Raw genomic sequence first — 57,671 nt, 5'->3', positions numbered from 1 at the left:
GATTAATTTGCTTGACGACGCAAAAACGCTGGTATTTCCAACTGATCTTCTTCACTCATAAAATTACGCTGATCTTGCGGTACATGGGGGTGTAATTCACCAGAACGGCGTGGAACATAAACAGAAGCATCTTGAGAAAGCGCCTGAGAACTTTTATTATAAACGTGCGCGTCTTGTTGTTGAGAAGATTTCACAGCAGGCTCCAACCTAGCTTCTGGCTCAACTTCCTCACGATGTGTCAAACTCTGTTTCAAACGCTGCCAAAGATTGCGAGGTCCTTGGTTTGCTACAGATGCCCTTTCACGTTGACCATGAGCAACAGGAGGGAAATCCTTTAACTCAGGCATACGCATAGGTGAACGCGCTTGCATTTGTTGTGCTTGTCTTTGTTGCACTTGCTTCTCTTTCTGCTGTACAACTCCTGACATCTCATCAAGAACATGCGCTGTTGCTTCCATGCTCACTGGCGCAACAATAGATGCCTGAGAACCACGGTTAACTTGCATACGTGGTCCATTTAACATCTGCCCATGCACACTACTTGATCCATAAGGAGCAGCATTCGCACTTCGTGTAGCAAGAGCATCTGCAGGCTGTGCAAAAATTTGACTTTTAGGACGGAATTGTTCTCCAGCCGATTTGCCCTTTTCTATTTCAAGCGCTTCTATCACTTCTACCATTGACTCAGAACGCAAAGGAGGCGACTGAACATGAAAAGAACTCTGCGACATTCCAGGATCGTTCTTACGAATTGGAGCTGCTGGTCTCTGAGCTTGAGGATGAGAAGGCTGAATCACATCACTCATCTCGCGATCAATACCCGTTGCAACCACAGATACACGAATAACACCTTCTAGTGACTCATCATCAATGGCACCAAAGATAACATTCGCATCCGCATCCACTTCTTCGCGAATACGATTAGCAGCCTCATCAACTTCAAAGAGAGTCATATCACGACCACCCGTAATGGAAATAAGTAAGCCACGAGCACCACGCATAGAAGTATCATCCAACAGTGGGTTCGCAATAGCAGCTTCAGCAGCATTCAAAGCACGGCCTTCACCAGACGCCTCGCCCGTTCCCATCATTGCTCGACCCATTTCATGCATAACAGAGCGAACATCAGCAAAATCAAGATTAATGAGCCCCTCTTTAATCATGAGGTCCGTAATAGAAGCAACACCAGAATAAAGAACTTGGTCAGCCATAGCAAAAGCATCAGCAAATGTTGTCTTTTCATCCGCAATACGGAAAAGATTCTGATTGGGAATAACAATCAACGTATCAACAGACTTTTGTAATTCTTCAATACCAGCCTCCGCCGTCTTCATACGACGTGCACCTTCAAACTGAAATGGCTTAGTCACAACACCAACGGTCAAAATACCTTTTTCACGAGCTGCGCGAGCCACAACAGGAGCTGCCCCCGTTCCAGTACCTCCCCCCATACCGGCAGTAATGAAAACCATATGGGAATCTGCCAGATGATCGATAATTTCATCAATACATTCATCAGCAGCTGCCTGTCCAACTTCTGGCAAAGCACCAGCACCTAAACCTTCTGTAACTGCTGCACCAAGCTGGATAACACGTTCAGCCTTTGACATAGCCAAAGCCTGTGCATCTGTATTTGCAACAACAAAATCAACTCCCTGAAGACCAGCATTAATCATATTATTCACGGCATTCCCACCACCACCGCCAACACCAAAAACGGTAATACGTGGCTTCAATTCCGCGATATCTGGCCGATGCAGATTAATCGTCATTTCCTTTTCCTTCTCATAAGACACCGCAAGCCAAAGCGATGAAATTTAACTTCCCTTTATAGACTTACTTAAAAACTCTCACGCAACCACTGACCAACACGCTGAAAATACCCACGCGCGCCTGTCGATAAATGATTCACTGCTGTCTGCATTGTTCTTTCTTCAAAACCCACCAATTGCGGATAAATCAACAACCCAACCGCAGATGTAAACGCCGCCCCTTTTGCAAGAGAAGGAAGCCTCGAAATACCCAAAGGCCGCCCTATACGAACATTTCTTCCTAATATAGTACGTGCCATCTCTGGCAATCCTGTTAACTGGCTTGCCCCCCCAGTTAAAATAACACGCTTACCAATAATATGACCAAAACCAGAACGATTTAAACAATCACGTACCATCTCTAAAATTTCTTCAACACGTGCACGAATAATACGACCAAGAACAGCACGAGGATATTGAGTTTCACGATATTCACTTCCAATCTCCGTCACATTAATCATATGCTGCTCATCAGCACTTGTCAGCAGTGCTGAACCATAGATAACCTTTAAACGTTCTGCCTCTGTAAGTGACATAGAGAATCCACGTGCAACATCAAGAGTTACATGATGTCCACCAACAGCAAGTGCATCTGCATGAACAAACTTCCCTTCAAAAAACACCGAAAATGTCGTTGTTCCACCACCAAAATCAATACATGCCGCTCCTAAATGCGCCTCCTCATTCATCAAAACAGCAAGACCACTTGCAAAGGGGGTTGCAACCATTGCCTCAACACTCAAATGCGCACGATTAATACAAGTTTCTAAATTACGCAAAGACGCTGTTTCTGCTGTTACCACATGCACATCAACACCAAACAATTCTCCTGCCATTCCAACAGGATCAGAAATCCCTTTATCTCCATCCAATACATAAGAGACTGGAACAGAGTGCATGACATGACGCTCAGCATCAAAAGCTTTGCGCGAAACATCTGAAAATGCCACACGCACATCACGCTTGGTTACTTCACGACCGTTCAAATGTACCACGCCATTGATAAGAGCACTTTGTAATCGGCTTGAGGAAAAGTTCACAATCACAGAATCCACCACCAAACCAGCCATTTTTTCTGCCGCATCAACAGCCAAGCGTATTGATTGCTCTGCCGCAAACATATCCATCACAACACCAGATTTGATACCGCGTGAGCGCTGCACTCCAAAGCCTAAAATTTCCATAGAATGCGTACGACCATGTAAATAATGCGCATGCTTTAAAGGACGCAAACAAGCAATAAGACAAACAATCTTACTGGAGCCAACATCAAGAACCGTTAAAAAACGTGTTTTACGGCTCCCCACATGATGTGATCTGAGCGACATCATAGGCTTCCTGCCTTTCGCGCTTTTAAAATGCGTTCTTCTTCTGCCACAGCAGCACCACGACGTTCCAAAGCCTCATCAGACAAAGAAACTGTAATGCGATCAACAAGACGTAAATCAACACTTAGAATATCGCGAGTAAAAAGATTCTGCATTGTACCTGTCTTAATAAGAGAAGAAAGTCTTTCAAATGCATCCTTTTCAGGCAACATAACACGCACCCCATTATCCAAGACAAGATCCCAACGCCGATCACCTACACGCACAAAAGCGCGAACACGACTGTACAACTGTGGATATGCCGAAAGCGTTTGAATAAACATTTTAGCAGAGTTCTGCGCACCTTGACCAACTACAAGAGGCAAACCAAGAACGATCTTTCCTTTAAAGGGCACAATGACGCGACCTGTATGATCAATAATATCCATCATGCCATCATGTTGCCAAATTGCGTACGGCTCACGCTCCACAACAGAAATAAGCACTCTGTTGGGATAAATCTTCTGAATATTAACCGATTGAACCCAAGCCTGCTGTTCTAAAAGAGAACGTGCCTTATCAACATCAAAAGTGAATATAGATGGAGCAGTATCCAGTTCTAAAATTTTCAAAACTTCCTGTTTTACTAAGCGCTTATTACCACTTATATCGACATCGGTGACCACAAAACCAACATCCGATACTACGGTCTTTATAATCATTCCCATATGACCACTTGATGAAAGCCCATAAAGCACCGTAACAAAGAAAAATAATAAAACAGCAAAAGAACCTAAATGACGTGGAATATGGATTCTGATAAAAATAAACTCAAACATAAACCGAAGAAAGCGACGATAAAGACGTGGCAAAGCTGACACTAACGGCACCTCCATCATATCTATTTTATTAACATTCAACGCATACACGACGCGTCCTCCACCATCCACTGAACAATATCGCCATAAGTACGACCACTCACTTTCGCAATATCAGGGACAAGAGATGTAGGTGTCATACCGGGCTGAGTATTAATTTCAAGCCAAACCAATTCTCCCGTTTCCTCATCAAAACGAAAATCAGAACGACTAACACCTCGACAACCTATCGCCTGATGTGCTGCTAGAGACATTCTTTGCACATTTTGGTAAATATTTGATGAAAGTTGTGCAGGACAAATATGAAGAGAACCACCAATTTTATATTTCGAGTCATAATTATAGAATTGAAAGTGCTGATCAGGGAGAATTTCACAAACATCCAACACCTCATTTCCCAAAACAGCACAAGTAAGTTCGCGACCAGGAATATATTTTTCAACAATCACTTCATCTGCATAAACCCACTCACCCTCCAAAATATTATGCGGCGGGGCAGATTCATTTCTTTGTACAATCACGACACCAAAACTCGACCCTTCACACACAGGCTTAATCACATAAGGAGGCTCTAGAGGATGTGTTCGCCCCACATCAAAGCGGTTCATCACACGAGAAGGAGCAACAGAAACTCCAACGCTTGCAACAATAATCTTTGCACGCCCTTTATCCATTGCCAGCGCCGAAGCCATCACTCCAGAGTGCGTATAGGGAATTTTCAAATATTCAAGAATACCCTGAATACGACCATCTTCACCAAATGGCCCATGTAACGCATTAAAAGCGATATCAGGCTGCAATTGTTCAAGAATAGAAGCAATATGACCATCAACATCTATGCGGCTCACGCGATATCCCTGCGCTTCAAGAACATCAGCACAAGCAGCACCTGAAGACAAACTTACAGACCGTTCAGAGGAAAATCCTCCCATTAATACAGCTATATGCTCATCTTTCATAACCACTTACCCTCATCTGTGTACTATATATAGATCACATAGAAATCACCAACACCATATACGGGAAATACTAAGATTTATCCTTGCGAATCAATAACCTAGCATTTTGCATAATGAATCAGACTCAAAGGCATGACGCAAGAGTTTCTTTGTTAATTTATTGATTCTTAATAGATTTTTTTCATTATCTCTTTGAAATGACTCAATTTTTTATTACAATTTTTTTGTTATATTGAATCAATGAATTAAATGGTTAAAAGAAGAAACACTACGGCCTTGTTCAAATTGACCGAGACGTTGTATTTCCCACTGTAAGAGATGGGCTGAGTGAGCAAAAACACGAGCACGTACTGTTTCTCCCAACATCTCAAGATCATAGCCTGTTGCTTGCCCTGTATTGATCATAAAATTACAGTGCATTTCACTCATTTGAGCTCCACCAATCCGCAAACCGCGGCATCCTGCTTCATCAATAACACGCCATGCAGATGTATTCTCAGGATTTTTGAAAGTTGATCCACCTGTTTTTTCGCGAATAGGCTGTACCGTTTCCCGATGAAGAGCAACTTCATCCATGGCCGCGCGAATATTGTCTTTATTTCCTAGATGTCCTTCCAATAAAGCAGCAGTAAAAATAAAATCTTCAGGAACATCACAATGACGATAAGAGTAGTGCATATCTTTTAAATTCAAAATATGACGCTGTCCTCTACGATCAAGGGCATAAACCTCAACAACACGAGCAGCTGTCTCAATACCATTAGCCCCCGCATTCATTTTAAGTGCCCCCCCAAGTCCACCAGGAATACCATGATAAAAATGAAAACCTGCAATCTCAGCCTCTAAAGCTGCTGCCGCTAGATGCTTATCCGCCATAGCAGCACCAACCAAAAAACGCTTTGGAGAAACTTGCTGTATTTGCCCAAAGCCTTTAGCCGAAAGACGAATAACTACACCAGGAATCCCGCCATCACGCACCAGAAGATTAGAACCAATCCCCACAATTGTTACAGGAATAGTTTCAGGAATATTTTGAAGAAAAAGAGCTAAGTCTGCTTCATCAGCAGGCTGATAAAAAAGTTCTGCCAGTCCGCCAGTGCGAAACCACGTCACCTTACGCATATTAACATTAGGCGTAAGTTTGCCTTTTATTCCACTTAACGCCGGTTGCAATCGCGCCAACAGCGCCTCACCATCAATGAGTTGAAAATTTATCATTACTATCAAGTACCACTAACTGATGAGGCAATGCACAAGCCCACTGTGTGATATTGCCAGCACCAAGAAAAACAACATAATCACCTGATTTAGCAAAAGTAGAGACAATCGAAACAACATCTTCTAGACAATGAATCAAACGCACATCACGATGACCAGCCATTTGAATGTGTTCTACCAATTCTCTAGCACCAAAACCAGCAACTGGCTCTTCACCAGCCGCATAAACGGGTGCAATCAACACTGTATCGGCATCATTAAAACAAGAAGCGAAATCATCAAACAAATGATACAAACGTGAATAACGATGTGGTTGCGCAATTGCAATAACACGCCCTTTTGCACTCTCACGCGCTGCACATAAAACAGCTTTTATTTCAACAGGATGATGCCCATAATCATCAAATATTTCAACACCACGCCAACTTCCTGTTTGCGTAAAACGCCGTTTTACTCCACCAAATTTTGCTAAACCCTTTTTTATAGATTCATTGGAAATGCCAAGTTCATGAGCAATGGCAATCGCCGCAGTTGCATTAGAAACATTGTGCCGCCCAGACATTGGTAAGATCAAATTTTTCAACTCAGTCTCTCTCCCTGTCTTGCGTGAACGAATAAAAACATCAAAATGCGTTTTTTGACCATCCATCGAAAGATTAAGAAAACGAACATCCGCCTGTGGATTTGCACCATAAGTGATCACCCAACGATCATCAATACGACTAGCCAACGACTGAACCTCTGTATGATCAAGACATAAAACAGCAAAACCATAAAAAGGTACATTCTCTACAAATTGCCGAAAAGCTTGGCGCACAGCACCAAAATCCCCATAATGATCCAAATGCTCAGCATCAATATTGGTAACAACAGCAATATCAGCAGGTAACTTTAAAAATGTACCATCACTTTCATCGGCTTCGACCACCATCCAATCACCTTCGCCCATACGCGCATTCGTTCCATAAGCATTAATAATACCGCCATTAATCACCACCGGATCAAAATGACCAGCGTCTAGAAGTGCTGCTACCATTGATGTAGTCGTTGTTTTACCATGTGTACCACCAACAGCAATTGCACGACGAAACCGCATAAGCTCCGCCAGCATTTCCGCGCGTCTCACAAGAGGCAAATGCTTTTCTTTTGCAGCAATATACTCAGGATTTGTTTTTTTTATAGCAGTAGAAAAAACAACAACCTCCGCATCTCCTAAATTTTCAGAGCGATGACCTATATAAACATTAATTCCTTTTCCTCGTAAACGTTCAACATTTGCACTTTCAACTTGATCTGATCCTTGAACTTTATAGCCAAGATTATGAAAAACCTCGGCAATTCCACTCATTCCAATACCACCTATTCCAACAAAATGGATAACGCCTATATTAAGCGGCATTTTCATCAAAAAACTCCTCTTTTATATCTGACAATGATCGCCCCACAATCAACCCTTCAACCATATCAGCAAGGCGACTAGTTGCATGAGGCTGTCCAACTTTTTTTGCAGCAAGCGCTTGTTTTCTCAATAAGTGCGGCGCACAACAAACTTCTGTTAAGAGAGAAGCGAGTCTTTGTGCGTTCAAATCTTTTTCTAATACAATTTGAGCACCTCCCACATGTGCAAGCAGTGCGGCATTCGCAGACTGATCATGATCGAGAGCATGAGGATATGGAACCAACAAAGCAGGCCGACCAATCACCGCTATTTCACAAACGGATGATGCACCAGCGCGGGATAAAATAAAATGAGATCGCGCCATACGTTCTGCCATATCATCAAAAAAAGAAGCAACTTCTGCTTGCACACCCATCATATGATAGGTTTTTATCAACTCTCCAGCTTCACCCCGAACTTGCTGCACAATCCGCAAGCGTTTACGGTTCTCATTATCCAACAAAGCAATCGCTGCCGGAACAATCTGTGAAAAAGAAGAAGCCCCTTGACTCCCACCAAAAATCAAGAAATGAAATGGCTTTCCACCCTCTGAAGAATGATAAGGGATTTCTGCTGCTTTGAGAACAGCCTCACGCACAGGATTCCCAGTCAAAAGTATTTTATGAGTATAAGTATTATTTTGCGACAACAAGCCACCTGCTATTGCATGCACAAAAGCTGCCAACATCCGATTGGCACGCCCCATAATAGCATTTTGCTCATGAATAAATGTTACACGCCGCGTTAAAGCAGCAACAATAAGAGGAGGAAAGGTAGGATACCCCCCAAAACCACCAACAAGAACAGGACGTAATTTATAAAAAAGCACCAACGATTGCCCCATTCCTTTTAACAAAGCCCAAAATGTTTTTATAAGAGCAAAAGGATGGCGTCCTGTAAATGTTGCCGATGAAAGTATATGTATATGCTCTTCATCAAAGCAGCGTACAAAACGTTGCGCTCTTCCATCCGTTGCCAAATGAACATCATATCCACGCTGCCTTAATTCAACGGCAAGTGCTTCTGCAGGAAAAAGATGCCCACCTGTACCACCAGCCACCAAAACAATAACTTTTTTATGAGTCATGAGTGGTATCCAAAACAGAAAGAGAGGAAAAAGCTGAAAGACGCGCTTCTGGCCAACGGCGTGTTAAACTAAGCAGAATGCCCATTGAAAGTGCAATTGCCACCATAGATGAACCACCATAAGAAATAAACGGTAATGTCATACCTTTCGGGGGTATTAAATGAAGATTAACTGCCATATTAATCGCTGATTGAAAACCTATCATCATTGCTATGCCAGTAATACCAAGACGTATAAATGAATCACGCGTATTCAGCGCTATATACAATGAGCGCATAACAATAAAGCCAAAAAGCATCATAATTAAGAGACAGAGGATAATACCATATTCTTCAGCAGCAACAGAAAACACAAAATCTGTATGGCTATCGGGAATGATACGTTTCACAGTTCCCTCTCCCGGTCCTTGCCCAAACCAACCACCATTCAAAATAGCTTCACGTCCTACATCCACTTGAAAGGTATCACCTTCACCTGTCAAAAAACCATTAATCCGTTCACGAACATGATGAAGAAAAAAATACGCCAAAAAAATTCCTACAATGCCTAAAATGATAAAGAGGAAAATAACAGTAAGGGGCACACCAGCAACAAAAAACAGACCACCCCATGTTGCACTTATTAAAAGTGTTTGACCAATATCAGGCTGTAGAACAAGAAGTATACAACAAAAAGCATAAAGCGCTGTAGCGAGCGTGTAACCAAGAATACCTCTACCTCGTATATGTTCTGAAAAAAACCAAGCAGACATCACAACAAACGCTGGCTTCATAAACTCTGAAGCTTGTATAGAAAAGCCAAACACAGGGATCCACCGTCGTGCTCCCTTTAACTCTGGACCAAAGAACAAGGTTGCAACCATAAGAGCAAGCGTTACAATAAGCAAAAGAGCACATACACGGCGAATATTACGAAGCGAGAAAAAAGAAACGGTAACCATAGTAAAAAACGCTGGAATACTAAAAATAATATGCCACCGAACAAAATAAAAACTATCAGCAATTCCGATTTTTTTCGCAATAGTGGGGCTCGCAGCAAAAGACAGCATAATGCCAATCCCCATTAAAATCAAACAAGCCGCAAAAATAGAGCGATCAATCGTCCACCACCAATTCGCAATTGGGTCTCTATCTGCACGTGTAATCATTATATCCACTTTATCCTTTTCATAATTCTACTCAAAGTGATACAGTTCCCAACTTTTTAGCAAACACTTCAAAAACTGAATTACACAAAAAAAGATTCTGGAGTATTAACGCAAAAATATTTTTTTAGGTTCATGTTTCTTTTAACTGCATAACAAAAGAAATAAATGCTTCTCCACGTATTTCATAATTTTTAAATTGATCATAACTTGCACAAGCAGGTGAAAAAAGGACCACAACCTCTTTCGCCTTGCAACGCATTGCATCAGCAGCAGCTTCATGCACTGCATTTTCCAAAGTTACGCTCATCGAAAAAGGAAAAGCAGATCCAATAACACTGGCAAATTCTTCCGCCGCAGTGCCAATCAAATAAGCTTTGTGAATTTTATGAAAAAAGCTTCTAAGAGAACTAATTCCACCTTCTTTCGCCTGCCCTCCCACAATCCAAAAAATATCATTAAAAGCAGAAAGCGCAGGAGCTGATGCATCTGCATTTGTAGCCTTGCTATCATTAATAAACAAAACCACCCCCATTTTACGCACCTGCTGCATACGATGCGCTAACCCTTTATAACTTGCTAAATGCTTGTTCATATGTGGATCAGTTATTTTTAAAACCTGCAATGTAGCTAACGCCATAAGAGCATTTTGCGCGTTGTGACTACCGCGCAATGCAGGCATATGAGCGAGATCTGCAAGCATCTGACGCTGCCCATAGCGAACAGAAAAGAGTTTAGTCCCATCCGCATAAAAACCATTTTCAACAAAGTTTTCTTTAGAAATTGCTTCAACGGGACGCTCTTCATGAACCAATTGTTGATACAAACCACGACAAGCAGCATCATCAACTGAAACAAAAGCATGAGAAGCCTCAGCAACTAAATGCCTTTTGCTCCGTACATAATGAAAAAAGCTACCATGGCGATCAATATGATCAGGCGCCAAATTCAATAAAATACCAACGGTTGGCTGAAGAGAGGGCGTGAGATCAATCTGAAACGATGAGCATTCAATCACATAAATACGTTTTTTAACAAATGGCTTAAGCGTCAATATTGCAGTACCAATATTTCCCCCCATTTGTACATCATAGCCCATCTGTTCCAAAAGATGAGAAAGCAAAGCTGTTGTTGTCGATTTTCCATTCGTTCCCGTAATAGCGACGAACGGAACATCCTGATCGCAAAAACCATGATGTTGTAAAAAATGATTGCGTGCACGAACAAATAACTCAATATCACCGATAATTTCTATATCTTTTTGACGTGCTTTCTCAACAACCCAATGCGGACAAGGATAAGTTAAAGGAACGCCAGGGGCTAAAATCAATGCAACAAACTCAGACCAATCCTCATGTCGAAGATCTCTTGTTGGAATATTTAGCCGACAAGCTGCTTGTACACCTGAAAAATTATCATCCCATGCAACCACATCTGCACCACCACACATCAATGCTTGCGCAGCAGATAATCCGGATTGCCCTAATCCAAACAGAGCAACTTTTTGACCTTTATAACACGTAACAGAAATCACACTTTCACCGCAATTTAAGTGTTGAAAGACCAATCAAAGCAAGAATGATCGAAATAATCCAAAAACGTATTACCACTTGGCTTTCAGTCCATCCTTTTTTCTCAAAATGATGGTGTATGGGTGCCATAAGAAACACACGCTTTTTTGTTAATTTGAAATAACCAACCTGAATAACAACCGAAAAACCTTCCAAAACAAAAAGCCCACCAATAAGAGCCAAAACAATTTCATGTTTGGTTGCCACAGCAACAATACCTAAGAGCCCTCCAAGAGCTAACGAACCTGTATCCCCCATAAAAATAGCCGCCGGAGGCGCATTAAACCATAAAAAACCAAGACCGGCACCAACAACAGCTCCCAATAAAACAGCCAACTCTCCTGTCCCCGCCACATAATGGATTTGTAGATAATCAGCAAAATTTATATTACCAGAAAGGTAAGCAATCAGAGCAAAAGAAAGGGCTGCAATCATCACAGGAACAATAGCTAGCCCATCAAGACCATCGGTCAAATTAACCGCATTACCAGTTCCTACAATCACAAAAGCAGAAAAAGGAAGAAAAAACCAACCCAAGTTGATAAAATAGTCTTTCACAAAGGGGAAAGCTAATCCTGGCGAACTAACTTGTAAGATCACAAAAGCAGCAATAACTGCAATCAAAAATTCCAAACTTAACCGTGCTTTACCAGAAAAACCTTTCTCGGTCTGTTTTGTTACCTTCAGATAATCATCATAAAAACCAATTGCCCCAAAAGAAAGCATAACAAACAACGATATCCAAAAATAAATATTCGATAAATTACACCACAAAAACGCCGATACCATAGTACCGGTTAAAATCATCAGCCCCCCCATAGTAGGTGTCCCAGCCTTTTTAAAATGTGTTTGAGGTCCATCAGCGCGAATTGGCTGCCCCTTTCCCTGCCGCAATTTTAGAGAAGCAATGATGCTAGGACCAAACAAAAATACAATAAGCCCTGATGTAAGCATCGCTGCTATAGTGCGAAAAGTAATGTAACGAAAAACATTAACGCCTGGAAGCCAGTCACTAAATGAAGAAAAAAACAGCATCATAGTACAAGAAACCTATTTAAATGAAAGAGAAACCGTTTTATAGTGATCAAGGAGTGCAACCACAATATCTGATGAATAAAGACTGCGAGATGATTTTATCATGAGCAGATCCCCACTGGAAATTTCTGCAAAAATGAGCGGTAAGATTTTTTCAATATTTTCAGCATAATGAACCCTAACGTATGCGGACAGATCAGTAGCTAAAGACTTCATTGCCTCGCCAAATAAAAAAACTGTATGAGCACCCGAAAGACAGATTGGCTTTAATAAATCACGATGGAATTTTTCACTATAAGCTCCGAGTTCAAGCATATCACCCAAAATAGCAATTCTCCTACCATTCTCCCCTACAGGCCCTGTAGCAAGTAGATCAAGAGCAGCACGCATAGATGCGGGATTAGCATTATAGCTTTCATCAATTAAACGAAATTCACCCCCTCTTGGTAAAGACAGGCGATAACAAACACCACGTCCCTCTTGAAGAGAAAAATGGTTCAAAGAAAGAAAAACAGGTTCCAAATCTACACCAATGGCATCACAAGCAGCAATAACACCTAAACTATTTTGTACAATATGTCGTCCTGGAGCACCAATTTTAACCCCCTTGTCTTGCCCTAAAATACGTACAATCATAGAGGAATAATCGGTTAGAAGACGTATATCTCTGGCCTGATAATCAGAGTTTTCAGCCTCACCAAAGCTTAAGATTTTTTTCACACCACATTGCTTTGCCTTTTGGACCAAATAAGAGAAAAAATCATTATCAGCATTTAAAAGGGCTACACCTTCATCATCTAATCCTTCAAAAATTTCAGCTTTTGCATCCGCTATTTCTTCAAGATTTTTGAAAAAACCCATATGTCCCGCAGCAATATGCGTAACCAAAGCAATATGCGGACGCACCAACTTCACCAGAGGGCGAATTTCGTCTTTATGATTCATCCCAATTTCAAAGATGCCATAATCACTCTCCACAGGCATTCGTGCCAAAGTGAGCGGTACCCCCCAGCAATTGTTAAAAGAAGCAGGATTTGCATGAACTTTTCCAAAATTTGCAAGTACTTGTTTGAGAGCTTCTTTGGTCGTTGTTTTTCCCACCGAACCTGTTATTGCGATAATCTTAGCTTTTGAACGCTTACGCGCGGCTTGTGCAAGTTTTTCTAAAGCTTGTAAAACATCAGGAACAACAATCAGTGGAGCGGATATTTTTTCCATTTCAGCCAAACGATTTTCTGCAACGATGAGAACACCTGCTCCTCGCGCACAAGCTTGCGCAGCAAAATCGTGACCATCAAGACGATGTCCTTTAATACAGAAAAAAATATCACCTTCTGCAAGAGTACGACTATCAATGGAAATCCCAGAAAAATTTTCTGGCACACACCCCACGAAAAAGCCATTTACTGCGGCAACAAGTGCTTGTTTATCCCATAAAGCTGTCATCTATTACGTTCCTGCAACGCATCAATTACTTTCAAGCGATCTGAAAAAGGATATGTTTTTTCCCCTATAATTTGACCATCCTCATGACCTTTCCCAGCAATAATTAATGTATCCCCTGCTTTTAAAAGCCCCACCGCATGAGAAATAGCTTCACCACGATCTGATATTTCTATTGCTCTTGGTGCTGCTTGTAAAATATCCTTGCGGATTTTTTCTGGCATTTCAGTGCGAGGATTATCATCCGTTACAATAACAATATCAGCCTTATTTTCTGCAATTTTTCCCATCAAAGGCCTTTTTCCTTGATCACGATCACCTCCGCAACCAAAAACAAGGATTAAACGTCCTTGTGTAAAGGGACGAACAGAAAGTAAGACCTGCTCTAAAGCTTCTGGTTTATGCGCATAGTCTATATAAACAGGAGCATTATTTTCTGTCTTTCCAACCAATTCCAACCGCCCAGGTGCTCCCTGCAAAGTTTCAAGCGAATGAAAAACCTTATCAGGAGAGACACCTGTTACAATTGCTAATCCCGCTGCCATAAGCGCATTGGTCACTTGAAAGTCTCCAGCTAGAGGCAAATCAAATGTATAAATATTGTTTTCAAGACGACATTCAACACACTGTTTCGAACGTTGGTGTTCGATACGATTAATGGTGATAAATTGCCCTTTACGCCCAATTGTTAAAACACGACAGCGCGCTTTCGTGACAGTATCAATAACCTTTTGCGAATAAACATCATCTGCAAAAATGAGAGCAGGCGCATCTTGAGGCAAAAGCGTATCAAACAACCTCATTTTAGCACGCAAATAGTCCTCTACGCACGTGTGATAATCCATATGATCACGCCCTAAATTGGTAAAAGCACCAGCAGTTAAACGTACCCCGTCAAGTCGGCTTTGATCAAGTCCATGCGAAGATGCTTCAAGGGCTGCATGTGTAACTCCTTCATGAGCAATTTCAGAAAGTAAACGTTGCAAGACTATCGGATCAGGTGTTGTAAGAGAACCATAATCATTCCGGTTAGGAGAAACAACACCCACCGTCCCTATACTAGCAGCACATAAACCAACATGATTCCAAATTTGCCGGACAAAAGAGACAACGGATGTCTTACCACTTGTCCCTGTCACAGCCACAACCGTTTCAGGTTGAGAACCGTAAAAACGCGCAGCTGCTCTCGCTAAACTATGACGGACATCACAAACACGTAAAACGGGAACAGGTAAATCTTCAAAAACAACATTATGATCTGTAACAATTGCTCGTGCACCACGCTTTAGTGCATCATTTATATAATGTCTACCATCACCTTGATTTCCTTGAACAGCGATAAAAACATAGCCCGGAAAAACTTGCCGAGAATCTGCACTTATTCCTGTTATCTCCATTGCAGAAAGGTTCTCATCTTCAACACATTCTGTAAAAACTTTTCCAAACAACATGATAGCGCACCTTTATATTAATTTTACCGTTGTTTAACGAAACTCGAACTGTTCTTTATGCTCAAAATAGGCTCGTACTCTTTTTCAAAATCTGGTTTTATTCCCAAAAAACTAGCTGAACGGCGAATAATGTTAGCAAGCATCGGCCCTGCATTCATTGCTGCTGTTGCTGAGCGCTGTCCATCTTCAGGCTGCGGTTCATCAATAATTGTTAAAACAACATAGGAAGGATTCTCAATAGGAAAAGCAGCAAGAAAACTATTGAAATTTTTTGTTTTAGAATATTTTCCATTTTCAACTTTTTCGGCTGTTCCTGTCTTACCACCAACGCGATAACCTTCTACCTTTGCATTACGTCCCGAACCAATATCACTGTTTAATTTATAAAGATAACGCATGTTTTGACTCGTTTTAGCCTGCAAAACTTGTTTTGCACGTTGCAACGCCTGTTCTTTTGTACGTTTTAAAAATGTAGGTTCAATCAACAAACCACCATTTACTAAAGCAGCAGCACCTACTGCTGTTTGCAAAGGCGTTGTTGCCATACCATGTCCAAAAGAGATCGTCATCGAATGGATATCTTTCCAATGAGGTGGCACAATAGGGTGTGCAACTTCAGGTAATTCCGTTGTCATTCGATCAAGTAAACCAAGTCGTTTCAAAAAATCACGATGTCCGTCAATTCCTATCGCCAATGCTTCCCTAGCAGAACCAATGTTAGAGGAATAAATGAAAACTTCCCATAGCGTTAAGAGACGATTTTTCCCATGAAAATCACGAATAAAATAATTTTGACTTGCTTTAATAGGTTGTGAAGCATCAATAACACTATTTAAATGAAAAAGACCTGAATCAAGTGCCATTGCGGTCGTAAAACTTTTAATAATAGATCCCATCTCAAAAGTTCCAGCAGTCATCCGATTTAAGCGATCACTTTTCAAAGCTTCAACAGGATTTCCAGGGTCAAAACCTGGTAGTGATACCATAGCCAGAACTTCATTCGTGTGGATATTTAAAATAACAGCTCCTGCCGCAATCGCTTTATAACGCTTCATTGCTTTCTTAAGCTCATCATGCACAATTGTCTGAACACGCACATCAATCGAAAGCTGAACTGACTTTAATGTTTCTTCAGTTGCAAGACCAGCTGCACGCAAGGCACTCAAACCAGCATCATCAATATATTTTTCCATCCCCGCTATGCCTTGATTATCAACATTCACCATGCCGAGAATATGCGAAACCACAGATCCACTCGGATAAAAACGACGGATTTCAGTACGAAACCCAATTCCAGGAATACCAAGAGCCATAATTTGCGTCTTCTGTATTGGCGTTAACCCACGCTGAATCCAAGAAAAACTAGACTTTCTTTTTAAGCGTTTATAAGTTTCTTGCCAATTGAGATCAGGCAAAACTGTTGAGAGCAATTCAATGGTTTCATCTACATCAATAATACGTCGTGGTTCAACAAAAAGCGAATAAGTTTTAATATCTGTTGCCAACAAACGACCATTACGATCAATAATATCGGGTCGTGCAGTCAATTGAAGAACACTAGGTCCTTTTGCTTCTTCAATCTGCCCACCTTGAAGCCCATAAGAAATAAGACAAGCTCCCATAACACCATATAAAATAAGAAAACAGAACAAAGAAAAAAGCAAGCGTGGTCGACTAGAATAGGAACGACGAGCAGGGAAGTTTTGAATATCTAGCGGATTCTTTAAACGCTTTTTCTTCTGCGAGAATAGAAAGTATGATTTCATCACCGCACGCCTTTTTGAACAATGCAGTTCTCCTGAGAAGCGTGATTATGCGCCAAAATATCCTTACCATCGTCCAAGATATTTTGTTTAATCACTTCTTCAATTGGATCGTGTACACGTACCGGAATATCCCCAAGCTCTACTACTTGTCGAGGCTGCATGATCTCTAAACCAAGCTCTTTTTGATAACGCTTCGCAAGTTTTTGCATTCGTGAAGGCTCTATCATCACAGCCCATTCAGCATGAAGCAAATTCACTGTATTTTTTGCTGCAGCAATTTCATGTTCAAGACGACGAACTTCGTTCATCCGCTTTTGAACATCATATTTCACCTTATAAGTAAGACCTGCCATACAAATCATAATCATCACTAAAATCATATCAAATGTACGAAAAACTGTCATTTTTTTCCGCCTTCAAAACTGGCAATCTCTGCTAAATCAAATAATTTCATATCTGAAACAAGACTCTCGGCCTCGGTACGTATCCCAATACGCAATCTCGCAGAGCGTGAACGAGGATTTTGCTGTAGCTCTTCTTTAGTTGCAGTGATCCCACCTTTAAACAAAGGAAAAAATGTTGCTGGAACTGTCTCTATTTCAGGAAGATAGCGCGATCTCATACGCTCTCCTGAACGAGCAGAAAAAAATCTTTTGACCATACGATCTTCAAGAGAATGAAAACTTACGACACCCAGACGGCCTCCTGCTTTTAAAACGCGTTCAGCAGCAAATAAGCCACGCGCAAGTTCACCAATTTCATCATTAACATAAATACGAAGAGCTTGGAATACACGCGTTGCAGGATGAATGCGATCTCCACTTTTACGGCCCACCAACTCCTCGATGGCATGAGCAAGATCACCTGTACGCAAAAAAGGTTGAACGTGGCGGCGCTTTTCAATCATCCGTGCAATTCGGCCCGCATAGCGTTCTTCCCCTAATATTTTAAAGATTCGCGCTAAATCATCACCTTTTAAACGATTGACAACATCTGCGGCAGTAAAACCATTCTGAGCCATTCGCATATCTAATGGGCCATCTTTTTGAAAAGAAAACCCCCTCTCAGCTTCATCAAGCTGCATTGAAGAAACACCAATATCCAAAATAACAGCATCTACCTTCTCTTTCACGACACTCTCTAACTGTGAAAACTCCATCTGCACTAAACGAAGTCGTGGAAAAAATTCATCAACAAGCAATTGCCCCTTTTCAATTGCATGAGGATCACGATCAAGAGCAATAACCTCTGCACCCGCGTTTAATAAAGCACGCGTATAACCACCAGCACCAAAGGTGCCATCAATGACTCTTGCCCCAACCAATGGCATAAGCCCAGCTAAAACTGGCTGCAATAACACTGGAATATGGCGTTCAGCTCTGTTACCCTGCTCTGTCAAAATAATCCGTCTTGATTTATGCCTTTTCAAATCAATAGCCATCAGTGGCAACTGATATCAGAATAACAAAAGCCTCAACTTTCATGTCTATCACAATGAAAGAACATAAAGCTAAAGTTAACCCTATTACACATCCTAACGCATTATACTTAAAAAAATGTTATATAATTAAAAAAACACGCTTGTTTAAATATAAACTTCAAACACGCGACTTCATGAGAAAAAAGCCCATGTGCAATGCCAGTGGTGTATGATATCAATCATAGAATATCAGTCGGCCTGTAAGCCGGGTTCTGTATGGTAAAGCTTACACTCTACGTGGCAACCATTCATCTGGGACGGATGTTACCATCCGCCTCATGCAACCCACCCAAATGACTCGCCCGGAAAACGGCTGCAAGCTAAGCCTTGCGCGTCATTTCTATTCGGTCTTGCTCCCGGTGGGGTTTACCTTGCCACATTCATTACTGAATGCGCGGTGGGCTCTTACCCCACCCTTTCACCCTTACCTATAAAAATAGGCGGTTTGCTTTCTGTGGCACTTTCCCTAGGGTCACCCCCGCCGGGTGTTACCCGGCACCGTTTTTCCATGGAGCCCGGACTTTCCTCACCTGCCGCCTTTAGGCATTGGACAAGCGCGGCTGCCCAGCCGACTGACGCACCATTTATAAAACATTTTTAGTCAAGTGAAAAGTGCACCCTCAAGATATTTTATAGCAAATACATCACTTGCAAGGTCATTTTTATTTTAATGAAGCCAGATAAGTTTTCACTTTTAAGCAATATTTCGCTGAAATGGAATTCATTTTTTTTGCAGCATGACCTGCATTATATTTAAGGATCGTGCCACACGTATTCCCACCACTGAGTTTATATGCCTGCGCCAAATAACGCATACCATATTCAAGATTTGTCGCAGGGTCGTAAAGATCTTGTACAGAACCATTAAAACCCAACCCTCGCGCTGTAGAGGGTTTAATTTGCATCAAGCCTATTTCGCCAGCAGCCCCCTTTGTATGCGCCTTATAATTACTTTCAACTCTTACAACAGCATGTGCTAAATTAACAGGAACATTATGCTTATTTGCGAATTTCTGAATAAGGGATTCATAAGGACGAGCAGAAATTCTAGAAGCAATAATCACTGAGCTTTTATTTGAGTCCGCAACATTTAAAATAGTACGAGCCAAACTTATATCAAACACAAAAAATACAGCAAACGCTGCACTTAAAAGGATCTTCACAAATTGCATTTTCTTTCTCTTCATTAAAACATTCTCAAAATCCTAGCCGGTATGGCTTTGCAGGCGTATTTTACAGAAAAAAAAAGCTAAAGAGCGGCTTGAAAATGAAAATATTAAGACAGTTTCAAGATAAATTTTTGCAAAAAAAGAAAAACTCTCAGCTTACTCATTATATATTTCTGTATCTCATAAAATATCGAAAAATAAAGAAACTATAATGAAGGTGTAAATGTGCAGAAAAAGTAATTAACTCTATCAATTACTGATAGAGCTACAGCACAGCCAACTTTTATCTTTTAGCAAATAAAAATAACATTTAAAAGCCTCTGCTATTTTTTATATGAGAGATTATTTAAACCTTTATTGAGATCAATTCCATAATCACAAAAAGCAACATAAACTAGAATATCCTCACTCAATGCCCTCGATACCGCAAAGATTCTACTAAAAATACAAACCGTTATCGACTCATTCCTTGACGGTAAACACCTACTGCAAAAACTTTATGCCAGAAAAACCATCTACAAAAGACAATCCCAAAGCCAATAATTGTGTATAAGAAGTTTACAAATATGCGCAAATACAACAGTCGCTAACCGTATGAAAAATTTAATAACTACTTCTATCCATTTTTGGAAAAATTCTATAAAGAGGCAGAAAAAACAACTTTAAGATCATCTGAACAAAAATTTATATTGCTCATCCCCATTTAAATATTTTGCCCACATACTATGATCTCATCAACCTCTCAAAATCCTATCCTTATCTTTAGGATATAGACAAAGAAACATTCTAAAAACTGCAGAAAAAAGCGGAAATTCAAGTGTTGTACCATTTTCTACCCTTAATAAGATCAAATAGAAAACGGATAGTAAAACTCTCCTACACGCTTTTCAAAACCTCACGAAAAGCTGGAAAAAAGATCCTTAAAGTCAACTGTAAATACACATTTTTTTAAAGAAATGACTAAAAATAAGCATCCGCAATGGAAGGACTAGAAATCGCTTTTAACATAGCCATAGCAACAGTATCACCCAACTTCCGTGCATGCTCATCACTTTGACCCCTCGCGGAAGCAGCAGCAACGGTATCTCGACGTACTTGCTCGATGAATTTCTTTTGTTGTTGAGGATTCATCTTAGAAAGCTTGTTTATAATATCTGGAAAAGACAACGCCAATCTTTCTAACAGCATCTCCTCTGTTACATCAACCTGCCGAGAAGAGAAAGAGCGCTTAAACAAAATTTGATAAACCACACCATTTCGAAAAATAAAGAGACTGGCCCCAAAAACCATGAACACAAACAAAATGAGAACACCACGACGCCAGCAAAACTGCATTATCTGCCCCTAAACATTATGACATACAAAGCACATCCCCACACACATTGTTCACCGAAGTACAGAACAAGTTTTAACTTATTAAAAACCCATAACAACCTAAACTTAATGTTCTTCAATTATACGCTTTATAAGGCCAATTGTATACTTTATACAGCCTTATAACACTTCATCAAACTTTAACACCGAATTCTAAAAAGCCTGACTGAGGAAATCCTCAGTCAGGCACGACAATCTAAGGGATCCACGCGGGGGGGGGGGGGAGGAGGTTCCCTGATCGTCTTCTCGCATCGACCGAAGCCGATGCAATATTCTTGCTATGAAACAAAATGTTTTAAACAACAAGAAATTCTTATCATCTTCCACGCAAAAAACATATAAAAAATTATAAATCGCTTAAAAGTGGAAAAATTTAGGCAAAAAATACTCAAAATGATCCAATTTGGAGCAATTTTATTTCAAGAAGAATCAAGAATCTATGATCATCATAATTTCATAATCATTTTTCCAGAAACTTCAGTACCACAAACATTTTAAATACAAGCGATTCATATAAACTTCCCCTATGAAAGAAAAAACGTATAAGAGCAGCAAGCACTTAATCAACAGTTCTCACCACAATAATCAAAATATGGATCTTTTAACCATTTAAGATTATATAAAATTAAAACCCCAAACGTAATTTATTCCGAATCATTCACTATCGGAAATTAAGGTTTCTACAGATTATTTTATAACCAGCAACAGACTCTAACCACTCTCATAAGTGACAAAGATTAGCAGAAATATTTTCCCCATCTCTACTGCTTAACTCTCTCACAAAATGATAAAATTGCAATTTCTGTATCCCAACATTACTATACTTCTCTCTCTGTTAAGGAGATAGTACCTTCGTTTTTCTATTCGCGTTCCTTTATGGAATCATATTCCTCACAAAAACTGCACACCATTGTACTGCCCATTCACACCTTTGCTTTAAAGAGACACCTTACTTTGCTTCCAATCCATCTTCCAGCACCATATTATATTTACCTGCTCCCCATGTTACCAACATGCTCTTGCATGTAGACAACTCATAAGAAGCATAATTTATTCCTTTCTCAAACGGTTTTTATTCATACTTTAATCCCTCTTGTGACATGCAAACAAACAATTCCTTCGATTCTGAATCAGTGGTTTGAAGTGAAAAAATATTCTTCTATTCAGAATTCTCATTCAAGTTGTAAAAAAAATAAATTACCATTACTAAGTAATACATTGATCAATTAACAAATACTGTACCAACATGCATTAAATGACTATTCAAACGACTTTTACTCTATAAGAATGCCTTTAGTTATACAGCCTACACACCCACATATTGAGCCACCAGTATCTAATGCACAAAACACAATACCAGTGCAAAAAGCAAAAATTCTTCAAAGACTTACTAAAATTTTACCTTTGCACTTTTAATTAAAAAAACAGAGAATAAAACACGTTAACATATAATTATGCAAACTCTAGTTCTTTGTCTTTGATATCATCTACCAGTAAACGCGAATCACGTGCAAGCCAAAGCGTAACCATTAGCCTCTCATTATTTTCATTTTGCATAGGAGCAAGACAAACCGTTTGTTCTAAAATAAGCCCCGCGTCTTTAAGCCATTGTTCTATTTGTGAGTCTGAAAACCCAAGATGCATATCTGCATGGTAAGAATATGAAGACTCCGCCGCATAGCGAACAAAGTCCACAATCAGTAAACGCCCATGAGGGCGCAAAACACGTGCCACCTCATTAAGAGCCATCTCAGGATTTTCAAGAAAATGTAAAGCCCAGTGAAGAATGACCAAATCAAAAGTTGTATCTCGAATAGAGAGATGCAAAACATCGCTATCAAGTACAACTTCAAATGCACGTGTATAAAGACTTGAAAATAATTTTAAGATAGGGTCTGGATCTATACCAATACCCAACATTGTATCAAATGGTTTATCGCCAACGATTTCAAGTAAAGCGCTTTCCACAACATGATCCGCAATATGGGAAAATCGAAATGCATCCCATTGCGCTTTATTTTGTAAAAAATATTTCTTTTCCTTTTTTCGGTGCTGCTTTTTAACCTCCACCAAACGCGCTAAATCGTGTACCAGCTTCACATCATGCTTTGACAAAGCTGAAAGAGCGGCCATTACAATATCTTTACCCCAACAACCACGACAAAGCTTAAAATAAATCCGATCTCCCGTCTGATAACGCTCAATCAACCGTGCCTCGTACAATAAACGTAAATGCCATAAAACACGCGATTGCGACTGAGCAAGGATAAAAGTAAAATCAGAAATCGTTAAATCTTCGTAGCACAAAAGTACAAGAACACGCAAACGACTTGTCTCTGCCATCGTTTTCAGGAGTACAATCATTGCATCCAAACTTACTATTTTTTTCATCATATTCCTTACTGCTCAGATAAGCATTTATTCCTATTAATAGAAAACCAAGCAGAAGGCATAGAGTTGCATCACTTCTATTTATATTGTTTTCTGACAAGCTGAACAACAAGCAACTCCAAAACTAACGGCCCCTTTATTCTCGTGATTCTAGAGAAAATATTGATACTGCAATCGCAAAACTGTGTACAAAAACTTACAACTCTCCCTTATAATTTTATAAGTACTGGGTGCTCATACACGTAACTGGCATATAAAGCATGATACATATCCCATGAAGAATATAATCAAAATTCTACATTCTTATTTCTATCTTATGAAATGCGATGAATAAAACTTTTCAACATGGTGCACGCACTCTCATTTAAAAATAAAGATAATATCAGACACCATCTTTATTTTCTCAATCCAATTATACAAAATATAAAATTCTAGCGTGTAAACGGCTTATAATTTACACGCTTAAGATTAAGAGATTCTGCGCCGAGACGGCGAACCTTATCAGCCTCATATTCGGCAAAATTACCTTCAAACCATTCCACATGACCATCACCTTCAAAGGCCAAAATATGCGTTGCCAATCGATCAAGAAACATACGATCGTGTGATATGATTACTGCACAACCAGCAAAATTTTCCAATGCATCTTCCAATGCACCCAAAGTTTCTGTATCAAGATCATTTGTAGGCTCGTCAAGAAGAAGAACATTGCCTCCTTCCTTTAAAAGTTTAGCCAAATGTACACGATTGCGTTGCCCTCCTGATAAATTCGCCACCTTCTGCTGTTGATCTGCACCCTTGAAATTAAACGCACCACAATAAGCACGACTATTCATCTCATATTTCCCCAACTTAATAATATCATTCCCACCAGAGATTTCTTCAAAAACGGTTTTATCGCCGGCCAACGAATCGCGATTCTGATCAACGTAACTCATGTGAACTGTTTCACCGATGCGTATTTGACCTGAATCCGGTGGTTCCTGTCCCGTCAACATTTTAAACAAGGTAGATTTTCCCATACCATTAGCACCAATGACTCCAACAATACCACCAGCAGGAAGTTTAAAAGAGAGATCATCAATTAACACACGCTCACCATATGCTTTAGAGAGATTCTCAACTTCAATGACAACCTGCCCTAATCTTTCTCCAATGGGAATAATGATTTGCGCCTCTCCAGGACAACGCTCACGTGCAGCCTGAACTAACTCATCATAGGCCTTAATTCGAGCCTTTGATTTTGCTTGCCGCCCTTTTGGGCTAGAAGCTATCCATTCTTGCTCACGTGACAATGCACGCTGACGAGCAGCCTCTTCACGACCTTCCTGAGCCAAACGCTTAGCTTTCGCCCCCAAATAAGCGGAATAATTCCCCTCATAAGGAATACCTTTACCGCGATCTAATTCTAAAATCCAACCCGTTACATTGTCGAGAAAATAACGATCATGCGTAATCAAAAGCACCGCACCAGAATATTCACGTAGATGCCTTTCAAGCCAAGCTGTAGTTTCAGCATCCAAATGGTTTGTCGGTTCATCCAAAAGCAATAAGTCGGGTTTTGACAAAAGTAATTTACAAAGAGCAACACGCCGCTTCTCACCTCCTGAAAGTTTTGCCACATCCTCATTTGCTGGTGGACAACCAAGAGCAGCCATAGCCATTTCCACTTGACTTTCTAAATCCCAAAGATTCTGGCTATCGATAATATCCTGAAGTCGTGCACTTTCATCAGCCGTTTCTTCACTATAATTCATCATTAACGCATTATAACGCTCGACAATGGCCTGCTTATCCGCAACACCTTCCATCACATTGCCGCGCACATTTTTACTTGCATCAAGAAGAGGTTCTTGCGGTAGATAACCACAACGTGCCCCTTCAGAAAGCCATGCCTCTCCTGTATATTCCTTATCTAGCCCAGCCATAATACGTAAAATGGTTGATTTACCTGCACCATTCGGTCCTAAAATACCGATCTTTGCATCTGGATAAAAAGACAAATGAATGTTCTCTAAAATTTTTTTATTGCCATAAACTTTATTAAGCCCAGCCATGTGATAGATAAATTGACGTGCCATAAATTTCTCTTTATATTGTGCGGTATTAAAGGTTAAAACTTTGAAAAAATTGCTTTTCTTAAACTACGCGATAAGCAGCGCTTGCGCTATATTAAAAGCTTCTCACTATATTGATACACTTTTTCTAATCTCACAAGCCCTATTACGGTTCTGAATGCAAAAAAACACCTCTTCGAAGAGAAAAAAGAAAATTTTTTTAGCTGTACCTGAAGCGTGTTATCAAACATCGCCTCTTTTTTTCCTACCAGATATAACAGTGTGTTTTTATCGTATTAAGCCGACTTACCAATGCAATAATGTATCACCCCAAAAAACAGTTCTCTATGCCCCCTCTTTTTTTGCTTTGTGGGCTTTACATTATGCAGTAAAAAACCCTTCCTTTTTTTCATCAATTTTGTGTTACGGGAAACAATGGACTTCACCCCTTGCATTGATGTGGCTTAAGTTACGCTTACAGAATGAACGCCGCCTTATGGGATCTGACGTCCCAAGCTTGAAGATCATGCAAGCTTTGCGCCATCACGTAGCGATTAATGACTACAGTGCACTTCCCATTGGTACATGGTTGCAATTTATAAAAAATTATAAAACAAATTGTAAAAACTTATCTACTCCTCTTTTTTGGCTTGATAATTATAAAAATAATACCAATATCCATGAGATTGTCTCAAAACTTCAAGCCTTTTAAAATACCATAAACGCAAGTCTCCTAACAGGAATATATTCATGGAAAAAAAAGCCTTAATCGTCATTGATGTGCAAAATGACTTCTTACCAGGTGGAGCACTTGCAGTACCACAAAGTGATACCATTTTACCGGCTGTCAATAATCTCATAGACCATTTTGATCATGTCATTTTAACCCAAGACTGGCATCCTAAAAACCATTGCAGCTTCGCTTCCTCCTATCCTGAAAAAATACCCTATGATACCGTCAACCTTGAGTACGGCCCTCAAATACTTTGGCCGGATCATTGCATACAAGGAACACAAGGAGCAGAGTTTCATACATCTCTCAGAGCTGAGAAAGCACAACTCATCCTTAGAAAAGGCTATAATCAAAAAATTGATAGCTATTCGGCCTTTTTTGAAAATGATCAAAAAACACCAACAGGCTTACAAGTTTATCTCAAAGAACATGGTTTTACTAAGCTCACCATGTGTGGCTTAGCAACCGATTTCTGTGTGGGATTTTCTGCACTTCACGCCATACAATGCGGCTTTAAAGTCAGCGTTTCATTAAACGCCTGTGCTGGTATTGATCTAAACGGATCACTTAATACAATGCTTAAAAATATGAACAAATCCGGTATAGAGCTCTTAATGTCCTCCTAAAATATCTTCTTTTATCCTGCTATTGCAACGCATAAAAAAATTTTAAATTCATTCAGACACAACATGCTTATTCAGATAGATGACCCTTAAAACGAAGAGAAGAATAAAATGCCATTCCAATAATAGAGACCCCCACTAGTCCTGTAAATACTTCAGGAATCGATATAATAGTTTGCAGATACATAATCACTGCAAGTACCAAAATTGCATAAAAAGCACCATGCTCCAAATAACGATAATGCAACAACATCCCTGATTCGACCAACATAATCGTCATAGAACGAACATAAAATGCACCTATGCCAAGACCAATTGCAATAATAAAAAGATTGTGTGAAAAAGCAAAAGCCCCAACAACGCCATCAAAAGAAAAACTAGCATCTAAAATTTCTAGATATAGAAATGCACCGGCTCCCCCTTTTGCAATCGTAGTTAACGATGTTTTTGGAGTATCCAAAAGCGAACTGACAACGTCGACACCTATAAACGTCAAAAGTCCATAAAGGCTAGCAAGTAAAAAAGTCATTTTATTTTCTGTTACAATCTGTTCTGAAAAGAACAATATCAAAGTCAAAACGATTGCAATATCAATACCACCAAGAGCCCCAAACTTTTGAGCAGATTTCTCTATAAAAGAAAGCCAATGCACGTCTTTTTCAGGATCAAAAAAATATTTCAAACCAACCATCATGAGGAAAGTTCCTCCAAAAGCCGCAATTCCCACATGAGAATCTGTTAAGATTGCGGCATATCGATGTGGTTCCCATATCGCTAATTTTACTGCCGAAATTGGATTAATCCCAACAGCAACGGCAACCACCAATAACGGAAAAACAATCCGCATCCCAAACACAGCCACCAAAATGCCCCATACCAAAAAACGACCGCGCCATAACGGATCCATTTTTCCAAGAATACGTGCATTAATAATGGAATTATCAAAAGATAAAGAAATTTCCAAAATTCCTAAAACACAGCAAATAAAAAAATATTTAAGAAAACCAGTAACACTTCCTGTTTCAAACCAACCAATAGCCCCTCCCATAAAAATGCCAACAATCGTGAAAAAAAAAGCCCATCTAAAATAGCCTAATAGGGCCATGATCATTCCTCAAAATTTATTTCTTTAATTCATCTTCTATGGTGCAGATTGAATATGATACAGAGCGGAAGATTATATCTATTAATTAACGCAAAAATATCTATTAATTAACGCAAAAATAGATAGAATCTACATGGCGAATCTATATGGAATTTCCTGCAGAAAAAACAAGAGAAGATTCGTTAATTCTATTTGAAATCTATATTAATCTTAAACAAGATGTCATACAATAAAGCCAAAAATCACTTTCTATCCATTAAAATTAAAAAAAATAAAGAGAAATAAAGTTATAAATGTTGACATTACATCATGAGATATTAATACATAGTGTGCCTTTATCGGTCAAAACCGATACCATGATGATTTACTGAGGGAGATAATTCGTGGCACGTCCTGAAACTGAGTCAAAAACTATATTTGGAAAACGTTTACGTTATGTACGCCTTGCTTTAGGGGATCCATCACGTGAAGCACTAGCTAAAAGTTTTAGCATGACAAAAAACTCCATCGCTTTTTATGAGCGTGGAGAAAGAGAACCTAATCTTAGTGTATTACAAACATATCGCACGCTGTACGGTGTCAATATTAATTGGCTTTTAACGGGACAGGGAAAAATGTTTGACAGCGAATATACAAAAGGTGACTTTGACTGGAACTATTTCATAAAAAAAATTGAGGGGCTTGAAGAGATTCTCGCAAGCAATGATCATGGTGAAAAATCAAATCAAGAAAAAATTGATAGCTCTTATGAAAAGTTGCAGCAATATTTGTCAAAACAAGGCTTCTCTAATAGCCTTACCCCAAAGGTTGCAACATCTCTGATTGATATGAAGGCAAAAATGGCCAATTCCTACACTCTTAGCTTGTTCATTGATTTGCTCATTCGAAGTGTATCGCAAAAAGAGATTATAGCTAATCAATAGATATCCTTATCACAAAGAATAACAAAATAAATGCAAACTTTATCAGCACGGAAAGAAACGCTTCTACTTTTCCTATGCTGGTAAAACCTGATGCATTTTATAAATTTTATTTCTATAATAAAATATTTGAGGCTATCTTATTAACAAAAACAAAAGAAGTTTCTAATAAAAATAGAAATATAACATAATTAAAATTACAAAAATAATTTTTATAGTATAAAATACCTATTTATGCATTATTGACAATAAATATTTTCTTGTTACAAGATACGGTTCTCATAGAAACTATTGTTTGAGATCAAAAAAATGAAGGGGAATATATTGACTACTCACTATAGAGACATACCTTAATTTTTATAGTCAAATTGGTTAAATATTTATCCTGCAAATTATCGGCTATTTTATGAGGTGGAAAGCATGTTTTTTGAGGTGTTTCAAGGAGTTCACAATCAATGGTACTGGCGTCTAATCTCAGGAGATGAACAAAAAATCGCTTTTTCTAGTAAAGGCTATCCAACGAAACAGGATATCCTGATAAATATTGAGCAAATAAAAGAAATTACGCATAAAGCACTTATTAAAGAACTACAACCCTAACGTTCTTTACTATTAATGAATTTTTTTACTTTGTATGGTTGGAATTTCACACCACATTTTGGTGATGAATAAAGGGAGCTTATTTTCCCTCAATAGAAGAGCTTTTTTGTAATTCCTAATATACAAAGTAACATTAAATAAAGCTTTTTACAAATGCTATTCCTGTCTTCAAACCGACAATTAAACTACTCTTGAATCTATCAACCAGCAAATTTCTCAAATCTTCTGTCTTTTCGTAATAGTAATAAACGTAATAGAACACATATAAATTATGAATATAATTTTCCGCCAGATACCTAATATTTTCTGTGTACATCTTTCTTTCTCTATTTTGGAGTCGGATCATCATAACAAATATGTCTGCGTCATACCTTCACAAAAAAATAGGCATCCTTCTTTCTTGCTACTTCCATACCTTTTTTATGCTGTTGGTTAAGGCTATTTTCCCATCATATACCTCATCCTCCCCAAAAAGCCTACTACCTCCAAAACTTTTTTCAGCAACATATACATCACTACAAATTTTTACATTGCCACTAACAACAACCTTCCCATAGACTTGAGTGCTTTCATAAACCATAACATTGGAGTAAACTGAAAAATTATCCAAAAACATAAGCTCACCACTAACTCATTCGTCACTTTCATATAGTGAAGGTTTACCTCTCCCGCTATCCTCAACCTCTTTAAGCACCGCTCTACAACGTTTCCAAAAATTTTTAATGCACAGATCGGATGCAAAATACGAATACAATCACTTTTTCGCGTCATCTTCAAATTTAATCGTTTCATGATGTTGCTTCATGACTTCCTCGTACTGTTTAATTTGTTTTTTCAGTTTTTCAATTGTTTGTTCACGTCTTTTAATCACCATGTTTTGCTCTCTAATTGCCCTATCTCGTTCTTCAGTTATTTTCATAGAATCCCTTAAAAACTCATACTTTATCTTTCTTGCCTCTTCTTTAAGGGCTTTAACCTGATCACAATAATAAAAAACCAACCGAAACATAATCCCACTAAAAAGCAAAACAACAAACACAGCTCCTAATAAAATTTCATTCAAACTCATTTTGATCTCCTTTAGTTGCTATTAAATCAATCATCTCGATCAATTTGTTTTATTTCGCCCTCCATCAAAAAAAGAAGACAAAACGACATATGCCAAGTACAAAAAATCGCACTCGGTACCCTTTATTTTCTCCATAAAAACACACTGACAAATGATGCAAAACAGCCCTATAAAAGCTGCAAAAATCCATACCTTCTCGCCAATTATTTGCACCGTATTTATTTACATAAAACATCAAGATAAAAACGATTTCAAACGATGCTAACAGCACAACAAACCCGATAGACGCCTTCCCCACATCGTTCTTTTTTACCTCTTTTATATCATGTAAAACGTAGCTACCTATGCGAATCTCATTATCATTGCAGCAATCTTCATAGCCACAAACCTCAGCATGACCGTAAACTTGTGCCTTCCCATGAATCGTTGCATAATCGCAAACTAAAGCGTTAACATAAGTTTTAGAATTTTTGGAAATCTCTACAGAGTTATAAACTTGGGCATTGCTATATACACGAACACCGCCGTCAACATGTACATTGCTACTAATCTTGAAATTACAGTAAATCTTTGTCTTTTCGTAAACATGTAGCCTACTGCGAACCTTTAAACTACCATATACTAGTGCATTTCTGTAAACACAAATGAAGCTCGAAACAGGCAATATACAATATATCTGTGCACTATCATAAATAATGCTATCATGAAAAATACGAGCATCGTTATAAACTATGACGTTAGCAAAAACACATTCATCTACGATACAGCATCTACCACTCGTATTAGATTCTACCCAACAATCACCTTCGTGACCGAGGACACCTTCATACTCTATAAAATCATCATGATCACTTTTTTTGATGTTTCCAAAGTCTCTTAACACGCGCATATACCGTCTAACAGTAACCTAATCTATTAAAACAAAAGGAAAACAAACGTTCTTCGTCCATAAATTTGTATTTTTTCTAACAGCCATACCCCCTTACCCTTAAAGCTGTGAAGCCTCGCTATATCCGCACATCATCTTAACGCGGAAATTTCTTACAAATGCCAATGTTGGGGTATATCTTGATTTATAATGGCGCTGCGTATACTATCAGTGACATTTCATAAACACACCAAGTGTATTTCCGTCTCTGGTTATACGCGTCCACTCTGTCACAATCGTGGAACTAAGCAACCATTTTTTATTGATTCGAATCTGAAAGTGTATGCGGACATTTTGTTATTAGTAAAAAACAACTCTATACCCTTCATAAGCGAAAAGCTACGCATGGATATTTTGACGCTCCTTGTATCATATATTCTGGATTCGCAGTGCAATATTAACGCTATAGCGTAAATGTGTAAAGGTCTAAAAATGAAAAAGACTGAAAAAGATTGGTTCCAACGCTTAATTGAATTGATAAAAAGTGATGGACGCACAATGATTGAAATAAGCAAAGCCGCAGGCTGTGGACAAAACTACGTACAACAAATGATAAACGGGGGGAAAAGACCCTCTGTAGACAAACTTATGGCTATTCTTAACACACTCGGAAATGCTAGCGCCATATATGTAATAACTGGTTTTAACATCTCCGATGAAGATTTAAAACTCATAGCTTTGATTTCGTCTGGAGATAAAAAGAAGATTGAAGCTTTAAGTATTCTGTTGACTGATCAGCATTTGTAAAGCTTTCTACTATTTTCAATATCTCTTTCTTTTGAGCTGTAGATAAAGCCTCCCATTTCACGATAATATCAGATAAAGTAACCTCAAATTTTTCGTCATTCTTCATAGCTATACTCCATGTAGTCAAACTATATAACGCCAAAGCGTTTATGCATACCACATACCTTAGAAAAAATATTTGCAATAGGTAGTATGGAAGTAGTTGTATACAAACTTGTTTTATAAAATCAGATGAAATTCTGTTGATTATGTACCATGACGAAACAAAAACCATCACACGGTCCAGACCTTTTTATGAAAAAACTGGTATTATCACTTTTATCAATAACGCTCATAATGTTACGCAGATCTTGCGATTCGAACCAGTAACTAATCGACGTGAAAATACCTCTAAAGACGTTGCTGAACTTTACGTGAGAGAATACAAAAAAGCTTATTTTGAAAGAAAAATATATCACAATTTTATTCTACACAGCACTATCTATGTTTTTAAACGATATCACAAAGCAAGAACATAACAATGCAATAATGTATAGTTCTTATGAACAGCAGCGCTACCTATAACTCTGTAACATGCCTTTCAAAGAAAGGCGCCTTCTCTGTGAAAGCATCCTTGAAATACCGGCAGAGAGATCTATCATGAACAAAAATCGAAATACTTAAAAAGATACAATGGGTCAAGTCCTAATAATGTCCGAACATAAGTTGCGCAAACATTTACCAAAAGAAGAAGGGATTTTCAGCTTGTAAAAAGAAAACATCTGAAACATCTATGAACCACATTCTTTTGTAAAAGCTTGCATCGTGATAGTGCAGTTTGGATCATCCCAAAAGACGTAAATGTCGTAGATGAAAATCTTTTTGGCTATTTAAAATAGAACAATCAAAAAGCTTTCTAATAAAAAGAAAGAAAAATCAGAAGAACAAATGAGATAGAATCCAAAAACTTCTATGTAACTATTTATTTTACTTAATGGTGGGCCCGGAGGGACTCGAACCCCCAACCAAGCGGTTATGAGCCGCTGGCTCTAACCAATTGAGCTACAGGCCCCACAAAGGTTGCTTTTCTCTAAACTAAAATGCTCTATGATACAAGAGCCTACCTAAGTTATAATCTATCTTTTTTTCTTTTCTATCGGTTTTTTTTCCCAGTGCCCTAATTTCTTTACAAGAACTTCCAAAAATGAGAAAGTAGTGAACTAACAAATATAAAGGAATAGATATGATAAAGACAATTTTCCAACCGTTGAATCATTATAGAGTTAAAACAGTTATTATAGCACTCGCATTGCTAACCAGCTCACTCCCCATACACGCTGGAGAAAGCAAAATGAAAAACGCAACTATTAGAGTTACAGCAACTGGCGAAAGCCAAGCAACACCGGATATGGCAATTATCAACTTAGCCGTTGTTACATATGACAAAACTGCCCAAAAAGCATTAGCAGCCAATAATAAATCTATGAATGATATTGTAAACGCTTTTAAAAACAATGGCATCCAAGCAAATGATTTACAAACATCGGGCTTGTCCATTTATCAATCTAACCTCGACAAACATCACGAAAAAAAGAACACCGAAAGACTGTATCATGTTTCAAATTCTTTAACAGTGCGTATTCGTGATCTTGCCAATGCTGGTAAAATATTTGATCAAGCAATGGCGCTCGGTGTCAACTCAGTTAATGGCATTACTTTTACCAACGCCGATACAAAGCCATTTTATCAAGAAGCACGTAAAAAAGCTATCACTGAAGCCATTGAAAAAGCTGAAACTATAGCACAAGCAGCAAATTTAAAATTAGGAAAAATCATCGAAATCAATGAAAATAATGATAATTATTATCCAAGCCCGCGCCTTATGAGCAGTGCATCCCGTGCAAGCTACGCTGATACAAATTTTTCAGGAGGTGAATTGGGTTATAATGTCAGTGTTACTGTAGTGTTTGCTATAGACTAAATCATACGATCTCATCAGTTATTGCGCAAAACAATCATATCACTGACCCTCACAAAGAAGACCAGTGATATGATGGAGATAAGCTTCTTCAGACGATAATTCATCTTCATAAATTTCTATCTGTCCACGCGCAGAAAATTTTGTTTGATGCACCGTCTGCCAATCTCCTGACACCAGTGGATGCCACCATGGAAGGTCTTTTCCCTCATTAATGAGCCGATAAGCACAACTTTCTGGAAGCCAACGAGCTGTTTTAACAGTTGCAACATCCAACGATATACAGTTTGGAACAATTGATTTACGATGAACATAGTCCTGACACTGACAAGTTTTCCCATCTAAAAGACGACAAGCGACACTGGTTGCATAGATATCACCAGTATCATCATCTTCTACTTTGTGCAAACAACAACACCCACAGCCATCACAGAGGCTCTCCCACTCAGCAATGGAAATTTCTTCTAGTTTTTTTACTTTCCAAAAAGGAATTTCTCTACACATAAAATCAACCATATTTTTTGAAATAAAAAAAACTCTCAAAATGTAGTTCTTATAATTTCATCGATTTTGTTTCTTTAAAAACATTACATTCACAACGTTTCCTCAAAACAATCTTTTTAAAATCAATTCAATAAAGCTGTACTCCATCTTTAGAAAACATCTCATATGAATGTACCAAAACCTCCATTATGAACAAACACAAAAAACAATAAAACGCGCAATTTCAAATATTTTATAATCTAAAACAATAACATAATCTGAATGGAAACTTAAACTCCCACAGCTCTACATAAATCGCTTGTGTGAATGCTTCCGTAGTGCAAGAAAAAAACACTTTTGTTATCAAAAAGTTGATCAACCCCAATATAAATCGCTTTTAAAATATCACATCTCTTAATAAACTTGCTGCTACGCGCAAGATAATGCTTTAGATATCGTTCATTTGAGAAATTGCCGCATAATTTTATGCCATATATTTGTCGTTTTTTAGAGAGTAGAATAGATATCAAAGCTAAGAGAAACGCTACATCGTAGATTCTACAGAGATTACTCAACACCTGCCCTGCACTGTTCCCAAAAAATTTTTTAAGAACTACATAATATACCTTCCCCTCACATGCATCATGAAAAGATACATCTTTGAAAATGTAAAAATCCCCTTATTAAGAATCGAGAAAACTACGCAATTTACGTGAACGGCTAGGATGCTTCAATTTACGAAGTGCCTTTGCTTCAATCTGACGAATACGCTCCCGCGTAACTGAAAATTGTTGACCAACCTCCTCCAACGTATGATCAGTATTCATCCCTATACCAAAACGCATTCGCAAAACACGTTCTTCACGTGGTGTTAATGAAGCAAGGACGCGAGTCGTCGTATCCCGCAGATTAGCCTGAATAGCTGCATCAATCGGCAATAATGCATTCCTATCCTCAATAAAATCACCCAAATGGGAATCATCTTCATCACCAACCGGTGTCTCAAGTGAAATAGGTTCTTTTGCAATTTTAAGGACCTTACGCACTTTTTCTAACGGCATAGAAAGCTTGCTAGATAATTCTTCTGGTGTGGGTTCACGTCCAATTTCATGTAAGATCTGGCGGGATGTACGAACAATTTTATTAATTGTTTCAATCATATGCACGGGGATACGAATAGTACGAGCCTGATCAGCAATTGAGCGCGTAATCGCCTGACGAATCCACCATGTCGCATAAGTTGAAAACTTATACCCACGCCGATATTCAAACTTATCCACAGCCTTCATTAAACCAATGTTGCCTTCTTGGATAAGATCAAGAAACTGCAAACCACGATTAGTATATTTTTTTGCAATTGAAATCACGAGACGCAGATTAGCTTCCACCATTTCTTTTTTAGCAATTGTCGATTCGCGCTCACCTTTCTGCACCTGCGTAACAATCCGACGAAATTCTCCAATCGAAATGGCAGTTTCTTGCGCAAGATTTTGTATTTCGCTACGCAAACGTTGAATTTCTTTTGCTTCACGCATTGAAAATTCTTGCCAACCAGGACTTGGCAAAGTTGCAATATAATTCATCCAATCGGCATCCAATTCACGACCTTGATATTCTTTTAAAAAATCCTCATGACCAATGCCATAACTGTTGGCAATCCGTTTCAGTTTACCTTCATTATGAATCAACCTCTTATTAATATCATAAAGCTGTTCAACCAAAGATTCGATACGATTTTGATTCAAAGAGAGGGATTTCACTGCCTGAATCAACTCACTCTTTAATTGAATGTATTTTTTCTTCTGAGAAGGCGAAAGAGCGCCCTCTTTACGCTCTGCCAAACTGCTCTCAACGTGCTGATCTTGTAATTTTCGCAATTTTACATAGGTTTGAGCAATAAAATCCAATGTTTCCATGACTTGAGGACACAGCTCGTTTTCCATTGCAGCAAGTGATAAATTAACCTCGTCCTCGTCTTCTTCATCATCCTCAATGCCTCTATCACCTGTAATCTCCTCCATATTGCGCATACTAGAAGATGTGTTTTCCTCTTTTATCTTATCAATTTCACTTCGTTCAACAAGTGGAGCTTGCTTAGCTTCTGGACCAGCATAGGTCATTTCAAGATCAATAATTTCACGAAGAAGAATACGCTGCTCTTTTAATTCTTCACGCCAAATAATGAGGGCCTGAAAAGTCAAAGGACTCTCACAAAGTCCCGCGATCATTGTTTCGCGTCCTGCCTCAATACGCTTAGCAATAGCAATTTCGCCTTCCCGCGAAAGCAATTCAACAGCTCCCATCTCACGTAAATACATACGCACTGGATCATCAGTACGATCTGTTACCTCACGCTTATTAGTTGTCGTTGCAATTGCATGGCTAGAAGCCTCTACTAAATCGCCACCCTCTACCGTAACTTCTTCTTCATAATGTTCAGACTCGACTTCATCTTCATCGTCCACAACATTAATACCCATCTCGGAGAGCATCGCTAAGATATCTTCAATTTGTTCAGATGTAACCTCGTCGGAAGGAAGAACTGCATTTAGTTCATCCATCGTCACATAACCATTTTTTTTGGCGAGTTTAATCATTTTCTTGATGGCATCATCAGAAAAATCAAGAAGAGGACTATCCAAACTCGCTTGGCTTATTACTTCTACATCATCTTTCTGTTTAACCTTTGTTGCCATAACATAACTCCACTTGATCACTATGCGGCTTCTACGTGATCAACTTTTTTGTGTTCTCACCTAACGAATTCAACAGTTTCTCATATATACTTCCTCTGAGAGAAGATTACTATTGTTATTGGAAAGAATACATTTCGTACACGTCCTTCATTCACACAAAAACGCGGGAAAACTCCAGAAGTTTCCCCGACACCTCTCAGCTTTTCTGAGATAATCTCTGCAGCATATAGTAAGAACCAGTTTCCCGCTTTTCCAAAAATTCAATCGTCATTCTTTATAAAAATGTCGCTCTACATAAACTTCCTCATCTTAAGCCTTAGGTGACTGATTCGCATAAAAAAAGCGAATCATTTTATCGTATCTTGCTTATTCCCGTCTATTTTTTCATCCAACCAACTTCCAAATCCTTCAATTAACGCTTCTACCGCTTGCATCTGCTCCAGTTCACTTTTTATCTCACGGAGCAAATCGAAAACCTCGCTATTAGGATTTTCTATGAGTTGTTCTTCAATATCTTGTAGTCTTTTATGTAGGTGGTGTTCTTGAAGATGCAAGTAGATGGCCTGTTTTAATATAGCACGAGCATCTTCTATAGGAGCTCCGACAAAAACAGCACGCATACCAATATTTTGCACAAGACGTTTCATACGCTCTAACAGAGCTTTTTGCCCTTTTCCTTCCAAAAGCGCAACCATTGTCTCCTTATCATGAAGCTGCTGGTTTCCAAGAATTTCCAGCATGGATCGATGAAAGCACACTAATTGAGAGTTTTGTAACTCCAACTCAGCAAGAACTTCAAAATTTTCATACCATAGCTCAGGATAGTAAGCTAAAATCAATAAAATAACGGCCTCACGCACAGGGATAGATTGCGAAGAATTGCGTACGATATCGGAATTTGCCAAAATAGAAAAAGACCGATCTTTAAATATCCTATTTGGGGAAGGCTGATAATATTGCTCTGCGGCTTTTTTTTTCGAAAACGAGGGACGAAAAAAATCAAAAAGTCGTTTCTTTATATCCTGCAAATAATAACGGCGTATATCTTCATCCTTAATCGTAAAAATTTGCTGTTTCAGCTGTTTTTCTAACGCCGCTCGTGCCTCTGGAGTTTCAAAATTCTTTCCATAAGTAGCGTGCCACCACAAAAGCTCAATCAGCGGAATTGCTTTTTGCAAAAAGGAAGAAAAAAGTTGTGCACCACCGGTAGAAATAATTTCATCCGGATCTTTACCTTGTGGCAACAAAACAAAGCGTACAGAAACCCCAGCTTTTAAAAGGGGCAGCACACGATCAGCAACACGAAAGGCAGCTTTTAAACCAGCGTTATCTCCATCAAAACACAAAATGGGATCACTCCCCATCTGCCATAAAAGCGCAATTTGCGCTTCGGTTAGTGCTGTCCCCAAAGGTGCTACCACTCCTTCAAAACCAGCTTTAGTCAACGCAATCACATCCATATACCCCTCTACAACAAGGAGTGAATGGATTTTTTCATCACCAACAAAGCGGCTATTTTTGCGAGCAGCTGCTGCATTATAAAGCATATTTCCTTTATGAAACAGCACTGTTTCAGGGCTATTGAGATATTTAGCCGGCGTATCTTTCTCTAATGCACGCCCTCCAAAAGCCACCACACGCCCACGTAAATCTTCAATAGGAAACATAATACGATTTCTAAATCGATCATAGGAAACGGTATCATTTGCACCCGCTTTGAGAAGCCCGCAATCTTCCATTTGTTTTATTGAAATACCGCGCGTGCTTAAAGCTTCTTTCAAAGCTGTACGCCTCATAGGAGCAAAACCAATCCGAAAACGCTCTGCGAGTTTTGACGTGACACCACGCGCTTCAAGATAACGACGCGCCTGCATACCTTCTTTACTGCGTAAACTGTGTTGAAAAAAATCCGTAGCTATTCTCATAACATCATAAAGATCAGCCTTTTCAATTTGACGTTTATGACTTTGTGGATCAAAAAGAGGTAATCTTATCCCAGCAAAATCAGCCAAACGCTCTACACTTTCTGAAAAGTGCAAGCCATCAAGCTCACAAAGAAAAGTAAAAATATCACCACTTACACCACAGCCAAAACAATAATAGCGGCCTTTACGATCATCACAATGAAAACTTGGAGTTTTTTCGCCATGAAATGGACAACAACACCAAAAGTCTCCTCGCGAAGGCTTACTTTTTCGAGGGTCAAAGACCACCCTTTGACCAATAACTGTTGAAATTGGTAATTTGGTGCGGAGCTCATCAAGGAAATCAGGCGAAAAGCGCATTATCTCTCACAGAGTTTTAAAATTCTTTTTTGCATATTTAACGACTTTAGAGCATAATTCCAACACTTCCTTTTAAGCGATTGAAAAATTTTAAAGGTTCAACCGTATATAATTTTAGAAATGGAGATGAAAAGTGATAGAGTTTGTTGTTCAACATCCGTGGTTAAAGACTCTTGCTTGGCTCATTATTCTTGTCTTTGTTGCGCTTTTAGTTAACTTTTTAGCACGCAAACTATTCATTCACGGAGCAAAAAAGCTCGCTTCTTTCCTACCCAAGAACACAACTGCCGATATAGAAAACGCCATTCAGTACATGGCAAATATTGTTTCAGCTTGTATCCTTTCAATTGGTGTTGATTTTATCCCAACATTGCCTGATACATTCAGCACTATTATAAGCAATGTTGCTAACGCCTTCATTATTTTTGTTATTGTACTGACAATTTCTGCTCTTCTCAATGTCATTAATATCATTTACGAACAACGGCCAACAGCGCGACTAAAACCAATAAAAGGTTACATTCAAATCGCTAAAATTGCTCTTTTTGCTGTCGCGGCAGTTTTAATGGTAGCCACATTGATTGACCGCTCGCCTCTTATTCTCTTCTCCGGTCTTGGTGCCATGGCCGCTGTCCTTATGTTGATTTTTCAAGATACGCTGCTTTCCCTCGTTGCAGGCATCCAAATTTCATCCACCGATATGGTGCGTGTCGGTGATTGGATTGAAATACCCAATCTTGGTGCAGATGGCGATGTTATTGAAATTGCACTTCATACCGTCAAAGTTCAAAATTTCGATAAAACAATTACTACCGTGCCTATCCGTAAACTGGTGACCGATCCTTTTAAGAATTGGCGTGGAATGGAAGAATCTGGTGGAAGGCGCATCAAACGATCCCTCTTCATTGACCAATCAAGTATTCGTTTCCATACGGAAGAAGAAAAAGAATATCTTTCTCGATTTAATTTATTAGAAAATTATTTCACGCAAAAAATACCTGAAATTAATGAATGGAACGCTCAATTAGATAAAAATCATGATGTATTGGCCAACACCCGTCGTTTAACCAATATTGGAACTTTCCGTGCTTATGTTGTCGCTTATTTACAACAACATCTAAACATCGAACAAAACATGACCCTGATGGCGCGACAATTGCCTCCTACACCAAATGGTTTGCCCTTGGAAATCTATTGCTTTACCAATACAACCGTTTGGTTAGAATATGAACAAATTCAAGCTGATATTTTTGACCACCTTTATTCCATTCTTCCTAGCTTTGGTCTAAAGATTTTTCAAAACCCAAGCGGCTATGATTTTAATCATGTATTAAAAGCGAAAGCAAAGTAAAACGATAAACTTCAATTGGTCAATTTTTGGATCAACCGTATCCATAACAACAAAGAAAGAAAAAGTATCATGAATAGTTCATTGGTACTCCTTCATCTTGCAGGTGCTATTTCTTTACTTCTTTGGGCTACACGCATGGTGCGCACGGGGGTTGAACGCGCCTATGGTGACAAGCTTAAATACAAAATGCGCCACGTCATTTCCAAACCATTGTTTGCTGTAAGTTTTGGACTTTTTACAGCAATAATTTTACAAAGCTCTACAGCAATAACACTCCTTGTTGGCTCTTTTGTTGAATCGGGTTTTGTCTCTGGATTAGCAGGACTTATGGCGGTGCGTGGAGGAGAATTAGGATCAGCATTAGTTGTCAAAATTCTCTCCTATGACCTCACTATCGTTGTGCCACTTTGTCTTTTAATTGGTACTTGTATCTTCATGACAACTGAAAAACGTGAATGGCGTCAAATAGGACGCATTGTCATCGGTATTGGCCTTTTGATTTTGTCTTTACAAATGATAAGCACAGCCACAGAACCTTTACGAGACAGCGCGATTTTGCCTAGCATCATTCATTATCTTTCAACAGATTTCGTGTCCACTTTCTTGTTAGCAGCCGCATTGACTTACCTCTTGCATTCATCTATCGCAGGGATAATTTTGCTGGTCAATTTCGCCAACTATGATCTTATCCATGCTCAACTATGTGTTGTAATGGTTCTTGGCGTCAACTTTGGCTCTTCTCTTATAGCACCACTTTTAACACGCAACGCTTCCCCTAATACCCGCCTCGTTCCCTTGGGAAATTTACTCATGCGTGGAGCCGGTTCAATCCTTGTCCTTATCTTATTTCTCTCCTTTCAACCACCAATCACATGGCTTGGCAATAACGCCTCTACTCAAGTTATTAACGCCCATATTATTTTTAATGTCTTCATTCTGCTTGCTGGAATACCGCTCTCGAAATGGGTTTTAAAACTGACCACGAAAATTGTCTATATAAGTACGAAAAAAACGCAAACCGATACAACGCTTAATTTATCTGATCAAACAGCTCTTGATGATAGCGTTCTTGATCGCCCAAGTTTAGCACTTTCTAATGTCAGGCGCGAAGTCATCCATATCTGTGATCTTGTGGATATCATGCTAGAAAAAATTATGGGACTTTATGAAAAACCTGATCCCGATATCATCCGTGAGCTCAACCAACTGAACACCATATTGGACAAAAAGCATATCGCAATCAAACTGTATCTCGCACGATTAGCTGGACAGAAACTGTCTGATGAAGAAGCCCTTCAAACACAAGAACTTCTCGGCGCCTGCATAAAATTAGATCAAGCAGGAGATATCATTATTCATAATATGCTTATGTTAGTTAAAAAGAAACAACAAAAAGGCCTACAATTCAGCAGTGACGGATGGAGTGATCTCCTTCGTTTCCACGCCATTGTTCTAGCCAATGCACATATCGCATTTAATGTTCTTGTCTCGCGTGATACACACACTGCGCACTTATTAGTTCAGAAAAAAGATCAGCTCCGGAATTTAGAAAAAGAGATGAGTTTAAAACATTTTAAACGCCTTCGTGAAGGTAATCTCAAAAACATAGAGTCGTCTAGCCTTCATCTTGATACTGTACGCGATTTGAAACAAATCAACTCCCTTTTAACCTCAATGATCTACCCAATTTTAGAAGCACAGGGACTTCTCCAAAGTTCCCGCCTGCGTAATCCTGCTGAACAACAAACAGCCAAATATTAACTTGAAAAAAACTTGATCAATGGACGAACCACATCAACCATGAGATCTTAAATATTCGGATATCTTGGTCAAATCAAATGCCCTTGTAAAACGTGTATCATTCTACAGTATTATCAAAGTAAGAAATATACCATGATAAATGCAAATACCAGTTGGATTGCAATGATTATACCAATATCCTATAGATTCAACCTATACAAACATTTTGCAAAAAGTTAAGAAAAAGCATTTTTTAACATCATAGCAAGCAACATAGATATCGTATTGGCAAGTTCACTTACTCTATTATTCATATTATTTTAATTTTTTCAAAGCTCTTTATAGAAGTTTCAACAAATATGCTTTTAAATATCTAAAAGTACTTTCATAGATATTATTTTCTTCTTAAATAAAATAGTTGCTAACTTCAATGATTTTTGATACATAAAAGAAGTTATGTGTATTTATGATTTTATGGATATAATACTCCGCACATAGGATATTCGTGTTAGTTAAAAATCAGTGACGTAAAAATTGTAATAAAATTTTACCAGCAGTATCCTCCGCTCGAGCAAAAAACGAACCTTGACCTTTACGAAGCTTACCCTAGTTAGAAATAACAGTTTAGATTCAGGCAAAGGAGAGTATCATGGAAGACGCAAACATCGGCTGGATTGCAGCTATTATCATCGGCGGCCTTGCAGGTTTGGCTGCACAATATCTTATGAAAAGCCAAACAGGGGTGCTTCTAAACATTATTTTAGGCATCATTGGAGCCGCATTGGCCAGCTTTCTTTTTGGCCTCTTAGGCGTGAGCTTTGCTGGTTGGCTTGGCTATCTGATTTCAGGTTTTATAGGAGCTTGCATTCTTATATGGATAGGACGAAAAATTAGATCTTAGGGGACTTATTCATTTTTTAAGGTACCTTTGGTGCCGAGTAGAGTTGTTAAAATATTTCCACCATAATTAAAAATTATAAACAGTGGTGAGGTGGTGGTTAGGTGCTTAAATTGCGATTTTTTGCATCTCCATCATTGCAGCATTAAATAAAAAACAACAAAGGTCTTTAAACTTACCACCTCCTACCAGTGTGCTATAGTCTATTTATACCTGCAAAGATGGTGGCGTTATTTTAGTGTAATACTGGCTTATTTTTTACGATCCCCACTCAAATATCGTTGTTTTTAATATCTGATTGCTTCGACAGCATATCTATATTCAAAATTCCAGTAAGAAATAGAAGAGTCCAGCCCCAATAAAATTTAGCTCATTCCCCTGTAATACCAACACAACTACTGTATACTCTTACAAAAAATATAACGCTCATCACAAACTCTATCGTACAGCATTTAACTCTTATGCGTTTCACTAATAAGAGGACTTTACCAGAAAAATCAAATAACCCTTTTGAACTTTATAAATGAGAAAAGCATATTCCTAGTATACGTAACAGGTAAAAAATAAACGCTATAAAAATAATAATCCACTTTTTCTTTCGGTATCTTTTTCTCGTTGTTTATTAATTAAAATTTTTCTAAGTCATTTAAGTGCGTTTCTGAATTATAAATAGTTTTATTACCTTTACATCTAAATTCAAATGGTTTGTGCCCCCTTCATTTTCCAAACTATTAAATAAGCCCTCTCCTACTCCTTATATTTCTTTTTTAGGCCTTCTCACATACATGAATTCTTCATCTCTTTTTATATGCACTACAAACATTTTAAGGCACTAAACGCTTTCTCCCACCTCCCATTACTATCAAGAAAATTTCATAACACATTGTATGAAAGAGCTTGATTTAAATCGTAGTACATGATTTTACCTTCTAATGATTTTTATCTTTTCTGATGAAAAATCAACCCATGATATATTTCTGCATATCATTCCTTAAATACCCCTACAGTAAATTTTCTCTGTACACGCTCTTATTTAAAATCTTGCTGCCTTTGCATTTCTGCACTACAATAAAGACATCTATTTGTACTACCCAGCACAGTGTACGGAATGCGATTTTAAATGTGGAGTGAAATGACGTATGATCCTAAAGATTCCATCTTACCACCCCTGAAGTGGCTCTCTGATCAAGATCCTTCCATACCAGAAAACGTTCGTGATTGGCTTATGGAATCGGGTTCGATGACACTCCGATTGCAAAATCACTGTAATTGCATACGTGTCGAACCACAACGTGAATGTTTCATTACACATGACAAATTGCAAGAAGAAGCAGAACATCTTCCAAAGAGTGCACATTATTGGCTACGCGAAGTCATACTGATGGGAGATAATCAGCCTTGGCTTCTTGGGCGCACTGTAATCCCACAAGAAACCCTATTCGAACACAATCAAGCACTCATGCATTTGGGCACTGTACCATTGGGACACTATTTATTTAACAGTGGCAAATTAACCCGCGATTACATTCATATGGGCCAACAAGGTGCACTGTGGGCACGCCGTTCCCGATTGCGATTAACAGGAAAACCATTGTTGCTAACCGAGCTATTTTTAACAGCTTCACCGCTTTACACAACAAACCCCGCATAAACGGAAGAAGCTATACTTTTTCTACATGAGTAAAAAATTGATTTTTATATGTATTTTTTAGGTAACAGAATAAAGTTTTCAAGCTTATCTCAACAGCGTATTACAAATGAAACTTTCTTTTCGAGATACTTTTTGTAAGATGCGCTCCTGAAAAAAATCATCTGCATTTAAATTTCCTGTAGAATAATAATCACTCTTGAAAAGACAATAACACTCAATAAAATAAATGCGTTAGAACATCAAAAAAAGAAGTATTCTTTCGTGCTAACTTTTATGAAATAAGCGTACTATCAACATTGTCTTCATACTCTCTGTACACTGGACGAGCTGCTGGTAAAAAATAACTTTCAGATACCCTTGGCAAATTAATACGATTTATCTTAATTTTTCACGAAAACTACTGCAAACTTTAGAAAATTCATTTGCCCCGTATAAAGTTCCTTAAACCATGTCATAATCGTACTGATATCAGGGAAACTTTCAGCTTTTATTTGTTTCAAAACTTCAAAAAGCGCCTATTCAACTTCCCTCTCATCAATCTGATAAAGAAAGAAGTTCACGAATGACTTCCATTTCCACCTATTCCTCTATCAGTGCTAAACAACCAGATTCTTTATAAACACGCGTTGGCTCCTCACGCTGTTGAAGTATTCTAGTGAAAATAGACTGTATCTGATGATCATACACTTCTAGTTTCTCTTCATCATGAGATAAGAATATCACGCTCTCTAATGGCACATACATTAAACAAAGTATAGAAAAACGCGTGCTATCCTGCACCTTTAAAGTAGTTTTGAGGACCATATCAATTTGAGCACACAACATAGATTTACTCAATTTGTTCAGACAGAAAGACGGTTTTTAACCAATCTTTACACATCTTGCTATGCACGATACAAAATAATGACACTAGATCTTGGAAAATCCAAAAACAGGACTTTACCTCTTCATGGAATAGACCTATACTCTCCACCTTAAGCGAAACATTGTAAGAACAATATACACAGCATCTGTTATAGTTGTGCTTTTGTGTAACGTTAGTCATGATACCTTTCAGAAAATAACATTGTGGGCACACACTATGACACAATCTACCCCATCTTGCGAACCATGGAGTGTAAGCAAACCTACAGCCCTCTTAGTATTAGCTGATGGAACAGTTATTGAAGGTAAAGGAGCAGGTGCTACGGGTATTGCTGAGGCGGAAGTATGTTTCAATACCGCCATAACAGGCTATGAAGAAATTCTTACAGATCCATCATATACGCAACAAATCATTAATTTTACTTTTCCTCATATAGGAAATGTAGGTACAAACAGCGAAGATATTGAAGATCTCACGCCCCTAAACTGTCATGGTGCTGTTGGAGCTATTTTCAAAGCAGACATTACAAATCCCTCTAATTACCGTGCAAATGAAAACCTTAATCAATGGCTCAAAGCACGTAAAATTATTGCACTTTGTGGTATTGATACGCGTGCGCTAACCATTCTTATCCGTGAAAAAGGTGCACAAAATGCCATCATTGCGCATGATCCTCAAGGGAATTTCGATATCCCTTCTTTGAAGAAGCGCGCACAAAAATGGCTCGGTCTTCTCAATCTCGACCTTACGAAAGAGGTTACATCTCAATCATTAAGGCAATGGAATGAAAAACCATGGGTATGGAATAAAGGATATAGTGAAAACAGTGTACATAATCTTCATATCATTGCAATCGACTATGGCATTAAGCGTAACATTCTTCGTCTTATGGCTACACAGGATGCACACATTACTGTTGTGCCCGCACACACGAATGCAGAAGAAATTCTAGCAATGCACCCTGATGGTATTTTTCTTTCTAATGGACCTGGGGATCCAGCCGCTACAGCCCAATATGCTAGTACAACTATCAAAACATTGATTGATCATAATTTACCAATTTTTGGTATATGTCTCGGTCATCAACTTCTTGCTCTTACTATGGGCGCAAAAACCGTAAAAATGCACCAAGGTCATCATGGTGCCAACCATCCTGTTAAAGATCTTAACACAGGGAAAGTCGAAATTGTATCAATGAACCATGGTTTTGCCGTAGACGCTACATCTTTACCAAACCACGTTCAAGAAACACATATCTCCCTTTTTGATGGTTCAAACTGTGGTATCCGTATCATTGGAAAACCAATTTTTTCTGTTCAGTATCACCCTGAAGCTTCCCCTGGGCCACAAGACAGCCACTACCTCTTTCAACATTTCAGCGAACTTATTATGAACTATAAAAAAATAGCGTAATTAAAATGCTTTTCTTTTGGTTATCTTCCCTCAAATTTTACCCTTTTTCTGTGCACAAACATATCGCTTTTCAGCAAGAAAGCAGCTCAATTTACTTATAGAATTCAGTTTTGCCTTTTGAATTTCTTAGCAAAAAAATTCTGACCCGTTATCATTTTAAGATGATTAGCGTACTCGTAAAGCAAAAACTATCGTCGTAACGATAAGCATACAGAAACTTCCCAAAAAAGGCGCACCAGAAAAATAAAATGCCATACCTTTCTGTGTAAATCGTTCGAAGAGAAGCATATAAAAAATGGATCCAAATATTAAGCCCAATGAGATAACAGATGTCATTGCTCCCTGCAATTCTCCTTGTACATTTGGCGGTACCTGTGCCGAGGCAATAGCACGCATAGGGGCTTGAACCAGATACTCACACATTGTACACACAAACACCACATAAACCATCCACCCTTGTGTTGCAAATGCGTATCCAAGCTCACCAACCAATGCAAAAAGGAGCCCCACCATCACAATACACCAGTTACTCCATCGCTTAGATAAATAGGGCAGAATGAGAGCTACAACAATAATCTGTCCTACCCCAAAAACACTATAAGACAATCCAATAGACAAAGAATTCCAACCATAGCGTTCTTTAGAAATGAATGCCCAAATGCTTGGCCATACAGATTCCGCAAACCAATAAAGAAAAAAGACCAGTAGCACCCAAATAACCATTGGATATTGTCTGAGTTCCCAAAGAGCTCCCAAAGGATTTGCACGCTTAATATTAAAACAGCGTCTATTTTGTATGGGAAGAGTTTCTGGAAGCATAGCCCACACAAAAATAAAAATAATAAGTGAAAAACCAGCAGAAAAATAAAATGGAGTACGTGGGCCGAATTGTCCTAAAAAACCGCCTATAAAAGAACCTAAAATAAACCCTAATCCGGATGCGATTCCTAACAAACCGAAGTTGCGCGTTCGCGTTTTATCATCGGATATATCAGCAATATAAGCCATACAAACTGCTAAACCAGCACCGCTCACCCCTGATAAAAGACGTCCAATAAACAATATAGGATAGCTCCAGGCTATAGCGCATATGAAATGACCAATCATAAAACTGATAAGAGAGATAAGCAAAATAGGACGGCGTCCATAACGATCAGAAAGATTTCCAATAGCAGGAGCAAACAGAAATTGCATGGCTGAATAAGCTGCCAGTAATTTTCCTCCTTCAATAGAAGATTTCCTAATATCATCTCCCATCAACAGAGCGAAATATTCAGGCAAAATAGGATTAACGATTACGGTACCAACAATATCCAATAACAAAGTAATGAAAACTAAAAGAAGTCCACGGCGAATAAGCTTTGGATTAAGTGTTTTATCATTGATAGCATGCATATTGTGTTCCCCACTATCTTCTAAACCCTACCTCTTGTTAAGAATCGCTAGATAGCATTATTTTCATAAAAACTATGGTTAAAGTAAAAAATTTAGAAAAAACCAAAAAATATTACAAATTTTTACTTTATCTGATACGTAACACTGCATGCATTTTTGTAAATTATCCTCACAATTTTCAAGAATGAATTGGTGAATCTAATGAAAAAACTTACTATAATAATCTGCTCATATACTATAAGAATATATCAATAGTATAAAAAAACATAAATAATTATAGATCATTACTTTAAAAGTAACAGCATTTAAATATAAATACAAAATTTATAAAGAAATATAATTTCATATAATTAAATATATCTGTATATTTATATATAAATTGTTATATGTTATTATCAACGCAATGATAATATTATTAGAATAGCAAAATGTAAGTTTTGGTAATTACTGATTGATTAATTCTTAATATAAAAATGGTGAATAAAATGCGAAGAATATTCCAATTAATGTTAATATCAGCTTTGGTTACAGGATGTGATATCAAAGATTCTAGTGTAAATAACGATACTCCAGAAAACAAAACGGAAATACAACAAACATCAGAAGTAAATCTAGATACATATACTTTAAATAAACTGAATGCTCTTCTTGAAAAACGTTCGAAGGTTAATAATCATGAGAGAGGAGAAATGATCAGCGTGCTATCTGAAGCTTTTCTAGGGACACCTTACAAAGCGAATATGTTACATGGTACGGAAAATATACCGGAAGAACTGATAATCGATTTTAGAGGTTTAGATTGCTTCACTTATCTAGACTATGTTGAAGCATTACGGAAATCAACATCGCAAACAGAATTCATAAATAATGTCATAAAAACACGTTATGTTGATGGGAATGTTAGTTTTTTGAACCGGAAGCACTTTTTCACTGATTGGGCTTATAGAGAATACAAACAAGCCGATGACATAACCGCACAGCTAAGCCCTAATGCAGTAAGCACTGAAAAGTATCTCAATAAAAAAGCTAATGGTGGAAATTACCTTCCTGGGCTACCAATTGTTAAACGCAATATAACGTATATTCCAAGTAACTTTATTAATAAAGAGGTTATAAGCCGTTTAGAAACTGGTGATTTCATTGGTATTTATACCAAACTTGCTGGATTGGATGTAACCCATGTGGGTTTCTTTATCATGACAGACAATGGCCCGATGTTACGAAATGCTTCTTCACGAAAAGAAAATGAAAAAGTAGTGGATTCACCTTTTATGGATTACGTCGCGAAAACACCAGGAATCATTGTTTTAAGAGCTCTCCAATAAACTATATGGGGGATAAAAATGTCCCCCATACTACCAAACATGTATTCAAATCATCAAGATGAATATTCCAATTGGTCAAATGTTTTTGTTTACGATTTTAATCGCGATATCAGATAATTCTAGACTAGCTTCGTATATTGAGAAAACCGCCCACTTAAATTACTTTTTTCCATTATAATTGGAAATCATAAAATTGACTTACAATACCAAATAATGATGAAAATATTGTACCCATCACCGCACATAAAAAGCCTCGTTTTATTTCATGACGTTCCTTTTGCTCGCAAATAACTGCTTATACTTAATAAAGCATAATAGTCTTCAAAATTCTAACTTTTCGGCACATTATTGTCTCCTTATTAAGGTCACACTCTCGTACTCATATTAAAGTTGAACAGCAAAATAAAGACATTGATTTTTAATCAATAAAAAAACATGGAAAAGGCATTTTTGTGCTTACTTTCTTTGTCACTTAACCTATAAAACTATTTTAACCGCAAAATTTAATTCTGTCTGCCTCAATCGCGCACGGATATTTGTCATAGGGAAAAACCATGCCAAAACGCACAGATATAAAATCTATTCTTATCATTGGAGCAGGACCTATTGTTATTGGTCAGGCATGTGAATTTGACTATTCTGGCACACAAGCTTGCAAGGCATTAAAAGAAGAAGGTTATCGAATAATTTTAGTGAATTCCAATCCCGCCACTATTATGACAGATCCAGATTTAGCTGATGCGACTTATATTGAGCCCATTACTCCTGAAATAGTTGCACAAATTATTGCTCGTGAACGTCCCGACGCCCTTTTACCAACTATGGGAGGTCAAACAGCACTCAATACTGCTTTATCATTAAAGCGTATGGGAATTTTAGACCGCTACCATGTTGAAATGATAGGTGCAAACGCAGATGCTATTGATAAAGCGGAAGATCGCGCCTTGTTTCGCAAAGCAATGGCAAAAATTGGTTTGGAAACACCACGTTCTATGTTAGCCAACGCGACAGAACTCAAAGAAGAAAATCGCCAACAGCATGCAAAAACGCGCGATGAACTTAAAGCGAAATTTTCTGGTGACGCGCTTGACCAAGCACTAGAAGAACTTGAACGCAATTGGCGACACACAGAAGCCGACCGCAAACAACATTATATCGCACATGCAACGGCAAAAGCGGTTCAAGCTCTTGATGTTATTGGTCTTCCAGCTATTATCCGTCCTTCATTTACCCTTGGTGGTACCGGTGGAGGAATCGCTTACAACCGTTCTGAATTTTATGAAATCATTGAACGTGGACTTGAGGCTTCGCCTACAACAGAAGTTTTGATTGAAGAAAGTGTTTTAGGATGGAAAGAATATGAGATGGAAGTCGTTCGCGATAAGAACGATAACTGTATCATTGTTTGTTCTATTGAAAACATTGACCCTATGGGAATTCACACTGGCGATTCAATCACCGTAGCGCCTGCCCTCACTTTAACAGATAAAGAATATCAATGTATGCGCAATGCTTCAATTGCCGTATTGCGTGAAATTGGTGTTGAAACCGGTGGATCCAATGTACAGTTTGCTGTTAACCCTGAAAATGGCCGCCTCATCGTCATTGAAATGAACCCGCGTGTTTCCCGCTCTTCAGCGCTTGCCTCAAAAGCAACAGGTTTTCCAATTGCCAAGGTAGCAGCTAAACTAGCAGTTGGCTACACACTTGATGAATTAAAAAATGATATTACTGGTGGTGCAACACCAGCATCATTCGAACCTTCTATTGACTACATTGTTACCAAAATTCCTCGTTTTGCCTTCGAAAAATTTCCTGGTTCATCACCTGTCTTAACAACTGCGATGAAATCTGTAGGAGAAGTGATGGCAATCGGTCGCACCTTTCAAGAATCACTGCAAAAAGCGCTCCGTGGACTTGAAACGGGTCTTACCGGTCTTGATGAAATTGTGATCCCTGAACATGCTGAAGGTGATGAAAAGAGTTCCATACGCTCCGCCATTGCAATACCAAGTCCTGATCGTCTACGTTACATTGCCCAAGCAATGCGTACAGGCTTGCCTTTAAATGAAATTCATCAAATCAGCAAAATTGATCCATGGTTTCTAGAACAAATAGCCTCAATTATTGAAATAGAACAGCGCATCCGCATCCATGGTTTGCCCCAAGATGCAGACAATCTACGCATGTTAAAAGCTATGGGTTTTTCGGATGCACGTTTAGCCACCCTTACAGGACAAGAGCCCGATAATATAGCTGCTTTGCGCAAAACGCTTAATGTTAAGCACATTTTCAAACGGATTGACACTTGCGCAGCTGAATTTTCTTCACCTACCGCGTATATGTATTCAACCTATGAAGTTCCCTTTGCAGGTGTAGAACACTCAGAAGCACAAGTTTCTGACCGCAAAAAAATTGCTATTTTAGGCGGGGGACCAAACCGCATCGGACAAGGCATAGAATTTGACTATTGTTGCTGCCACGCTGCTTTTGCGCTACGTGATGCAGGTTTCGAAGCGATTATGATTAACTGTAATCCTGAAACTGTCTCAACAGACTATGATACTTCTGATCGTCTTTATTTTGAATCTTTAACGACAGAAGATGTACTCGCTGTTTTAGAAACAGAACAGAAAAAAGGCGAATTGGTTGGAGTCATTGTCCAATTTGGTGGACAAACACCATTGAAATTAGCAAGCGCACTAGAAAAACATAATATCCCTATCTTAGGCACTTCACCTGATTCCATCGATTTGGCAGAAGACAGAGACCGTTTTCAAAAATTGTTGTTCAAACTTAACCTCACACAGCCTAAAAACGGTATTGCCCATTCAATCGAACAAGCACGCCTCATCGCCCATGAACTAGGCTTTCCATTAGTTGTGCGCCCTTCTTATGTTTTAGGAGGACGTGCTATGCAAATTATCCGCGATGAGCGCGGCTTGCAAAATTATTTGCTTGAAAGTGTACCTGAACTGATCCCAGAAGATATCAAATCCCGCTATCCCAACGACAAAACGGCACAAATCAATACATTGCTTGGTAAAAATCCACTTTTATTTGATACCTATCTAACAGAAGCAATTGAAGTTGATGTTGATTGTCTATGTGATGGAGAAGAAACACTCGTCGTTGGCATTATGGAACATATTGAAGAAGCCGGCATTCACTCTGGTGATTCAGCATGTTCTTTACCAGTACATACGCTCTCACATAAAATAGTAGCTGAATTAGAGCGTCAAACTAAAGCATTAGCACAAGCACTTCATGTTCGTGGCTTGATGAATGTACAATATGCCATTAAAGATGGAACAATTTATGTCTTAGAAGTTAATCCCCGTGCTTCGCGTACTGTCCCATTCGTTGCAAAAACCATTGGTCGTCCCATTGCAAAAATAGCCGCACGTATTATGGCGGGAGAAACTCTCCACAAAACGCTTCAAGCTTATGGTGGACTACCCTCTATACAACAAAAACAACATATCGCTGTCAAAGAAGCAGTTTTTCCTTTTGCTCGTTTTTCAGGTGTCGATACACTTCTTGGTCCAGAAATGCGTTCAACCGGTGAAGTTATGGGACTTGATTACAAATTTGCTCTTGCTTTTGCTAAAGCCCAACTTGGAGCTGGTGTTGAACTTCCAAAAGAAGGAACTTTATTCGTTTCTGTAAGAGATGAAGACAAAAAACGTATCTTAAATCCCGTAAGACTTTTAACTGAACTTGGCTTTTCTGTTTTAGCAACAAGTGGAACACAGAAATTTCTTGCTGAACATAATGTTGCAGCAAAAAAAATCAACAAAGTGCTAGAGGGGCACCCCCATATTGAAGATGCCATTCGTAATCGACAAATTCAATTGATTTTTAATACAACCAGTACTGCCAGTGCCATCTCAGACTCAAAATCACTACGCCATGCAGCACTCATGCAAAAAGTCCCCTATTATACAACAATAGCTGGAGCCGAATCCGTAGTGGAAGCCATCGAAGCACTCAAAAAAAGTAGCCTTGAAGTGCGCTCACTGCAAAGTTATTTCACTTAAAATTTTTATATGCAGCAAAATATACCGCCCTTTCTTTATCTTCGTATAAAAATACCAATTAAGACTTGCATTTTATCTCAAAAACCTTTATATGGGTTTCATCGAACTTTCGGTTATGTGACTTTCTTTCCTGTGCAATCTGCACTTTCGACGAAACTTCTCCCACCCAATTTCGATCTAAAACCGTATTGAATGCTTTTAGCTTCAGTACACAATATAATTATATATTCTAAGGAGTTTCCTATGTCTACAGGAACAGTTAAGTGGTTTAACACAACAAAAGGTTTCGGATTCATTCAGCCTAGTGATGGAAGTGCAGATGTATTCGTACATATTTCAGCTGTCGAGCGTTCTGGTCTCAATAATCTTAATGAAGGGCAAAAAATTTCCTATGACGTTCTTCAAGATCGTCGTTCTGGAAAATTTGCCGCTGGTAACCTTACCGCGCTTTGATATTTAAATTCTAGATACTATTTAAAAATCCTCGCCTGCAAAGATGAGGATTTTTGTTCTTTATAAAGCATAATTTATTCTTATAAAACAAAACACTGCCTATCTGTTTTGCAAAATTATAAAAATACTTCTATCCCTCCCCTTATTCCATAAATACCCAAACACCTTTCTTGTAAAAACTTCAAAAAACAACGATACAAATTCCATATTTTAAACAAAATTTTCTAGGTATTTTCCGACAATTTTCTATTGCACACAATGTAATCTTTTATAAAATACCCTGAAAAAGAGCGATGACCATTTGTTGATATCGTATAAGGACTGAAATTATGGCTTTTATTGCCGACAAACTTTCATACATTAAACCTTCTGCAACAATTACTGTTTCCCAAAAAGCGCGTGCTTTGAAAGCGTTAGGGCGTGATGTTATCGCTTTAAGTGCCGGAGAACCAGATTTTGATACACCAGACAATATCAAAAATGCTGCTATTGAAGCTATTCGACGTGGAGAAACAAAATACACGCCTATATCTGGTATTCCAGAATTGCGACAAGCAATTGCTGCAAAATTTCAAAGAGAAAATCATCTTACTTATCAACCAGAGCAAATTATTGTTGCTACCGGTGGTAAACAAATCCTTTTTAATGCATTGATGGCAACTTTGAATAAAGGAGATGAAGTAATCATTCCTTCCCCTTATTGGGTCAGTTATCCAGAAATGGTTACCCTCAACGGTGGTATACCTATCTTTGTAGAAACCAAAGCCGAGTTTTCTTATAAACTTCAACCACAAGAGCTAGAAGCTGCCATTACCCAAAAAACCAAATGGTTCATCTTTAACTCTCCTTCAAATCCATCAGGTGCCGCTTATACGCATGATGAATTAAAAAAGCTAACGGATGTTTTAATGAAATATCCTCATGTTCATATCCTCACCGACGATATCTATGAACATCTCACATATGGAGGGTTTACCTTTGTCACCCCAGCAGAAGTAGAACCAGAGCTTTATGATCGTACACTAACAATGAATGGTGTTTCTAAAGCCTATTCTATGACGGGTTGGCGAATCGGTTATGCAGGGGGCCCGCAAGAATTAATTAAAGCCATGGATACCATTCAAGGTCAACAAACTTCTGGTACAAGTTCTATCTCACAATGGGCGGCTGTCGAAGCACTCAATGGTCCTCAAGACTTTATAACTCAAAATAAAAGTGTTTTCCAAGCACGCCGTGATCTCGTGGTTTCCATGTTGAACCAAGCTCCTGGTATTCACTGTCCAACGCCAGAAGGTGCCTTTTATGTTTATCCTTCCTGTGCAAAACTCATTGGAAAGAAAACACCCAATGGCCAAGTTATTACAAATGATGAAGACTTTGTAATAGCGCTTCTAGAAGCAGAATCAATTGCTGTCGTTCATGGATCTGCTTTTGGGCTTGGGCCAGCTTTTCGTATTTCTTATGCGGCATCAGAAAAATTGCTTGAAGAAGCTTGCTTACGTATCCAGCGCTTTTGTAATAATTTGCTTTAAAAACCTTGAACTCATCTGTTTTTACAATCTTTCGTTGCCAAACAGCTGATCTGAAAGATTTTCAGTCATTTGAATATAGAGTAAGTAAATAGATTCTGCAGAAAATATGTATCGATAAAACAACATGGAGATATTTTCTTAGAACAAAGCAAAAAATGATATAATTATAAAACACATCCTTATCTTCTTTTCCTCATATGGAACGTGCTATTGGCATCTTTAACTCTATGATCAAGAAAACACTCTTTTCGAATTTTATAGCCATATTAAATGACTATCACCAAAAAACGCCTTTCCATACTCATGCAGCTTACACTTCTCAAATTAAATTCGTATTGCTAAAGAAAATTTGACACTTATAAATCCTATGCTTCTCAATCAAACTTTTTCTATTCCGCAATAATTATTATAATCCTAATATTCCTCTTGGATACCCATAAAATTTTTGAAAGTTTTCTCTTATTATTTTCTAAGAAATCTACATTTTTAGAGACTCTTCCCAAAAATTAAAAAAAAAGCCGAACAAATGTTCGGCAAATTTAGAAAACCCCCAGAGATAAAATCAATCTGAAAGATTCTCGTAAGGGAACACTCAAGAAAATGCAATGGGAGGCAACATAATCAAGAGATGGTATTTTATGTCATTTTATGAAAAAAAGCACAATAAAGACTTAAGCGTACCTGCTATGCAATAAATACATAGCTTAAAATATCACATCATTAAAAAGACCACTGACGTGCTTTTAAAAAAATATAATCTCGAAAAGCCTTCAACTTTACCAAATTCTTTAAAGCGTAAGGGTAACAAAAAAAAGTATCAAAGGAAGGAATATCAACTACCTCAGGAAAAAGGCGCACAAGTCGCTCATCATTATTCACAATATAATCGGGAAGTACAGCGATACCAAGATCACACATAATCGCCTTCTTGATTGAAATAATATTATTGATTCGTAATACTGAAAGACGCAAAGAACCATCACTTCTACCAGCTTTTTCCAACCAATTTAAACCAGACAAATAAGGTGGAACAGGTTCTCCAAATGAAATAATCCGGTGTGCATCCAGCTCAGACAATGTTTCTGGTTTTCCATGATTTGCAATATAACTTTTCGAAGCATAAACATGCATATGAATTGTAAAGAGTTTTCTTTGTATAAGATCAGGCTGCTGGGGTTGTTGTAAACGAACAGCACAGTCTGCGTGACGCATCGTTAGGTCGAGTTCTTTATCATCAAACAAGAGCTGAACCCGTATATCCGGATAAAGACTAAGGAATTCTG

43 protein-coding genes, 1 tRNA gene, 1 other RNA gene and 1 pseudogene (1 of these 46 running past the window's edge) are annotated in these 57,671 nt (G+C 38.4%); 15 read left to right on the top strand and 31 right to left on the bottom strand.

Going from position 1 to position 57,671, the window contains the following annotated elements:
* Window positions 1-2 precede the first annotated feature (2 nt).
* The 20 genes from ftsZ to ettA form a co-directional block, all read right to left on the bottom strand.
* On the bottom strand, window positions 3-1,772 hold the full coding sequence (ftsZ, locus tag LBE40_RS01775; RefSeq protein WP_004859459.1) for a cell division protein FtsZ: 1,770 nt from the start codon (window positions 1,770-1,772) through the stop codon (window positions 3-5).
* Between the two features lie 68 nt (window positions 1,773-1,840).
* Window positions 1,841-3,142, bottom strand: a complete 1,302-nt coding sequence (gene ftsA / locus LBE40_RS01770) for a cell division protein FtsA (RefSeq protein WP_004859461.1) — start codon at window positions 3,140-3,142, stop codon at window positions 1,841-1,843.
* Window positions 3,139-4,047 carry a cell division protein FtsQ/DivIB gene (locus tag LBE40_RS01765; protein ID WP_004859465.1) on the bottom strand — a complete coding sequence of 303 codons (909 nt, stop codon included), beginning with the start codon at window positions 4,045-4,047 and terminating at the stop codon, window positions 3,139-3,141. Before LBE40_RS01765 ends, ftsA begins: the two co-directional genes overlap by 4 nt.
* Window positions 4,035-4,955 carry a D-alanine--D-alanine ligase gene (locus tag LBE40_RS01760; RefSeq protein ID WP_004859467.1) on the bottom strand — a complete coding sequence of 307 codons (921 nt, stop codon included), beginning with the start codon at window positions 4,953-4,955 and terminating at the stop codon, window positions 4,035-4,037. Before LBE40_RS01760 ends, LBE40_RS01765 begins: the two co-directional genes overlap by 13 nt.
* Window positions 4,956-5,192: 237 nt before the next feature.
* Window positions 5,193-6,173 (bottom strand): UDP-N-acetylmuramate dehydrogenase, encoded by a 981-nt coding sequence (gene murB, locus LBE40_RS01755; protein WP_004859471.1) that lies wholly within the window; start codon window positions 6,171-6,173, stop codon window positions 5,193-5,195.
* A complete protein-coding gene (murC, locus tag LBE40_RS01750) occupies window positions 6,151-7,578 on the bottom strand; it encodes a UDP-N-acetylmuramate--L-alanine ligase (RefSeq protein WP_004859474.1) in 1,428 nt (475 codons plus the stop codon). Before murC ends, murB begins: the two co-directional genes overlap by 23 nt.
* Complete coding sequence (locus LBE40_RS01745) at window positions 7,562-8,698, bottom strand: UDP-N-acetylglucosamine--N-acetylmuramyl-(pentapeptide) pyrophosphoryl-undecaprenol N-acetylglucosamine transferase (protein WP_004859476.1); 1,137 nt, start codon at window positions 8,696-8,698, stop codon at window positions 7,562-7,564. Before LBE40_RS01745 ends, murC begins: the two co-directional genes overlap by 17 nt.
* A complete protein-coding gene (locus LBE40_RS01740; protein WP_004859479.1) occupies window positions 8,688-9,845 on the bottom strand; it encodes an FtsW/RodA/SpoVE family cell cycle protein in 1,158 nt (385 codons plus the stop codon). Before LBE40_RS01740 ends, LBE40_RS01745 begins: the two co-directional genes overlap by 11 nt.
* A 130-nt stretch (window positions 9,846-9,975) precedes the next feature.
* Window positions 9,976-11,376, bottom strand: a complete 1,401-nt coding sequence (gene murD / locus LBE40_RS01735) for a UDP-N-acetylmuramoyl-L-alanine--D-glutamate ligase (RefSeq protein ID WP_004859481.1) — start codon at window positions 11,374-11,376, stop codon at window positions 9,976-9,978.
* A gap of 4 nt (window positions 11,377-11,380) precedes the next feature.
* Window positions 11,381-12,451 (bottom strand): phospho-N-acetylmuramoyl-pentapeptide-transferase, encoded by a 1,071-nt coding sequence (gene mraY, locus LBE40_RS01730; RefSeq protein ID WP_004859484.1) that lies wholly within the window; start codon window positions 12,449-12,451, stop codon window positions 11,381-11,383.
* Between the two features lie 12 nt (window positions 12,452-12,463).
* Window positions 12,464-13,894 (bottom strand): UDP-N-acetylmuramoylalanyl-D-glutamyl-2,6-diaminopimelate--D-alanyl-D-alanine ligase, encoded by a 1,431-nt coding sequence (locus LBE40_RS01725; protein ID WP_004859487.1) that lies wholly within the window; start codon window positions 13,892-13,894, stop codon window positions 12,464-12,466.
* Window positions 13,891-15,342 carry a UDP-N-acetylmuramoyl-L-alanyl-D-glutamate--2,6-diaminopimelate ligase gene (locus LBE40_RS01720; protein WP_004859488.1) on the bottom strand — a complete coding sequence of 484 codons (1,452 nt, stop codon included), beginning with the start codon at window positions 15,340-15,342 and terminating at the stop codon, window positions 13,891-13,893. Before LBE40_RS01720 ends, LBE40_RS01725 begins: the two co-directional genes overlap by 4 nt.
* A gap of 23 nt (window positions 15,343-15,365) precedes the next feature.
* Window positions 15,366-17,108 carry a peptidoglycan D,D-transpeptidase FtsI family protein gene (locus tag LBE40_RS01715; protein ID WP_004859491.1) on the bottom strand — a complete coding sequence of 581 codons (1,743 nt, stop codon included), beginning with the start codon at window positions 17,106-17,108 and terminating at the stop codon, window positions 15,366-15,368.
* A complete protein-coding gene (ftsL, locus tag LBE40_RS01710) occupies window positions 17,108-17,512 on the bottom strand; it encodes a cell division protein FtsL (protein ID WP_004859494.1) in 405 nt (134 codons plus the stop codon). Before ftsL ends, LBE40_RS01715 begins: the two co-directional genes overlap by 1 nt.
* Complete coding sequence (gene rsmH, locus LBE40_RS01705; protein ID WP_196792893.1) at window positions 17,509-18,507, bottom strand: 16S rRNA (cytosine(1402)-N(4))-methyltransferase RsmH; 999 nt, start codon at window positions 18,505-18,507, stop codon at window positions 17,509-17,511. The genes ftsL and rsmH overlap by 4 nt, the downstream gene beginning before the upstream one ends.
* Before the next feature lie 266 nt (window positions 18,508-18,773).
* An RNA gene (rnpB, locus tag LBE40_RS01700) (RNase P RNA component class A) lies at window positions 18,774-19,164 on the bottom strand.
* An 86-nt stretch (window positions 19,165-19,250) separates the two neighbouring features.
* A complete protein-coding gene (locus LBE40_RS01695) occupies window positions 19,251-19,760 on the bottom strand; it encodes a lytic transglycosylase domain-containing protein (protein ID WP_004859502.1) in 510 nt (169 codons plus the stop codon).
* 957 nt (window positions 19,761-20,717) lie between these two features.
* The gene (locus LBE40_RS01690; protein ID WP_004859505.1) at window positions 20,718-21,092 is read right to left on the bottom strand and encodes a hypothetical protein; all 375 of its coding nucleotides are present in this window, start codon (window positions 21,090-21,092) and stop codon (window positions 20,718-20,720) included.
* A gap of 1,491 nt (window positions 21,093-22,583) precedes the next feature.
* Window positions 22,584-23,522: an ArsR family transcriptional regulator gene (locus LBE40_RS01685; RefSeq protein ID WP_004859506.1), complete on the bottom strand. Its 939-nt coding sequence runs from the start codon at window positions 23,520-23,522 to the stop codon at window positions 22,584-22,586.
* Window positions 23,523-23,953: 431 nt separating this feature from the next.
* The gene (ettA, locus tag LBE40_RS01680; RefSeq protein WP_004859509.1) at window positions 23,954-25,603 is read right to left on the bottom strand and encodes an energy-dependent translational throttle protein EttA; all 1,650 of its coding nucleotides are present in this window, start codon (window positions 25,601-25,603) and stop codon (window positions 23,954-23,956) included.
* Window positions 25,604-25,757: 154 nt separating this feature from the next.
* Here ettA and LBE40_RS01675 point away from each other — a divergent pair, with 154 nt between their 5' ends.
* Both LBE40_RS01675 and pncA read left to right on the top strand, forming a co-directional pair.
* Entirely contained in the window at window positions 25,758-26,291 is a 534-nt protein-coding gene (locus tag LBE40_RS01675) for a hypothetical protein (RefSeq protein ID WP_004859510.1), read from the top strand.
* Between the two features lie 38 nt (window positions 26,292-26,329).
* Window positions 26,330-26,938, top strand: coding sequence for a bifunctional nicotinamidase/pyrazinamidase (pncA, locus tag LBE40_RS01670; protein WP_004859514.1), 609 nt, complete (start codon window positions 26,330-26,332; stop codon window positions 26,936-26,938).
* A gap of 48 nt (window positions 26,939-26,986) precedes the next feature.
* Here pncA and LBE40_RS01665 read toward each other — a convergent pair.
* A pseudogene (locus LBE40_RS01665) lies at window positions 26,987-28,040 on the bottom strand (DUF475 domain-containing protein).
* A gap of 383 nt (window positions 28,041-28,423) precedes the next feature.
* Between LBE40_RS01665 and LBE40_RS01660 the strand changes: the two are divergent.
* Both LBE40_RS01660 and LBE40_RS01655 read left to right on the top strand, forming a co-directional pair.
* Window positions 28,424-28,963 (top strand): helix-turn-helix domain-containing protein, encoded by a 540-nt coding sequence (locus tag LBE40_RS01660; RefSeq protein WP_004859520.1) that lies wholly within the window; start codon window positions 28,424-28,426, stop codon window positions 28,961-28,963.
* 417 nt (window positions 28,964-29,380) lie between these two features.
* Window positions 29,381-29,560: a YegP family protein gene (locus LBE40_RS01655; protein WP_004859522.1), complete on the top strand. Its 180-nt coding sequence runs from the start codon at window positions 29,381-29,383 to the stop codon at window positions 29,558-29,560.
* A gap of 403 nt (window positions 29,561-29,963) precedes the next feature.
* Here LBE40_RS01655 and LBE40_RS01650 read toward each other — a convergent pair whose 3' ends face one another.
* From LBE40_RS01650 to LBE40_RS01640, 3 genes are all read right to left on the bottom strand, one after another.
* A complete protein-coding gene (locus LBE40_RS01650) occupies window positions 29,964-30,176 on the bottom strand; it encodes a hypothetical protein (protein ID WP_004859530.1) in 213 nt (70 codons plus the stop codon).
* A 138-nt stretch (window positions 30,177-30,314) separates the two neighbouring features.
* Window positions 30,315-30,629 carry a hypothetical protein gene (locus LBE40_RS01645; protein ID WP_004859536.1) on the bottom strand — a complete coding sequence of 105 codons (315 nt, stop codon included), beginning with the start codon at window positions 30,627-30,629 and terminating at the stop codon, window positions 30,315-30,317.
* A 64-nt stretch (window positions 30,630-30,693) separates the two neighbouring features.
* Window positions 30,694-31,518, bottom strand: coding sequence for a hypothetical protein (locus LBE40_RS01640; protein WP_004859541.1), 825 nt, complete (start codon window positions 31,516-31,518; stop codon window positions 30,694-30,696).
* 471 nt (window positions 31,519-31,989) lie between these two features.
* On the opposite strand from LBE40_RS01640, the gene LBE40_RS01635 reads away from it, so the two are divergent.
* Window positions 31,990-32,304, top strand: coding sequence for a helix-turn-helix domain-containing protein (locus LBE40_RS01635; protein ID WP_004859543.1), 315 nt, complete (start codon window positions 31,990-31,992; stop codon window positions 32,302-32,304).
* Here LBE40_RS01635 and LBE40_RS01630 read toward each other — a convergent pair.
* The gene (locus LBE40_RS01630; protein ID WP_004859545.1) at window positions 32,228-32,410 is read right to left on the bottom strand and encodes a hypothetical protein; all 183 of its coding nucleotides are present in this window, start codon (window positions 32,408-32,410) and stop codon (window positions 32,228-32,230) included. The genes LBE40_RS01635 and LBE40_RS01630 overlap by 77 nt on opposite strands.
* An 868-nt stretch (window positions 32,411-33,278) precedes the next feature.
* A tRNA-Ile gene (locus LBE40_RS01625) sits at window positions 33,279-33,355 on the bottom strand.
* Window positions 33,356-33,526: 171 nt separating this feature from the next.
* Here LBE40_RS01625 and LBE40_RS01620 point away from each other — a divergent pair.
* Window positions 33,527-34,264, top strand: a complete 738-nt coding sequence (locus LBE40_RS01620; protein ID WP_004859549.1) for an SIMPL domain-containing protein — start codon at window positions 33,527-33,529, stop codon at window positions 34,262-34,264.
* Window positions 34,265-34,303: 39 nt separating this feature from the next.
* Here LBE40_RS01620 and LBE40_RS01615 read toward each other — a convergent pair whose 3' ends face one another.
* The 3 genes from LBE40_RS01615 to dnaG form a co-directional block, all read right to left on the bottom strand.
* Window positions 34,304-34,765: a YcgN family cysteine cluster protein gene (locus LBE40_RS01615; RefSeq protein ID WP_040296968.1), complete on the bottom strand. Its 462-nt coding sequence runs from the start codon at window positions 34,763-34,765 to the stop codon at window positions 34,304-34,306.
* A 662-nt stretch (window positions 34,766-35,427) separates the two neighbouring features.
* The gene (rpoD, locus tag LBE40_RS01610; protein WP_004859555.1) at window positions 35,428-37,440 is read right to left on the bottom strand and encodes an RNA polymerase sigma factor RpoD; all 2,013 of its coding nucleotides are present in this window, start codon (window positions 37,438-37,440) and stop codon (window positions 35,428-35,430) included.
* 347 nt (window positions 37,441-37,787) lie between these two features.
* On the bottom strand, window positions 37,788-39,725 hold the full coding sequence (dnaG, locus tag LBE40_RS01605) for a DNA primase (RefSeq protein ID WP_004859557.1): 1,938 nt from the start codon (window positions 39,723-39,725) through the stop codon (window positions 37,788-37,790).
* 133 nt (window positions 39,726-39,858) lie between these two features.
* Between dnaG and LBE40_RS01600 the strand changes: the two genes are divergently transcribed.
* The 5 genes from LBE40_RS01600 to carA all read left to right on the top strand — a co-directional run bounded on the left by LBE40_RS01600 (window position 39,859) and on the right by carA (window position 47,643).
* Window positions 39,859-41,076, top strand: a complete 1,218-nt coding sequence (locus LBE40_RS01600; protein ID WP_004859559.1) for a mechanosensitive ion channel family protein — start codon at window positions 39,859-39,861, stop codon at window positions 41,074-41,076.
* Window positions 41,077-41,145: 69 nt separating this feature from the next.
* The gene (locus LBE40_RS01595; RefSeq protein ID WP_004859560.1) at window positions 41,146-42,837 is read left to right on the top strand and encodes a Na/Pi cotransporter family protein; all 1,692 of its coding nucleotides are present in this window, start codon (window positions 41,146-41,148) and stop codon (window positions 42,835-42,837) included.
* Window positions 42,838-43,465: 628 nt separating this feature from the next.
* Window positions 43,466-43,717: a GlsB/YeaQ/YmgE family stress response membrane protein gene (locus tag LBE40_RS01590; RefSeq protein WP_004859563.1), complete on the top strand. Its 252-nt coding sequence runs from the start codon at window positions 43,466-43,468 to the stop codon at window positions 43,715-43,717.
* 1,129 nt (window positions 43,718-44,846) lie between these two features.
* The gene (ubiC, locus tag LBE40_RS01585; RefSeq protein WP_004859565.1) at window positions 44,847-45,365 is read left to right on the top strand and encodes a chorismate lyase; all 519 of its coding nucleotides are present in this window, start codon (window positions 44,847-44,849) and stop codon (window positions 45,363-45,365) included.
* 1,081 nt (window positions 45,366-46,446) lie between these two features.
* Window positions 46,447-47,643, top strand: coding sequence for a glutamine-hydrolyzing carbamoyl-phosphate synthase small subunit (gene carA / locus LBE40_RS01580; RefSeq protein ID WP_004859569.1), 1,197 nt, complete (start codon window positions 46,447-46,449; stop codon window positions 47,641-47,643).
* 165 nt (window positions 47,644-47,808) lie between these two features.
* Here the strand turns inward: carA and LBE40_RS01575 are convergent, their stop codons facing one another.
* Window positions 47,809-49,038 (bottom strand): tetracycline resistance MFS efflux pump, encoded by a 1,230-nt coding sequence (locus LBE40_RS01575; RefSeq protein WP_004859571.1) that lies wholly within the window; start codon window positions 49,036-49,038, stop codon window positions 47,809-47,811.
* 485 nt (window positions 49,039-49,523) lie between these two features.
* On the opposite strand from LBE40_RS01575, the gene LBE40_RS01570 reads away from it, so the two are divergent.
* The 4 genes from LBE40_RS01570 to LBE40_RS01555 all read left to right on the top strand — a co-directional run bounded on the left by LBE40_RS01570 (window position 49,524) and on the right by LBE40_RS01555 (window position 56,388).
* Window positions 49,524-50,363, top strand: coding sequence for a DUF1460 domain-containing protein (locus LBE40_RS01570; RefSeq protein WP_040296930.1), 840 nt, complete (start codon window positions 49,524-49,526; stop codon window positions 50,361-50,363).
* 554 nt (window positions 50,364-50,917) lie between these two features.
* Complete coding sequence (gene carB / locus LBE40_RS01565; protein WP_004859575.1) at window positions 50,918-54,403, top strand: carbamoyl-phosphate synthase large subunit; 3,486 nt, start codon at window positions 50,918-50,920, stop codon at window positions 54,401-54,403.
* Between the two features lie 243 nt (window positions 54,404-54,646).
* Window positions 54,647-54,856, top strand: a complete 210-nt coding sequence (locus LBE40_RS01560) for a cold-shock protein (protein WP_004855916.1) — start codon at window positions 54,647-54,649, stop codon at window positions 54,854-54,856.
* Window positions 54,857-55,185: 329 nt separating this feature from the next.
* Window positions 55,186-56,388, top strand: coding sequence for a pyridoxal phosphate-dependent aminotransferase (locus tag LBE40_RS01555; protein WP_004859578.1), 1,203 nt, complete (start codon window positions 55,186-55,188; stop codon window positions 56,386-56,388).
* Window positions 56,389-57,108: 720 nt separating this feature from the next.
* On the opposite strand, the gene LBE40_RS01550 is transcribed toward LBE40_RS01555, so the two are convergent.
* On the bottom strand, window positions 57,109-57,671 hold the 3' portion of the coding sequence (locus tag LBE40_RS01550; RefSeq protein WP_004859579.1) for a LysR family transcriptional regulator. Its footprint extends 343 nt past the window's final position; only the last 563 of its 906 coding nucleotides appear in the window; its start codon lies off the right edge, out of view; the stop codon is at window positions 57,109-57,111.

The sequence above is a fragment of the Bartonella taylorii genome, assembly GCF_023920105.1.
Taxonomy (GTDB): Bacteria; Pseudomonadota; Alphaproteobacteria; order Rhizobiales; family Rhizobiaceae; genus Bartonella; species Bartonella taylorii.
The sequence above is the reverse complement of the archived record's forward strand: the minus strand, read 5'-3'. Positions and strand labels throughout refer to the sequence as shown.

Coding starts and splice junctions, on each gene's coding strand:
- dnaG (WP_004859557.1), bottom strand. CDS start 39,725: ATGCGCTTTTCGCCTGATTTCCTTGATGAGCTCCGCACCAAATTACCA.
- ettA (WP_004859509.1), bottom strand. CDS start 25,603: ATGGCACGTCAATTTATCTATCACATGGCTGGGCTTAATAAAGTTTAT.
- ftsL (WP_004859494.1), bottom strand. CDS start 17,512: ATGACAGTTTTTCGTACATTTGATATGATTTTAGTGATGATTATGATT.
- pncA (WP_004859514.1), top strand. CDS start 26,330: ATGGAAAAAAAAGCCTTAATCGTCATTGATGTGCAAAATGACTTCTTA.
- LBE40_RS01675 (WP_004859510.1), top strand. CDS start 25,758: ATGCAAAAAAACACCTCTTCGAAGAGAAAAAAGAAAATTTTTTTAGCT.
- LBE40_RS01560 (WP_004855916.1), top strand. CDS start 54,647: ATGTCTACAGGAACAGTTAAGTGGTTTAACACAACAAAAGGTTTCGGA.
- LBE40_RS01570 (WP_040296930.1), top strand. CDS start 49,524: ATGCGAAGAATATTCCAATTAATGTTAATATCAGCTTTGGTTACAGGA.
- ftsA (WP_004859461.1), bottom strand. CDS start 3,142: ATGATGTCGCTCAGATCACATCATGTGGGGAGCCGTAAAACACGTTTT.
- LBE40_RS01630 (WP_004859545.1), bottom strand. CDS start 32,410: ATGAAGAATGACGAAAAATTTGAGGTTACTTTATCTGATATTATCGTG.
- LBE40_RS01655 (WP_004859522.1), top strand. CDS start 29,381: ATGTTTTTTGAGGTGTTTCAAGGAGTTCACAATCAATGGTACTGGCGT.
- LBE40_RS01745 (WP_004859476.1), bottom strand. CDS start 8,698: ATGACTCATAAAAAAGTTATTGTTTTGGTGGCTGGTGGTACAGGTGGG.
- carB (WP_004859575.1), top strand. CDS start 50,918: ATGCCAAAACGCACAGATATAAAATCTATTCTTATCATTGGAGCAGGA.
- LBE40_RS01760 (WP_004859467.1), bottom strand. CDS start 4,955: ATGAAAGATGAGCATATAGCTGTATTAATGGGAGGATTTTCCTCTGAA.
- murC (WP_004859474.1), bottom strand. CDS start 7,578: ATGAAAATGCCGCTTAATATAGGCGTTATCCATTTTGTTGGAATAGGT.
- murB (WP_004859471.1), bottom strand. CDS start 6,173: ATGATAAATTTTCAACTCATTGATGGTGAGGCGCTGTTGGCGCGATTG.
- carA (WP_004859569.1), top strand. CDS start 46,447: ATGACACAATCTACCCCATCTTGCGAACCATGGAGTGTAAGCAAACCT.
- rpoD (WP_004859555.1), bottom strand. CDS start 37,440: ATGGCAACAAAGGTTAAACAGAAAGATGATGTAGAAGTAATAAGCCAA.
- LBE40_RS01635 (WP_004859543.1), top strand. CDS start 31,990: ATGAAAAAGACTGAAAAAGATTGGTTCCAACGCTTAATTGAATTGATA.
- LBE40_RS01685 (WP_004859506.1), bottom strand. CDS start 23,522: ATGAAAAAAATAGTAAGTTTGGATGCAATGATTGTACTCCTGAAAACG.
- LBE40_RS01715 (WP_004859491.1), bottom strand. CDS start 17,108: ATGAAATCATACTTTCTATTCTCGCAGAAGAAAAAGCGTTTAAAGAAT.
- LBE40_RS01695 (WP_004859502.1), bottom strand. CDS start 19,760: ATGCAATTTGTGAAGATCCTTTTAAGTGCAGCGTTTGCTGTATTTTTT.
- LBE40_RS01595 (WP_004859560.1), top strand. CDS start 41,146: ATGAATAGTTCATTGGTACTCCTTCATCTTGCAGGTGCTATTTCTTTA.
- LBE40_RS01615 (WP_040296968.1), bottom strand. CDS start 34,765: ATGTGTAGAGAAATTCCTTTTTGGAAAGTAAAAAAACTAGAAGAAATT.
- LBE40_RS01640 (WP_004859541.1), bottom strand. CDS start 31,518: ATGCGCGTGTTAAGAGACTTTGGAAACATCAAAAAAAGTGATCATGAT.
- ftsZ (WP_004859459.1), bottom strand. CDS start 1,772: ATGACGATTAATCTGCATCGGCCAGATATCGCGGAATTGAAGCCACGT.
- mraY (WP_004859484.1), bottom strand. CDS start 12,451: ATGATGCTGTTTTTTTCTTCATTTAGTGACTGGCTTCCAGGCGTTAAT.
- LBE40_RS01725 (WP_004859487.1), bottom strand. CDS start 13,894: ATGACAGCTTTATGGGATAAACAAGCACTTGTTGCCGCAGTAAATGGC.
- LBE40_RS01720 (WP_004859488.1), bottom strand. CDS start 15,342: ATGTTGTTTGGAAAAGTTTTTACAGAATGTGTTGAAGATGAGAACCTT.
- LBE40_RS01650 (WP_004859530.1), bottom strand. CDS start 30,176: ATGTTTTTGGATAATTTTTCAGTTTACTCCAATGTTATGGTTTATGAA.
- LBE40_RS01620 (WP_004859549.1), top strand. CDS start 33,527: ATGATAAAGACAATTTTCCAACCGTTGAATCATTATAGAGTTAAAACA.
- LBE40_RS01575 (WP_004859571.1), bottom strand. CDS start 49,038: ATGCATGCTATCAATGATAAAACACTTAATCCAAAGCTTATTCGCCGT.
- LBE40_RS01645 (WP_004859536.1), bottom strand. CDS start 30,629: ATGAGTTTGAATGAAATTTTATTAGGAGCTGTGTTTGTTGTTTTGCTT.
- ubiC (WP_004859565.1), top strand. CDS start 44,847: ATGACGTATGATCCTAAAGATTCCATCTTACCACCCCTGAAGTGGCTC.
- LBE40_RS01590 (WP_004859563.1), top strand. CDS start 43,466: ATGGAAGACGCAAACATCGGCTGGATTGCAGCTATTATCATCGGCGGC.
- LBE40_RS01740 (WP_004859479.1), bottom strand. CDS start 9,845: ATGATTACACGTGCAGATAGAGACCCAATTGCGAATTGGTGGTGGACG.
- LBE40_RS01690 (WP_004859505.1), bottom strand. CDS start 21,092: ATGCAGTTTTGCTGGCGTCGTGGTGTTCTCATTTTGTTTGTGTTCATG.
- LBE40_RS01555 (WP_004859578.1), top strand. CDS start 55,186: ATGGCTTTTATTGCCGACAAACTTTCATACATTAAACCTTCTGCAACA.